Annotated in this window: 54 protein-coding genes (2 of these 54 running past the window's edge); 33 read left to right on the forward strand and 21 right to left on the reverse strand. The window is 58.3% G+C overall.

Annotated elements, in window-relative coordinates; genetic code table 11:
* On the reverse strand, positions 1–273 hold the 5' portion of the coding sequence (locus tag NIZ92_RS01545) for an ABC transporter ATP-binding protein (protein ID WP_254002581.1). Its footprint begins 513 nt before the window's first position; 273 of the gene's 786 nt are visible here — the first part of the coding sequence; its start codon is at positions 271–273; the stop codon falls past the left edge of the window.
* Between the two features lie 3 nt (positions 274–276).
* The gene (locus NIZ92_RS01550) at positions 277–1,329 is read right to left on the reverse strand and encodes an iron ABC transporter permease (protein WP_021447070.1); all 1,053 of its coding nucleotides are present in this window, start codon (positions 1,327–1,329) and stop codon (positions 277–279) included.
* A 98-nt stretch (positions 1,330–1,427) separates the two neighbouring features.
* Here NIZ92_RS01550 and NIZ92_RS01555 point away from each other — a divergent pair, with 98 nt between their 5' ends.
* From NIZ92_RS01555 to NIZ92_RS01565, 3 genes are all read left to right on the forward strand, one after another.
* Positions 1,428–2,168 (forward strand): alpha/beta hydrolase, encoded by a 741-nt coding sequence (locus tag NIZ92_RS01555; RefSeq protein WP_235332428.1) that lies wholly within the window; start codon positions 1,428–1,430, stop codon positions 2,166–2,168.
* Between the two features lie 157 nt (positions 2,169–2,325).
* The gene (locus NIZ92_RS01560; RefSeq protein WP_254002582.1) at positions 2,326–5,526 is read left to right on the forward strand and encodes a DEAD/DEAH box helicase; all 3,201 of its coding nucleotides are present in this window, start codon (positions 2,326–2,328) and stop codon (positions 5,524–5,526) included.
* Between the two features lie 180 nt (positions 5,527–5,706).
* Positions 5,707–6,900, forward strand: a complete 1,194-nt coding sequence (locus NIZ92_RS01565; RefSeq protein WP_060186123.1) for a multidrug effflux MFS transporter — start codon at positions 5,707–5,709, stop codon at positions 6,898–6,900.
* Between the two features lie 3 nt (positions 6,901–6,903).
* Here NIZ92_RS01565 and NIZ92_RS01570 read toward each other — a convergent pair whose 3' ends face one another.
* Positions 6,904–7,476, reverse strand: a complete 573-nt coding sequence (locus tag NIZ92_RS01570; protein WP_254002583.1) for a DMT family transporter — start codon at positions 7,474–7,476, stop codon at positions 6,904–6,906.
* Positions 7,477–7,565: 89 nt separating this feature from the next.
* Here NIZ92_RS01570 and NIZ92_RS01575 point away from each other — a divergent pair, with 89 nt between their 5' ends.
* Positions 7,566–8,462 (forward strand): LysR family transcriptional regulator, encoded by an 897-nt coding sequence (locus tag NIZ92_RS01575; RefSeq protein WP_009462789.1) that lies wholly within the window; start codon positions 7,566–7,568, stop codon positions 8,460–8,462.
* 169 nt (positions 8,463–8,631) lie between these two features.
* Entirely contained in the window at positions 8,632–9,606 is a 975-nt protein-coding gene (locus NIZ92_RS01580) for a FecR domain-containing protein (RefSeq protein WP_254002584.1), read from the forward strand.
* Between the two features lie 33 nt (positions 9,607–9,639).
* On the opposite strand, the gene NIZ92_RS01585 is transcribed toward NIZ92_RS01580, so the two are convergent.
* The 3 genes from NIZ92_RS01585 to NIZ92_RS01595 form a co-directional block, all read right to left on the reverse strand.
* Positions 9,640–11,199 (reverse strand): TerC family protein, encoded by a 1,560-nt coding sequence (locus NIZ92_RS01585; RefSeq protein WP_254002585.1) that lies wholly within the window; start codon positions 11,197–11,199, stop codon positions 9,640–9,642.
* Positions 11,200–11,270: 71 nt separating this feature from the next.
* Positions 11,271–11,621, reverse strand: coding sequence for a hypothetical protein (locus tag NIZ92_RS01590; protein WP_035268424.1), 351 nt, complete (start codon positions 11,619–11,621; stop codon positions 11,271–11,273).
* 145 nt (positions 11,622–11,766) lie between these two features.
* Entirely contained in the window at positions 11,767–12,630 is an 864-nt protein-coding gene (locus tag NIZ92_RS01595; protein ID WP_254002586.1) for a pirin family protein, read from the reverse strand.
* Between the two features lie 190 nt (positions 12,631–12,820).
* Between NIZ92_RS01595 and NIZ92_RS01600 the strand changes: the two genes are divergently transcribed.
* Genes NIZ92_RS01600 through NIZ92_RS01615 form a run of 4 tightly spaced genes read left to right on the forward strand, consistent with a single transcriptional unit; the run spans position 12,821 to position 17,330 of the window.
* Positions 12,821–13,558 (forward strand): sterol desaturase family protein, encoded by a 738-nt coding sequence (locus tag NIZ92_RS01600; RefSeq protein ID WP_035268419.1) that lies wholly within the window; start codon positions 12,821–12,823, stop codon positions 13,556–13,558.
* Positions 13,555–14,469 carry a fatty acid desaturase gene (locus tag NIZ92_RS01605; protein WP_254002587.1) on the forward strand — a complete coding sequence of 305 codons (915 nt, stop codon included), beginning with the start codon at positions 13,555–13,557 and terminating at the stop codon, positions 14,467–14,469. Before NIZ92_RS01600 ends, NIZ92_RS01605 begins: the two co-directional genes overlap by 4 nt.
* 14 nt (positions 14,470–14,483) lie before the next feature.
* On the forward strand, positions 14,484–16,394 hold the full coding sequence (locus NIZ92_RS01610) for a beta-ketoacyl-ACP synthase III (protein ID WP_254002588.1): 1,911 nt from the start codon (positions 14,484–14,486) through the stop codon (positions 16,392–16,394).
* Positions 16,395–16,397: 3 nt separating this feature from the next.
* Complete coding sequence (locus tag NIZ92_RS01615) at positions 16,398–17,330, forward strand: hypothetical protein (RefSeq protein ID WP_254002589.1); 933 nt, start codon at positions 16,398–16,400, stop codon at positions 17,328–17,330.
* Positions 17,331–17,414: 84 nt separating this feature from the next.
* Here the strand turns inward: NIZ92_RS01615 and NIZ92_RS01620 are convergent, their stop codons facing one another.
* Entirely contained in the window at positions 17,415–18,257 is an 843-nt protein-coding gene (locus NIZ92_RS01620) for a branched-chain amino acid aminotransferase (protein ID WP_254002590.1), read from the reverse strand.
* 108 nt (positions 18,258–18,365) lie between these two features.
* On the opposite strand from NIZ92_RS01620, the gene NIZ92_RS01625 reads away from it, so the two are divergent.
* Positions 18,366–19,286 (forward strand): LysR family transcriptional regulator, encoded by a 921-nt coding sequence (locus NIZ92_RS01625; protein WP_060186133.1) that lies wholly within the window; start codon positions 18,366–18,368, stop codon positions 19,284–19,286.
* An 86-nt stretch (positions 19,287–19,372) separates the two neighbouring features.
* Here the strand turns inward: NIZ92_RS01625 and NIZ92_RS01630 are convergent, their stop codons facing one another.
* Both NIZ92_RS01630 and NIZ92_RS01635 read right to left on the reverse strand, forming a co-directional pair.
* Entirely contained in the window at positions 19,373–19,864 is a 492-nt protein-coding gene (locus NIZ92_RS01630) for an N-acetyltransferase (RefSeq protein ID WP_254002591.1), read from the reverse strand.
* A gap of 40 nt (positions 19,865–19,904) precedes the next feature.
* Positions 19,905–21,008: a DUF418 domain-containing protein gene (locus NIZ92_RS01635; protein WP_254002592.1), complete on the reverse strand. Its 1,104-nt coding sequence runs from the start codon at positions 21,006–21,008 to the stop codon at positions 19,905–19,907.
* A gap of 78 nt (positions 21,009–21,086) precedes the next feature.
* Here NIZ92_RS01635 and NIZ92_RS01640 point away from each other — a divergent pair, with 78 nt between their 5' ends.
* The 4 genes from NIZ92_RS01640 (at position 21,087) to NIZ92_RS01655 (ending at position 23,709) form a co-directional block, all read left to right on the forward strand.
* Positions 21,087–21,674, forward strand: a complete 588-nt coding sequence (locus tag NIZ92_RS01640) for a TetR/AcrR family transcriptional regulator (protein WP_083054320.1) — start codon at positions 21,087–21,089, stop codon at positions 21,672–21,674.
* 34 nt (positions 21,675–21,708) lie between these two features.
* A complete protein-coding gene (locus NIZ92_RS01645) occupies positions 21,709–22,326 on the forward strand; it encodes a GrpB family protein (RefSeq protein ID WP_254002593.1) in 618 nt (205 codons plus the stop codon).
* A 100-nt stretch (positions 22,327–22,426) separates the two neighbouring features.
* Positions 22,427–22,861 (forward strand): acetyltransferase, encoded by a 435-nt coding sequence (locus tag NIZ92_RS01650; protein WP_137430815.1) that lies wholly within the window; start codon positions 22,427–22,429, stop codon positions 22,859–22,861.
* Positions 22,862–22,938: 77 nt separating this feature from the next.
* Positions 22,939–23,709 carry an APH(3')-II family aminoglycoside O-phosphotransferase gene (locus tag NIZ92_RS01655; protein ID WP_254002594.1) on the forward strand — a complete coding sequence of 257 codons (771 nt, stop codon included), beginning with the start codon at positions 22,939–22,941 and terminating at the stop codon, positions 23,707–23,709.
* A gap of 153 nt (positions 23,710–23,862) precedes the next feature.
* Here NIZ92_RS01655 and NIZ92_RS01660 read toward each other — a convergent pair whose 3' ends face one another.
* The 9 genes from NIZ92_RS01660 to NIZ92_RS01700 all read right to left on the reverse strand — a co-directional run bounded on the left by NIZ92_RS01660 (position 23,863) and on the right by NIZ92_RS01700 (position 32,873).
* Positions 23,863–24,633 carry a 2-keto-4-pentenoate hydratase gene (locus NIZ92_RS01660; RefSeq protein ID WP_254002595.1) on the reverse strand — a complete coding sequence of 257 codons (771 nt, stop codon included), beginning with the start codon at positions 24,631–24,633 and terminating at the stop codon, positions 23,863–23,865.
* A 6-nt stretch (positions 24,634–24,639) separates the two neighbouring features.
* Positions 24,640–25,305: an aspartate/glutamate racemase family protein gene (locus tag NIZ92_RS01665; protein WP_009462753.1), complete on the reverse strand. Its 666-nt coding sequence runs from the start codon at positions 25,303–25,305 to the stop codon at positions 24,640–24,642.
* 7 nt (positions 25,306–25,312) lie between these two features.
* Positions 25,313–25,951, reverse strand: a complete 639-nt coding sequence (locus tag NIZ92_RS01670) for a flavin reductase family protein (protein ID WP_254002596.1) — start codon at positions 25,949–25,951, stop codon at positions 25,313–25,315.
* A gap of 1 nt (position 25,952) precedes the next feature.
* A complete protein-coding gene (locus NIZ92_RS01675; protein ID WP_251196438.1) occupies positions 25,953–27,215 on the reverse strand; it encodes a Zn-dependent hydrolase in 1,263 nt (420 codons plus the stop codon).
* Complete coding sequence (locus NIZ92_RS01680; protein ID WP_009462747.1) at positions 27,212–28,579, reverse strand: dihydroorotase family protein; 1,368 nt, start codon at positions 28,577–28,579, stop codon at positions 27,212–27,214. Before NIZ92_RS01680 ends, NIZ92_RS01675 begins: the two co-directional genes overlap by 4 nt.
* Before the next feature lie 122 nt (positions 28,580–28,701).
* The gene (locus tag NIZ92_RS01685; protein WP_254002597.1) at positions 28,702–30,210 is read right to left on the reverse strand and encodes an amidohydrolase family protein; all 1,509 of its coding nucleotides are present in this window, start codon (positions 30,208–30,210) and stop codon (positions 28,702–28,704) included.
* 2 nt (positions 30,211–30,212) lie between these two features.
* A complete protein-coding gene (locus tag NIZ92_RS01690) occupies positions 30,213–31,031 on the reverse strand; it encodes an ABC transporter permease (protein ID WP_021447064.1) in 819 nt (272 codons plus the stop codon).
* Positions 31,031–31,792, reverse strand: coding sequence for an ABC transporter ATP-binding protein (locus tag NIZ92_RS01695; protein WP_009462739.1), 762 nt, complete (start codon positions 31,790–31,792; stop codon positions 31,031–31,033). Before NIZ92_RS01695 ends, NIZ92_RS01690 begins: the two co-directional genes overlap by 1 nt.
* Positions 31,793–31,859: 67 nt before the next feature.
* Positions 31,860–32,873 (reverse strand): ABC transporter substrate-binding protein, encoded by a 1,014-nt coding sequence (locus tag NIZ92_RS01700; RefSeq protein ID WP_254002598.1) that lies wholly within the window; start codon positions 32,871–32,873, stop codon positions 31,860–31,862.
* A 150-nt stretch (positions 32,874–33,023) separates the two neighbouring features.
* Here NIZ92_RS01700 and NIZ92_RS01705 point away from each other — a divergent pair, with 150 nt between their 5' ends.
* The 19 genes from NIZ92_RS01705 (at position 33,024) to NIZ92_RS01795 (ending at position 53,739) form a co-directional block, all read left to right on the forward strand.
* Entirely contained in the window at positions 33,024–33,932 is a 909-nt protein-coding gene (locus NIZ92_RS01705; RefSeq protein ID WP_009462734.1) for a LysR substrate-binding domain-containing protein, read from the forward strand.
* Positions 33,933–34,185: 253 nt separating this feature from the next.
* Complete coding sequence (locus NIZ92_RS01710; protein WP_026484057.1) at positions 34,186–35,124, forward strand: ABC transporter substrate-binding protein; 939 nt, start codon at positions 34,186–34,188, stop codon at positions 35,122–35,124.
* 87 nt (positions 35,125–35,211) lie between these two features.
* Positions 35,212–35,943, forward strand: coding sequence for an amino acid ABC transporter ATP-binding protein (locus NIZ92_RS01715; protein WP_009462730.1), 732 nt, complete (start codon positions 35,212–35,214; stop codon positions 35,941–35,943).
* A gap of 8 nt (positions 35,944–35,951) precedes the next feature.
* Positions 35,952–36,623, forward strand: a complete 672-nt coding sequence (locus NIZ92_RS01720; protein ID WP_060186146.1) for an amino acid ABC transporter permease — start codon at positions 35,952–35,954, stop codon at positions 36,621–36,623.
* Between the two features lie 12 nt (positions 36,624–36,635).
* Positions 36,636–37,304, forward strand: a complete 669-nt coding sequence (locus tag NIZ92_RS01725) for an amino acid ABC transporter permease (RefSeq protein ID WP_009462726.1) — start codon at positions 36,636–36,638, stop codon at positions 37,302–37,304.
* Between the two features lie 14 nt (positions 37,305–37,318).
* Positions 37,319–38,224, forward strand: a complete 906-nt coding sequence (locus tag NIZ92_RS01730) for a dihydrodipicolinate synthase family protein (RefSeq protein WP_021447062.1) — start codon at positions 37,319–37,321, stop codon at positions 38,222–38,224.
* Positions 38,225–39,219: 995 nt separating this feature from the next.
* Positions 39,220–39,777 (forward strand): methylated-DNA--[protein]-cysteine S-methyltransferase, encoded by a 558-nt coding sequence (locus tag NIZ92_RS01735; protein ID WP_254002599.1) that lies wholly within the window; start codon positions 39,220–39,222, stop codon positions 39,775–39,777.
* 125 nt (positions 39,778–39,902) lie between these two features.
* A complete protein-coding gene (locus tag NIZ92_RS01740) occupies positions 39,903–41,393 on the forward strand; it encodes an aldehyde dehydrogenase (protein ID WP_021447061.1) in 1,491 nt (496 codons plus the stop codon).
* A 63-nt stretch (positions 41,394–41,456) separates the two neighbouring features.
* Entirely contained in the window at positions 41,457–42,329 is an 873-nt protein-coding gene (locus NIZ92_RS01745; protein WP_060186149.1) for a transporter, read from the forward strand.
* A gap of 31 nt (positions 42,330–42,360) precedes the next feature.
* Complete coding sequence (locus NIZ92_RS01750; protein WP_254002600.1) at positions 42,361–43,533, forward strand: amine dehydrogenase large subunit; 1,173 nt, start codon at positions 42,361–42,363, stop codon at positions 43,531–43,533.
* A 1-nt stretch (position 43,534) separates the two neighbouring features.
* Positions 43,535–44,077, forward strand: coding sequence for a MauE/DoxX family redox-associated membrane protein (locus tag NIZ92_RS01755; protein WP_009462709.1), 543 nt, complete (start codon positions 43,535–43,537; stop codon positions 44,075–44,077).
* A gap of 9 nt (positions 44,078–44,086) precedes the next feature.
* Positions 44,087–44,728: a methylamine dehydrogenase accessory protein MauD gene (gene mauD, locus NIZ92_RS01760; RefSeq protein WP_009462707.1), complete on the forward strand. Its 642-nt coding sequence runs from the start codon at positions 44,087–44,089 to the stop codon at positions 44,726–44,728.
* The gene (locus NIZ92_RS01765) at positions 44,712–45,260 is read left to right on the forward strand and encodes an aralkylamine dehydrogenase light chain (RefSeq protein WP_021447059.1); all 549 of its coding nucleotides are present in this window, start codon (positions 44,712–44,714) and stop codon (positions 45,258–45,260) included. The genes mauD and NIZ92_RS01765 overlap by 17 nt, the downstream gene beginning before the upstream one ends.
* A 138-nt stretch (positions 45,261–45,398) precedes the next feature.
* The gene (locus NIZ92_RS01770) at positions 45,399–45,899 is read left to right on the forward strand and encodes a hypothetical protein (protein ID WP_021447058.1); all 501 of its coding nucleotides are present in this window, start codon (positions 45,399–45,401) and stop codon (positions 45,897–45,899) included.
* Between the two features lie 110 nt (positions 45,900–46,009).
* Positions 46,010–46,966 (forward strand): helix-turn-helix domain-containing protein, encoded by a 957-nt coding sequence (locus NIZ92_RS01775; protein ID WP_230940616.1) that lies wholly within the window; start codon positions 46,010–46,012, stop codon positions 46,964–46,966.
* Between the two features lie 115 nt (positions 46,967–47,081).
* Positions 47,082–47,885: a hypothetical protein gene (locus NIZ92_RS01780; RefSeq protein WP_254002601.1), complete on the forward strand. Its 804-nt coding sequence runs from the start codon at positions 47,082–47,084 to the stop codon at positions 47,883–47,885.
* Positions 47,886–47,916: 31 nt separating this feature from the next.
* Complete coding sequence (gene hemE / locus NIZ92_RS01785; RefSeq protein ID WP_035269211.1) at positions 47,917–48,993, forward strand: uroporphyrinogen decarboxylase; 1,077 nt, start codon at positions 47,917–47,919, stop codon at positions 48,991–48,993.
* A gap of 285 nt (positions 48,994–49,278) precedes the next feature.
* A complete protein-coding gene (locus tag NIZ92_RS01790) occupies positions 49,279–51,372 on the forward strand; it encodes a primosomal protein N' (RefSeq protein ID WP_035269214.1) in 2,094 nt (697 codons plus the stop codon).
* Between the two features lie 291 nt (positions 51,373–51,663).
* Positions 51,664–53,739 (forward strand): UvrD-helicase domain-containing protein, encoded by a 2,076-nt coding sequence (locus NIZ92_RS01795; RefSeq protein WP_254002602.1) that lies wholly within the window; start codon positions 51,664–51,666, stop codon positions 53,737–53,739.
* 326 nt (positions 53,740–54,065) lie between these two features.
* Here NIZ92_RS01795 and NIZ92_RS01800 read toward each other — a convergent pair whose 3' ends face one another.
* The 3 genes from NIZ92_RS01800 to NIZ92_RS01810 form a co-directional block, all read right to left on the reverse strand.
* Positions 54,066–54,302, reverse strand: coding sequence for a hypothetical protein (locus tag NIZ92_RS01800; RefSeq protein ID WP_022983381.1), 237 nt, complete (start codon positions 54,300–54,302; stop codon positions 54,066–54,068).
* Between the two features lie 778 nt (positions 54,303–55,080).
* Positions 55,081–56,553 carry a glutamate synthase subunit beta gene (locus tag NIZ92_RS01805; RefSeq protein ID WP_060186151.1) on the reverse strand — a complete coding sequence of 491 codons (1,473 nt, stop codon included), beginning with the start codon at positions 56,551–56,553 and terminating at the stop codon, positions 55,081–55,083.
* Between the two features lie 33 nt (positions 56,554–56,586).
* On the reverse strand, positions 56,587–57,119 hold the 3' end of the coding sequence (locus tag NIZ92_RS01810) for a glutamate synthase-related protein (RefSeq protein WP_254002603.1). It continues 4,201 nt past the right edge of the window; the window shows 533 of its 4,734 coding nt (coding positions 4,202–4,734); the start codon falls outside the window, past its right edge; it ends in the stop codon at positions 56,587–56,589.

A 57,119-nucleotide genomic window follows, 5' to 3' on the forward strand; every position in this document is an offset into this window, starting at 1 on the left:
CAGGTGGACCGAGGCGGGCAGGGATTGGGGCAGGTACACCACTTTTTGGGCGCGCTGCTCGAAGCTGACGCCGCTCAGCTCCTGACCGTCCAGCAGGATCTCGCCGGTGGTGGGCTTGAGCAGCCCCGCCAGGGACTTGAGCAGGGTGGATTTGCCGCTACCATTGGGGCCCAGCAAAGCCACCAGTTGACCGGGCTGCAAAGGCTCGATGGTCAACTTGGACAGAATTTCGCGTTTGCCGTAAGACAGGCTCAGATTGTGGACTTCAAGCATGGTTCACTTTATTTGGCGTCGCAGCACAACGCCCAGGAAGAAGGGCACACCCACCAGCGAGGTGACAATGCCGACCGGAATAATGATGCCGGGCACAATGTTTTTCGAGGCAATCGAGGCCAGCGACAGAATCACCCCACCGACCAGTGCACTGCCGGGCAGGTAGAAACGGTGATCTTCACCAAACAGGCGGCGGGCAATATGCGGCGCAATCAGGCCCACAAAGCCGATGGTGCCCACAAAGGAGACGGCCAGTGCGGCCAGCAAGCTGATACGCAGCAAGGACACCAGGCGCAGGCGTGAGACATTGATACCAAAGCTGGTGGCGCGGTCTTCACCCAGACGCAGGGCGGTCAGTTTCCAGGTATCACGCAGCGACAGCGGCAGAATCAGCGCAAACACCGCCAGCATGATGCCGACCTTGCCCCAGGAGGAGCGCGACAGGCTGCCCATGGTCCAGAACACCAGCCCTTGCAGGGCTTCGGCGCTGGCCACAAATTGCACCAGCGAAACCAGTGCATTGAAGGAGAACACCAGCGCGATACCAAACAGCACCAGGTTGGCGGTACTCATGGCGCCCCAGCGGGCCACCGCGTCCAAAAGCATGGCGGATAGCAGGGCAAAAATAAAGGCATTGGCGGCAATGGTCCAGGCTTGTGGAATGCCGGGAATCGACAGGTCCAGCACAATGGCCAGGGACGCGCCAAACGCCGCTGCCGAGGAAATCCCCAAGGTAAAGGGGCTGGCCAGCGGGTTATTCAAAATGGTCTGCATTTCCGCACCGGACAGGCCGAGTGCCAAACCAATGGCCATGGCCATCAAGGCATAAGGCAGGCGGATTTCCCAGACGATGACGCGGGTGGTCGGGTCGGACTGTTCCGGGTTGAACAGCGCGTGGCTCAGTTCTCCCAGGCTAAGACCCGAGGGCCCCAACATGAAATCGGCCACAATCGAGGCCAGAATCACAAGAACCAGGGCCCCAACCAGGAGCCAGCGACGTCTGAGGATGTGTTGATAGTCGGCCAGCGCAGGGGCCGGAACAGCAGATGTGGACATTAAGTGTCTGAATGATAACCGTTTACATAGAAAGAAAGTATAGTTCATCAGCCGGGCTTTGGCGCCCTTACCGCGATTCTTTTATGCAGCTTGAACATTTGGATTTTCTTTCCCCATTGGGCCGACAGTATCGTCTGACTTTGGCCTGGCCGGACACGCCAGCGCCTGCGGATGGCTGGCCATTGCTGTGCGTGCTTGATCTACCGCAATTTGAAGCGGTGCTGGCCACCTGTGAGAAGCAGGCTCCACAAGCCTGTGCCGTGCTGGGGATAGGTTATGGCGGGGAGGTCTGGCGCGATCAGGACTTCACGCCCGCGCTGAATGGAGAAGCAGGTCACGCGCCGGATTTTCTGGCCATGATGCAGGACGTTTTCTTGCCCTGGGCCTACGCACAAGCCCCTTTGAATGCGCAGCGGCGTTTGCTCTGCGGCCATTCCCTGGGTGGCCTGTTTGCCTTGCAACTGCTGTATCAACAGCCAGAATTGTTCGATGCACTGGTGGTGTCCAGCCCCTCGGTCTGGTGGGGGGAGGGCTATCTGGCTCGACTGCTGGCCCAACCCTTGCCCAAAGCCGCTATGACGATGCCCGTACAGTTCTCCGTTGGCGAGTTCGAGCAAAGCCTGGGCCCGGCAGAGGAAGCCATGCCCGAGGACAAGCGCGAGCTGCGTCGTTTGCGTTTGCAGGAGCGCCGCATGGTGGACGGGACCCGGGAGTTGGCACAGGCTTTGGCGCAGCAACAAGGTGGCGAGCCGCGTTTTCGCATCGTGCCGGGCTGTAATCACAGTCAGTCCGGTTTGGTAGCCTTGCCGCAAGGCTGTCTGGAATGGCTGGCTGAGTAGCCCTGTATTTTCTTGCCCACAAAGACGTTCAGCACGGTGATTGCCTGTATCCTCTGAACGTCTCCGAGCAGACCCGTATAATGCTGCTCATGCTTGCTTGAACCGGCTTTTCTGCCCTTCTCGTTCTCTTCTTCCCGTATTTTCAGGTCCCCGCCCTATGGCTGCGCGTCGCGCTTCGTCTGTTTCCGATTCTCCCGTTCCCACTCAAGCGGGCTTGCTGCTCCATCCTCAATGGCTGGATTACCCTCGTCTGGAAGGTGTGGCTCGTCAGGTCGCCAAGAAAGCGCGTTTTCAGGACCGGGCAGGCATACGGCGCGTGTGGCTGAAAGCCTGGCGCTTGCCGCAGGACGCCGCCTTTTTCAATCAGATCATCGCTGCCGAACTGGGTTTGAAGGATGCGGACCAGCGTTTACAGTCCCAAGGTGTGCCCGAGGTCGTGATTCGTACCCTGCGCCTGCTGTATCAAATGAGCGTGGACAAGCTGGAAGCGGATATTTATGAAGCCTTGCGTGAGCAACTGCTTGAACAGCGCGCTCAATTGGCCGGAGCGATTGCCTCCCAGTCCTTGCCTTTAAGCGAGAACTGGCCCGAAGCCGAGCGCGGCCCGCGCTTGCAGGCTTTGGTGCAGGCCTGGCAATCCTTGCCCCTGGCACAAACCTATCTATGGCAGTTGCAGGCCGAACAGCGCGATCGCGAGCAACGCAGTCAGCGCTGGGAGCAAGCCCAAAAAGAACGTGAACAAGCGCGTCAAAAAGAACAAAACGACAAACAGCGCAAGTTCAATCAGGCCCAGGAGCGTTTGACAGCCTGGCTGAAAGAGCAAGGTTGCGAGCCGCAACGCATCACCCTGGAGGCCTTCGAGGGCCTGCAAGCCGGGGAACCTGCCCATTGGTTCATGACGGTGTATGGCCGCAATGCCAGTGCCGCTGTCCTGACCCAGGAGTTCAAGCTGGATGCCGAGCAGCAGGAGTTTCTGCTGCAAGCCCAGGCACAACGTCAGGAACGTCAGCGCGAGCAACGCCAGCAGCGTTGGGCATGGGAGCAGGAGTGCATAGGGTCGGAAGAAACGATGGCCTTGCTGGGCATTACTCGTCAGGAATACGAGCTATGGCTGGCTGATCGCCGCTTGCCCAGTACCAAGCTGGAAGTGCGGGGTGGAACCGTTGGCGGGCGTGATCGTGTCGCCCATCACCCGGATTTATTGGCAGCGATTGATCAAAGCCAGATTGAGCAATGGCGCGAGCAATACGCCAGCAGCTTGAGCAATCGTGAACGTGCGCAGTACCAGCGAGCGGCTGACCGTGCGCGCACACAATGGCGTCAGCAACAAGTGCTGAACCAGATCAAGAAGCAAGAAGCGTGCGATTACGAAATTGACCCGGAAGATCCCTTGCGCCTGTGGTGGCATAAGGACTTGTGGCTGGCGGTGAATGTGCCCGTAGCGGGCGAGCGTCAGCATTGGCGCGCCAATGTGCGTATGCAGGCTGCCGTGCCTTTGCCACGTACCGGCTCGGAGCTGGATCGATTGCCCGCTCGTGTTTCAGTCTTGTTCAACACGGCAGCTCAAAACCGGCTGTCCCAGCGTCTGGAAGATTCGCTGGATGCGTTTTTGCAAACCCAGCGCCCCCTGATTGATGGCTCGTCCTTTCTGGAACTGGCCAAAGCCTTGCGCATGGCTCTGGAAGAGGGCATCGAGCAAAAGGAAATCGAGGCCGGGGATTTTGAAAAGCGTCTGCTCAATGGCCCGGTGCGCCGCATTCTGGAAAGTGTGGAGCAGCAGCGCGCTCAAGATTTGATGCGCCTGGGCGACTTCCCGGAAATGTTCAGCCTGGCCCGAGGCATCCGCCGCCATCTGGTGTTCCGTTTGGGTCCGACCAACTCGGGCAAAACGCATGAGGCCCTGGAAGCTTTGATGGAAGCCCGATCCGGCGTGTATCTGGCCCCCCTGCGACTGCTGGCCATGGAAGTGCGCGATCGCCTGATGAATGCTGGTATCCCTTGCAATCTGGTGACGGGCGAAGAGCGCGTGATGGTGCCCGGTGCTCAGCACACCGCCTGCACGGTCGAGATGATGGACCCCACGATGGAAGTGCGCGTGGCCGTCCTGGACGAGATTCAAATGCTGCAAGACGAGCAGCGCGGCTGGGCTTGGACGGCGGCCTTGGTCGGTGTTCCGGCCCGTACCCTGTTTGTCTGCGGTGATGCCTCGGTCTTGCGTCCGTGCGAGCGTCTGGTGCGCTCCATGGAGGAGACCATGGAGCTGGAGTTTACCGAACGCAAAACTCCCCTGGAGGTCATGCCTTACCCAGTGGAGCCGCCACGAGCAACAGGCAAGCAAGGGCGTCATGAAGCGCCGTGGCGGGGGCGCAAAGATCGTCAGCGTGAAGCTCAGGGTGTTTCCAAAGGCGACGCGGTGGTGGCCTTTACCCGTAAGGACGTACTGACGCTCAGTGCTCGTTACCGCGCCCAAGGCTGGAAAGTCGCCACCATTTACGGCGCGCTGGCTCCGGAAGTGCGCCGCACCGAGTCCGAGCGCTTTTCCCAAGGCGAGGCCGATGTGCTGGTGGCCACCGATGCGATTGGCATGGGCTTGAACCTGCCGATTCGCCGCGTCCTGTTTTCTACGGTGCACAAGTTTGACGGCCGCTCCATGCGAGCCTTGAACGCAACCGAAGTGCGCCAGATTGCCGGACGGGCAGGCCGCTATGGCTTGTACCCCAAAGGCTATGTGGGGGCGATGGACAAGCAGGATCTGAACCATATTCGTACCCAATTGCAAAGCGACGCCCCCAGCGTGGATTTGCGTTTGCCCATTGCACCCAGCCCCGAGCACGTGCAGGCGCTGGCCTCTTTACTGGATAACAACAATATCGGCGCTGTGCTGCAGTACTTTGCGCAGAAAGTGGCTTCCGATAGCCCCTTGTTTCAGACAGCGGGCTTGAAAGACGCCATCGAGCTGGGCTTTTGTGTAGACCGCCTGGCTCCCAAGCTGGATTTGCGCGAGAAGTTCACCTTTGCCTGCGCGCCGGTGTCCGTGGATAAGGATACGGAGCTGGATTACTTCAAGCGTTGCCTGTCTGCCTATGTGGCACAACGCCCCATGGCCTTGCCACCGGCGCCGTCCTGGTTGAAATCCGCCAGTCCCTCCCGCCTGGAAGACGCCGAATTGCTCAGCAAGCAGATCAGCCTCTATGCCTGGTTCAGCATGAAGTTCCCGCAAGTGTTTGACCAAGGTCCCTGGTTGCCGGAAGTGCGCTCCCAGGTCAGCCGCTTTATTGAGCGCAGCCTGCTGCATCAAAGCGGTTTCGGACAAACCAGCCGCGAGGCTTTTGGTACGCCGTCGCCGGGCAGACGCTGATCTTTTTTTCAGACAAGTGGCTACCGGGCCAGCTAGCATGAAAGCGGCTTGGCTCGATCCGCTTTATATCGTTTGATACACTATGCCCCGTGCGGACGTGTCCGTACGGTCTGGTTAAGGGGTACCATGCCCCTATCCCTGCGCTGATTCTGGCGTCCTCCCTGTTTTCCAAAGCTATCTATGAATTACCGCAAGCTGACCTTGGTGTTGGCGGCGTTGGCGATGCTGGGGCCTTTTGCTACCGATGCCTATCTGCCGTCATTTCACCGTATCGGTGTTGAATTTTCCGTTGACCAGTCAATGGTTCAGCAGACCTTAAGTCTGTATCTGTTTGGTTTTGCCTTCATGAGCCTGTTCTGGGGCATGTTGTCCGACAGCTTCGGGCGGCGTCCCGTGATTCTGGCCTCACTGATCCTGTTTCTGATCGGGTCGGTGGGCTCGGCGCTGGCCCCCAGCTTTTCCTGGCTGTTGTTCTTCCGTTTGATCCAGGGCTGTTCGGCAGGTGCCGGGCGTGTCGTCGGTCAGGCCCTGGCGCGCGACTGTGTACAAGGGGTGCAAGCTCAGCGCTTGTTTGCCCACATCACGATGGTCTTCAGTCTGGCCCCGGCGCTTGCACCGGTCATGGGCGGCTATTTAAGTAGTTATTCGGGCTGGCGCTCGGTGTTCTGGATGCTGACGGTGCTCAGTATTGCCCTGATTGCGCTGTGCTGGCGGCAACTGCCTGAAACCTTGCCCGTGGCCTCGCGCCAGCCCTTGAAGCTGTGGGTGATTCTGGCCAATTACGCACGCGCCCTGAGCAATGGCCGCTTCGTGCTGGCGATCTCCGCCATTGCCTGTGCGTTTGGCGGCTTTGCCTTGTACATTTCGTCGGCGGCCAGCTTTGTGATTGGTGTGCTGGGTCTGACAGAAACCGCCTTTGCCTGGCTGTTCCTGCCCTTCATTGGCGGTATGTTGGGCGGTTCTATTCTGAATGCCCGCTTTGCTGAAAAGCTGGCTCCGGCACGCATGATTCGTCTGGGCCTGTCCCTTATGCTGGCTGGCGCGGCGTTCAACACCGTGTACAACCTCCTGTTCCAGGCAGAAGTGCCGTGGGCCGTGATGCCTATTTTTGTGTACGCCTTTGGCATGTCCATGGCCTTGCCGGGCATGACGGTGGTGACCTTGGGCACCTTCCCCACCATGCGCGGCCTGGCTTCCTCGGTACAAAGTGCCTGGCAAATGCTTTTGTTCGCCACCGTTTCCGGTGTGGTGGCTCCGCTGCTGTTCGATAGCGGCTTGTTGTTGGCCTTGGGCATGTTGTCGGCGGCTGCCTTGTCGGCCGGATTCTGGTGGTGCAGCCAGTTCCGTTCCAAATCGACCGAGGCTTCCGCCTAAGCCCTATGAAGATCGGGTGCTGCTGTCAGCGCCAGCGCGTTGAGCCAGGCTTGGATTGTTTTCCTGAGCGCCACTGTGATCTGCAGTGGCGCTTTTGCTTTCAGCCGCCGCAGGCACGGAAGGCGTAAACCATTGCACCAGGCCCATGCCCACCAAAATCAGCAGCACGCCCGCTATGCGTCCCATATGTACCGGGCGTGGGGTCAGGCCCATCAAACCGTAGTGGTCGATCAGCATGGAGCTGAGCATTTGCCCGGCCACCACACAGACAATAAAGCTGGCGGCGCCCATGCGTGGCGTCAGAATCAGGGCGGCGCTGATGTAAATGACCCCGCCAACGCCACCCGTCCATACCCACCAGGGGGCATGCGCCAGTTGCGCGGTCAGGGGAGCGGGGGCGCGCATCAGCCAGATTGTGGGCAGCACCAGAGCCGCACTGATACAGAGCGACACCAGTGTGGCCCAGAGCGGATGCCCCAGGACCTTACCCAGAACGGCATTGCTGGCAGCTTGAAATGGCACGGCCGAACCGGCAAAGACAGCCACCAACATACTGAACAAAGCGGTACCGGGCATGAGCGTATCTCCATAAGAATCAAAGCTCTATCTTGCACTATTCGCAATTCTTATTGAAATTAATAGTGTGCACAGTCATTATTCGTTATATGGATGAACTGCGCCGTATAGACCTGAATTTGATGCTGAGCCTGCATGCCTTGTTGACCGAGCAGCATGTGACGCGGGCTGCCCAGCGTCTGCATAAAAGTCAGCCTGCCGTGAGCCATGCCTTGGCGCATTTGCGTCAGGTGTTCAACGATCCCCTGCTGATACGTCGCGGCTCCCGGCTGGAACTGACCGCGCTGGCCTTGCAGTTGCAGCGTCCTCTGGAGCAGGCTTTGCAGCAGCTCAATGGCCTGCTGGATGCGGGTGGCTTTGATCCAGCCAGTGAACAACGTGAATTTCGCTTGGCCATGTCGGATTACGGCGCGCAAATTGTCTTGCCACCGTTGATGCGCCGCCTGCGTCGTGACGCACCGGGTATTCGGCTGGCGGTCAGCCAGGCCAGCCGGGAAGCCATGCAGGGTCAGCTTCGGGATGGCGAGATTGATCTGGCCTTGAGCGTGTTCTCGGAAATTCCGGCCGGCTTGCAGGCGCAGACCTTGTTTGAGGAACACCTGATCTGCATTGCGGATCGGGCCAGTCTGAGCGGCGGGCAAGCCCCTGCTTTGGAAGAGTGGTTGCAGCGCCCGCATGTGTTGCTGGCCATGCGTCCGGGAGGGGAAAGTGAGGTCGACAACGTCCTGAATCGGCTCGGTCTTAAACGGCAGATTGCCTTGTCCTTGCCGCATTGGAGTGCGGCAGCCCAAGTCCTGGCGGGCACGGACCTGATTTTGACGGTGTCCAGCCGCAGTGCCGAGCACTTGCGCGAACAGGCTGAACTGGTGTTTTTCCAGCCTCCCCTGCCCATTCCCTCGGTTTTGTTTCAGCAAGTCTGGCATAGCCGTCGCCACGCGGACCCGGCTCATGTCTGGCTGCGCCAGCAGTTGATGCAGTGCTGTTAAAGCCCGTCTTTACTCTTTATGACGGGCTATGGCTTGACGATAGGGCCTGCAGTTTCCGACAATTTATGTTTACTTTTGAATTCTCGTTTTTATCCGTTTAAACGGATGGATAAAACGTTTTGGATTGCGTTTGGCAGTCCCTGTGTAGTGCTTTTTGAATTGATTGTTGATGAACCCTGCTAATGCCTTGAATCTGGATGAAGACACCTTGCACAAGGAGGCACGAGCCTGGGTCAGCCGCCTGAAAACGTCCTCGCTGACCTCTCGTCAGGCTCGGGAGCTGCGCCGCTGGTGTGGGCGCAGTCCTTCTCATGCATCCGCTTTTGCGCACGCGCGCGAAATGTGGGATGCCATGCCCCAAGATCGTGAAGATTGGCTGCGCGAAGCCAAGTTGATGAAAAAACATGGCCACCAGCCTTTGCGTCGCGCCCTGCTGGGCGGTTTGCTGCTGGGTGGTGGCCTGTATCTGGTCGCCAAGCCTCCTATGCAGTTGTGGCCTTCCTTGGCTGATTTGCGTGCTGACTATCGCACGGGTGCGGGCGAGCAGCGGCGCGTGCAGTTGCTGGACCATGTCTGGCTGGATATGAATACGCGCAGTCGCCTGAACGTCGGTGACGACCCGCATCTGGGTCGAATTGTGGCTTTGCTGGATGGGGAAGTGGAAGTGCGACAGTCCGAGCGCTCGGCCTCGGTGTGTACGGTGTTTGCGGGTGCTGGCTCTATTCAGACCTTTAATGGCCGTACCAATATCCGCTATCTGGATGGCAAAACCGAAGTCACCTGTTTGTCCGGCAGTGCGCAGGTGGATTTTGGTGGACAGGGATATCGGCTGGCTGCCGGTGAGCAACTTGTTTACGGTCGCCATGCGATCAGCTCGGTGCAGACAGTCGCGGTGGAGGACTTCCCGTCCTGGCGTCAGGGCCGTCTGACTTTTCATGAGCAGCCTTTGTCGCAGGTGCTGGCCGAGCTGAACCGCTATTGGTCAGGACATCTGATTTTGCGAGACGCCACGTTAGGCTCTGTCTTGGTCAGCTTTGCCGTTAGTCTGGATAACTTGCCTGAGGCGCTGGACATTTTGCAGCAGTTATATGGCGTGGCGGTGACGCGCTTGCCTGGCGGAATCGCGCTTTTGAGTCGTGCTTGATTGAAAAAAGCCCGCTTCGCAGCGGGCTTTTTTTTACTCCTGTGTCTGCTCGGGTTCCTGCAAGCGGCTGACGTGCACCGTTGCAATACGACGCTGGCTGACTTCGGTAATCTCGAAGCGCAAGCCGTCTGCTTCAACGACCGTCCCTACCGTGGGCAGGGAGTCCAGACGCTCCAGCAGGAAACCGGCCACGGAATTGAAGCTGCTGTCTTTCAAAAGCAGGTCGTCCGCTTCCACGGCTTGGGCCAGCAAGAGCAGGTCTATGCTGCCATCCACTTGCCACAGATTGGGGCCAATCTGCTGAATGGCGGGTTGTTCGTCCTCGTCGGGGAACTCGCCGGCAATGGCCTCCAGAATGTCGATGGGGGTCAGCAGGCCTTCAATCGCGCCGTACTCGTCCGTTACCAGCACGAACTGGCCATTGGACTGCTTCAACATGGCAATCGCGCTGAGTACATCGGTGTGCTCGTGAACGATGATGGGCTCACGCAGATCCGGCCACAGTTTGACTTGCGGGTAGTCGTCCAGATCGGCCAGCAAATCCTTGGCGCGAGCCACACCCACCACCTGGTCCAGATCGCCCTGGCACACCGGCAAGAAGCTGTGTGGGGTGGAGCGCAGTTGCTGGCGCAAGGTATCGGCGGAGTCCTCGATATTGAGCCAGGTAATTTCCTGACGAGGCGTCATCAAGGAGCGAATCGGGCGTTCGGCCAGGCTGAGCACACCGCTGACCATATTGCGTTCTTCGGTGCGGAAAGCCTGCTCGTCCAGTTCCAGCTGGCTATCGTTGCCGTTGTCGTCCTTGTCTTCATTCTTGCGGTTGCTCAGCATGCGCAGTACGGCTTCCGCGGTACGGTCACGCAAAGGACGGCGTGACTGCGAGCGCTGCAGGCTGCGGCGGGCAATCTGGTTGAAGAACTCGATCAGGATGGAGAAACCAATGGCCGCGTACAGATAGCCCTTGGGGATCTTGAAGCCCAGGCCTTCGGCGGTCAGCGTCAGACCAATCATCAGCAAGAAGCTCAGGCACAGCACCACCACGGTGGGGTGGTTGTTCACGAAGGTGGTCAGTGGCTTGGAGGCCCAGATCATCAGCGCAATCGAGATAATGACGGCTGCCATCATGACGGGCAGTTGATCCACCATCCCCACGGCAGTAATCACCGCGTCCAGCGAGAACACGGCATCCAGCACCACAATTTGGGCTACCACGACACCAAAGCTGGCATAGGCCTTGTTGGTGCTGGAGTGATGATCGCCACCTTCCAGACGTTCATGCAGTTCGCTGGTGGCCTTGAACAGCAGGAACAGACCGCCCAGCAGCAGGATCAGGTCGCGCCCGGAGAAGCTGAGCGGGCCAATGGAGAACAGTGGCGTGGTCAGGGTGACCAGCCAGGAGACGATAGTAAGCAGACCCAGGCGCATGATCAGCGCCAGCGACAGTCCGATCAGGCGAGCACGGTCGCGCTGATGCGGGGGAAGTTTATCGGCCAGAATCGCGATAAAGATCAGGTTGTCGATGCCGAGAACAATCTCCAGCACCACCAGAGTTAATAAGCCGACCCAGATGCTGGGATCGAGTAGCCATTCCATGATGTTGTCCTGTTAGACAGATAAATAAGTGCAAAAAAGCAAAGAAGCGGGGCGCCGCGGCGCGTCAGGCGTCAGACGCGGGGCGGGCGGTGCTCCGGGGCAAATTCGCAGCAAATTGCTGGCAGGGAATAGGTCGGACAAGCCGATGGCCAGGCATGCAGCCAGAAAGACTGAACCGGGCAGGGCAAGGGGGTATCCGCGTGATCGGCGTACTGTTGCATGGGCGTGTGCGCCAAAATGGCGCTGAGCTGATGCAAAGGATGATTGGCGGATGAGACACGGCGTTCCGCAGACTCGGCTGCATCGGATTCGTGTTGAGCGAATAAAGCCGATTGACCACCTTGCACGGTTGCGTGGTAGTGGGAGCTGTAAGCCTGCAGGGGAAGAATAAGAAGCAAGACGACGACGAACCAGCGTCTCATAGTGTCTAAGGGAAGTCGATGACGGTTCAGTATATCGTATGCGGGCTGGCTCAATGCAAGTGTGCTGTGATGATGGATGGTCAGGTCGGGGTGGCAGGGGCCGCCATCGGGGCGCGTGGCAGCTTGGAAATAGGAGAGGGAAAGCTCAGCCCAGGCAGCCAAACCGGCCCTGATCAAAGTCGGCAATTGCCTGGGTAATTTCCTGTTGTGTATTCATCACAAAAGAGCCGTAGGTCAAAACGGGCTCATCAATGGGCTCGCCGCCCAGCAACAGTAGCTGGGTGTCGCTTTGGGCGTTCAGCCGGACAGTCCTGCCTTCCAGGCTGAGCAACACGACCTGAGCGGGGCGCACTCGCGTTTGCTGGTTCACTTGTACTTCGCCGTTTCGCACCAGCAAGCTGGTGTTCCAGCCCTCGGGCACCTGAAAGCAGGCTTGATGCCCGGCCTTGATCTGTATGTCCCACAACAGGAGCGGGCTGTGATGCCGGGCCGCGCCGGGCTGCTCCCGGTATTGCCCGGCAATCACTCGTATCTGTCCGGCCTGATCGGGCAGGGCCAGAACGGGAATGTCTGCGCTGGGCAGAGACTGCTGGCTGGGTGGCAGAGTTTTCGCACAAGCAGGCAGGTTGATCCATAGCTGCACCATTTCCCAGGTACCACCCTGACGGGCGAACGGCTCGGAGTGGCTGGCCTGATACAGCAGGCCGGAGGCCGCACTTAGCCATTGCACATCGCCCGGACCCAGAATGCCGCTATGACCGCTGGAGTCGCGATGCTCCAGCTCGCCCTGATACATCAGCGTGACGGTTTCAAAGCCGCGCTGCGGGGAGCCATGTACCTTGTGGCGACGGCTACGGGCCGGGTAGGGGGTGGGAGCGGCATAATTCAAGCGCAGAAAGGGGCTGTGCCGGTCCGCGTGGTCCTGATGGCTGAACAAGGTACGCGCCGCCAGGCCATCGTCACCCGCCAAAGAGGGGCATGGACTGAGGATGCTGGCGACCTTTTTCATGGCATGGGTTCCGATTGAAAGCGCATGCCTTCAAGGATAGGGGCGAAACCCCGCTATGATTAGCCCCCGCTATTGCAAAACTGTATTGCTTGGGCGGGCTGGACGAATGTGAGCAATTAGTAACCAAATTAACAAACGTAATCTTCCTGACCGCGCTAGCATTAGCGCACTTTGTTACGTAGAGAGTGGAATGGGGCAGGCTTTTCAGGCCTTGAGCGTCTGGCAGGTAATGGGCGTGGGCTTATTGTTCTTCGGCGGCATTTACGTGCTGTTTGCACTGGGCACCTTGGCGCTGACACATTGGCTTTTACCTGCCTTGGGTTGGGGACGCCCCCTGGACACGCGCCCTTTGCGTCCTGGCCAACTGCGCCGGGAACTGAAGCAATCCGGCACGGCCATTCTGATTTTTGGCACCGGCATGATTTTTCCCTGGGGCTTTTTGCAGCTGGGCTGGGCGCATTTGACGCCTGATGCCAGCGCGACCCGCATTGTTCTGGAAATTCTGGCTCTGGTGATCTGGAACGACGTGCACTTCTGGATCAATCACCGTCTCTTGCATACCCGCTGGTTGCGCCGTTATCACGGCCCGCACCATTCTTCCGTTGTGGTGACGCCGTTCTCCACCTACAGTTTCCACCCGCTGGAGTCGATCATGCTGGGCAATGTGATTTTGCTGCCCATGGTCGTGCATGACTTCAGTTTCTGGTCGCTTTTGTCCGTGCCCTTGTTCAGCCTGTTTTTCAACAGTATCGGCCACTCCAATTACGACTTTTTCCCCAATGTTTCCAGCCGCCATTGGCTGGCGGCCAGCCGTCGTCACCAGCGCCATCACGCGCAGTACAACGGCAATTACGGTTTTCAATTCAGCTTTATGGATCGCCTGTTTGGCACCCGCTTGCCCGATCGCCCCGAGGAGGCGCGGGGATGAGCGCTGCGTGGCGTTTGCGTCAGCCGCGCGATTGGCAAAGCCTGCTGTACCTGATTGCCTATCCTGTGTTGGTGGTCGCGCTTTGGCGGGGCGGCTTCTCCTGGATTCTGTACGGCTTGCTGCTGTTCCTGACGCTGGGCGTTGGCGTCATCAACCATAACCATCATCATCTGCGCATGTGGCGGGGGCGTCTCCCCAATCGCTTGACGGACTTCTGGCTGACCCTGGTACAGGGCCACCCCGCTTGCGTGTTCTGGCCTGCGCATGGGCGCAATCATCACCGCTATAAACATGGTGAAAAAGATGTGGCCCGCACCTACCGTTTTTGGCGGGGCGATACTAACGACACGCTGGGCTGGTTGATGCACCCCTTTGAGGCCGTACCTGCGCTGTACCCCATGATTTTTGGCTGGCTGGGCAGCTTGCGCCGGCATTGGCCGGGCGTCTGGGCCTATTGCATGGCGCAGTACGGTGTGTGGCTGGCTAGCTGGACGCTGGCCCTGGCGCTGGACCCGGTGAAAGGTTTCTTGTACGTCATCCTGCCGCAGCTGCACGGTTTGCACTGGCTGCTGACCACGAATTATCTGCAACATGCTCATGCCGACGGCAGTCATGAGGGCCGGCATGGCGAGCAACTGACCTATGCCCGCAATTTCGAGGGCCTGGTCAATCCCTTGCTTTTTAATATTGGCCTGCACGTGGCCCACCATGAGCATTCTCGCGCGCACTGGTCCGAGCTGACCCGGCTGCACGACACCGAATACCGAGCCCGCACCCCGGACGCCTTGAACGAAGGGGGGCTGGTGCCTTATATGCTGCGTGTTTTTGTGCTGGGCCTGTTCATGCCCCGCTACCGCAGTCAATCCTTGAACGCCGTGGGCCAGACGGAGCGTCGGCGTGATTCCGTGTAATCAGGAGTATTTCTATGCCCGTGGCCTTTGAGCACGTTGTTATCCATCAGGCCCAGTGGTTTATGCCCGGAGAGCCGGTCGATAACACCGCAATGGATAACTTTATTGCCCCCTTGAATCGTATTTCGGGGCGCATCAAGCAGCGCATTCTGGCCGAGAACGGTATTCAGCAGCGCTACTACGCCATTGGTGAAGATGGCAGCACGCGCTGGAGCAATACGGCCATGGCCGCCAATGCCGTGCGTGCGTGCCTGGAGCAGGCGGGTTTGAGCATGGCGGACGTGAGCTTGCTGGCCAGCGGCTCCTCGGGCGGGGATTTGTTGATGCCCGGCTTTGCCAATGCCATTCAAGGTGAGTTGGCCGCTCCTCCACTGGAGGTGCATTCGGTCCACGGAATTTGCGCCGCTGGCGTGACCGCCTTGCAGGCCGTTGCCCAGGGGATCGAGCTGGGTGCGCACCGTCACGGCATGGCCGTGGCCAGTGAAATGCCATCGCGCTTGTTCCGCCGATCGCGCTTTGCCTCGCAAGGCTATCAGGCGGACTTTGACTCACACTTCCTGCGCTGGATGTTGTCCGATGGTGCGGGCGCGGCCTTGTTAAGTCATCAAGATCAGGTTCTGCCCACAACGCAGCCCGGCGTCCGCCTGCGCCTGCGCTGGATTCATCAAAAATCCTTCTCGGGTGATTACCCGGTTTGCATGCAGCTGGGAGCAACGCGTGATTCCACCCGCAGCCATCTGGATTACGACTCCTGGGCCGAGGCCGAGCAAGACGGTGCCTTATCCCTGCGCCAGGACATTCGCCTGCTGCCGCATCTGTTCGACATCGGCATACACGAATACGTAAAACTGGTGCGCGATGGCTGGGTAGACCCCGAGCGCATCAGCCATTTCCTGTGCCATTACTCCTCCGAAAAATTCATCCCCGTGGTGGCAGATTTGCTGGAACAGGCTGGCCTGGGCATTCCTGCCGAGCGCTGGTACAGCAATCTGCGCTGGCGCGGCAATACGGGCGCAGCATCCATTCTGATCATGCTGGCCGAGTTCATGCGCGACCGGACCTTGACGCCCGGCGAGCAAATCCTGTGCTACGTGCCCGAGTCGGGCCGCTTCATGACGGCCTACATGCTGCTGGAAGTAGAAGCCTGCGATGCACCAGCCCTGGCTGTGTCTTACCCGTCTGCCAAACAGTCGGCTCCGGCCTCGGTGGATCAGGTGGATATTGCCCCTCCGCATGACCCGGCCACAGCCCCGCAAGGTTTGCGCGATCTGCTGACGCAATTGGCGCCCATCTGGCACGACTATCGCTCCCAAGTGTGGCGTACGCCCTTGCTGCGCAGCCTGCACGACGGTTCGATCCGCATGCAGGATTATCAAAAGTGGATGGCAGACTGGATTCCCCAGGTACGTGAAGGCGCCAAGTGGATGCGCGAAGCGTGCGATTCCCTGTCGCCCACCTATGCTCCGTTAGCCGAGCTGATTCGCTTGCACGCCGGCGAAGAACAGGACGACTTCAAGATTCTGTTCGAGGACTATCAGCATGCCGGTGGTACCGTGACCGAGATCGAGCAGCTGAGCCGTAATCCCGGCGGTCAGGCCCTGAACGCTTACCTGCATGCCCTGGCGGCCAGCCAGGACCCGATTGGTTTGCTGGGTGCGATTTACATTATTGAGGGCACTGGCCAGCGCATTGTTCCCGCCTTGTTACCTCTACTGAAATCCTCGCTGTCGCTGGAACCGAATATGTACCGTTTCCTGCACTACCATGGCATGAACGACGAGCATCACCTGGCCCGCTGGCTGGTGGCGGTGGAGCTGGCTCTGGATTGCGATGAAACAGGCCGCGCCGAGCAGATTATTATTGAAACCGCGCGTCGTACCGCCGCCCTGTATCTGATGCAGTTCCAATACGCGAAAGAGTTTTAAGTCATGGATCAAATCCCGGATTTTTTAAGCAAGCCGCACGACCCGCAGGACCCCAATCCTTGGCGGGCCCTGTATCTGGATCGCAGCACGCCCCTGCCTGATGAAGTGAAGCAGGCCTGGCTAGCTGATTCCAGCTCTTCATCGCGCCAGTACCTTTTGCCGTTCCTGCGGCCATTGGCGCGCCTGATGATTATCGTGATTCAGGTCGTTAAAACCTTTTTGCCGCGCAAATGGTCGCATTCGGGGCTGTTGCATCGCATTCTGGTCTGGGGCTTGAAGCGCTTTGTCTCGCCACAGGCCAACTGGCTGATTCTGCGTCACTTCCATTTGGGATCACAGGTGCTGGCCTTTATCGCGGCCAATTCGCCCACCAAGGTGCCGACTACGCCGCTCACGCCCATGAACATCGACGAATTGCGCGATCACACCTTTGTGAAGCACGATTTGAATCTGTTCAATTTCGTGATCCGGCTCAATCAGACCTTGCGGGACAATAATCAGGAAATCGGCCCGCCGGAACGCGTGGATTTCTCCATGATCCAGCCCGTGCCTTTGGCGCTGGACGATATGCCGCAAGGCTCGCTGAACAAGATGGATCTGCAAAGCGCCATCGAACTGTTCACGCCCCTGTACCAGTTGCTGCTGACTGATAACGACTTCTGGCGTGCGGCCAATTCCCTGCAGCTGGACGAGACCATCGGGATTTACGCGGCCAAGATTTTGCAGGCACCCGAGCATTTGATTCTGGTGAACAATGGTCACCCCTTGGTGCCCATGTCGACCTTGCGAGCAGGTTACCGTTTGGTGCTGCACGGTCTGTCTACAGAGATGCTGCATAGCTTGCTCAATCAGATGAAGCAGGCGCAAGCGCAGGCAGAGGGGGCTCAAACACCGGATTTGGGGCAGGGCGATAGTTCGGTTTCTGCCGAGATGTAAAAACAAAAACGGCTCAATAATGAGCCGTTTTTCTATTGGGCACATGGCCCATTTCCAACCATGCTGTTGGCTACTTTCTGAGACTTAGTTGCGCTTGGTATAGGCCATGTACAGCTCATGAGCACGGGTTTCAATCGGGCCGCGGGCGTAGTGGCGATCGTCAATGCGATTGCAGTGCAGGACCTTGCCGTTATTGCCGGTGCTAAATACTTCATCGGCATCCAGTACGTCTTGTGGTGTCAGGCTGGCTTCACGTACCTCAGTTCCGTCGTCGCGCAGCAGCTGCATGACACGCTGGCGGGTAATGCCGTTCAGGAAGGTGCCGTTCAATGCCGGGGTCAGGGCGACGCCGTCACGCACAATCCACAGATTGGCAACAGCGAACTCGGCCACCTTGCCCTTGGAGTCCAGCACGATGGCGTTGTCAAAACCGCGTGCGCTGGCATCACGCAAAATACGCTGGGTGTTGGGATACAGGCAGGAGGCTTTGGCATCGGTAGGAGCCATGGACGGATCGGGGCGCAGGAATTCGCTGAAGGTCGCGCTAAAGCCGCTATCAGCAGGCAGTGGGGATTCAAAAATATGAATGGCCAGCTGGGTGGTGGCCGGGTCGGGCAGCAAGAAACCGCCGGGTGCGAAATACAACAGCTTGATGTAGTAATCCGTAGTGTGAGACAGCTTTTTCAGGCCTTCGCGCACCAGGTCCACGGTTTGCTGCGGCGTCATCACCGGCTCCATGCCCAGGGTGAGGGCAGAACGGTTCAAGCGCTCGCAGTGCAGGTCCAGATCCGGAGTATGGCCTTGAATAGAACGGGCACCGTCAAAGACCGTGGTGGCCATCCAGAACGCATGGTCGGTCGCGCCAATCAAAGGTGCGCTGGTGCTATTCCATTGACCGTTGGACCACGTGATTTCATTTTTACTCATGGGGCTTTCCTCCTGGTTTTGTTGGGACGTAGTGGCAATTTATCTTGTCGTTGTACTATTTCCAACACACATAATAGAGAGCAAAAAACGACTTGAGGTGGTGTCAGCGTGCTATCTGATATTTACAAAACATATAACTGGACGCTGGCCGAGCTGCATGCTTTCTGCCTGATCTGCGAATGTCAGAACCTGAGTCAGGCCGCGCTGCGTATCGGGATCAGCCAGTCGGCTATTTCCCTGATGGTGCAACGTTGGCGACAGGCGCTGGGTGATCCTTTGTTTGTACGGGCGCGCTATGGTGTGGCACCCACGCAGATCGCCATTGCACTGCGCGAAAAACTGCAACCGTTGCTGGAAGAAGTGGGTATTGCCTTGACGCAAACCCAAGGCTTCAATCCTGCTCAGTCTACGCGTGTTTTCAAGGTCCATATGACGGATATTGGCCAGCTGGTTTTTTTGCCGGGGCTGAACAATTTTGTCGCCAAACACGCGCCAGGTATTCGCCTGGTCATCAAGAATCTGGGCTGGGAATCGCTGGAAAGCGGTTTGAGTTCGGGCGAGATTGATCTGGCGATTGGCTCTTTGCCCATGATTAAAGGGCGAGTGCATTCGCGCGTGTTCCGCCACGAGCGTTATGTGACGGCCATGCGCAAAGGCCATCCTCTGGCCAGAAATGAGCTGGATCTGGAAGCCTTTGTGGCGGCTGATCATCTGGCCATTGATGCCACCAGCAGCGGGCATTCTCTGGTGGAAAACGCCCTGCGCTCCCTGGATATGCGGCGCAATATCAGCCTGACGATTCCCCACTATCTGGCTGCGGAGCAGATTCTGGTTAACAGTAATTATTTGCTGACCGTGCCCAATGTGGCCGTCCTGTCTTTCCAGGACCCTGCCGCCTTGTGCATTGTGCCTACGCCGCTGGCTCTGCCCAGCTTTGATGTGCGCGTACATTGGCATGAGCGCAGTCGCCAGGACGAAGGCGTGCGCTGGTTGCGTACGGCCATTTCGGATTTGTTCGGGCAGCGCTAAGCCTATTTGGTGATTAGGATGCGGTTTGCACAAGGGCTGTACACGGTTTGCGAAGGCCGTCGTTCAGCACCTTGCCCATTTGGCTATCAAGCAAATTTCAGCACGGCTTCCAGCTCGTGCTCCCCATAGGTGCCGCCTGTCAGCTCAAAGCCCAGTTTCGAGTAGAACGCTTCCGGGCTGCCTTCACCTCGGCTATAGCCTAGCCGAATTTCCTTGTAGCCCTGGTACTTCAGATCATGAATCAGCAGTGCAATTGCTTTGCGCCCGAAACCCAGGTTTTGGAAGGGGGCTGCAATCATGAAACGCCATAAAAAGGCACCAGGATACAGAATGCCTTCGTCGTGGTCGGCACCGATATGCAGCATGATAAAGCCCACCAGGGTGTCATCGGCGTAGATGGCACGGAACCAGGCATTCTCGGAAAAGTGCGCCTCTGCAATGGAGGTGCCATTGTCGGCAATCATGCTGCGCTGTGCGGGAGAGAGGGTCTCGCTTAGCTCACATACCTCGTAGACGGATTGCGAGTTGATGCGACGAAAAGAGACGGTGGCGTCTTTGGAAACGGTTTGTTCACTCATATGAATTCAAGGTTTCATGTTCAGTTAAAAGGCGCTCGGTTCAGGCGTGTTTGGACCCGTAGGTGATGCGTCGTAGAACCGCCTCCAGTGGGCCACGTCCCCAGCGCTGGGCGATCAGGCCTGTCAGACTCATGGCCAGCAAAGCCAGGCCAATGGAGATCAATAGCAGTGCTGCATTGCCAAAGGAGTCAAACAGATCCAGGCCATAGCTGCTGAAAACAAGACCCGCCAGAATGCCTTGGCTGACATAGGCGCTCAGTGAATTGCGGCCCGCCTCAATCAGTACATTGGGCAAGCTGAGCCATTGTCCGCAACGCAGCAGCAGGTACAGATACACCGTGGCTAGCAAGGGCGCGCCGATGGCGATGCTGAACAGACCCGTCAGCCCCATCAGGTTTTCTTCGTTGGTCACGGAGGCGCTAAAGAAGTTGATCGCCAAAGCCAATGGCAGGAGCCAGGGCAGGGCGCGCCCCAGCTTTTGTTGTCCGGCGCTATGAGCTTCAAAAAAGTTGCTTTTAGCCGCGGCCAAACCCATCAGCATGGCTCCAAAGGCCAGTGGACCCTGGTACAGAAACAGGAAAACAAAGGACTCCGGCCATTCGCTGATGCGTGCCAGTGTCGCCTCGGAGAAGGCACCGCCTAGGGAGTACACCGGGGCCATGTCTTCGCTACCGGCCAGCAGATAAGCGATCAGTGCCAGGCTGACAATTTCTACCAGCACCATCAACAACGCCACCTTGATCAACCCGCGCGGGGAGAGCTTGCGTAGCGGCCAGATCAGCACACCCAGCACTGAGTAAAGCAGCAGGATATCGCCGGTAAAAACCAGCGTCGCGTGCAAGCAACCCAGCACGGCCAGGCCGAACATGCGGCGGAAGTAGCGGCTGCTGAGGGGGACGCCAGCACGTTCGGCAGAGCGCGCCTGGATTTCTATGCCCCAGCCAAAAATCAGCGAGAACAGCAGGAAGAATTTGCCCTGAAACAGAAATTCGATCAGGAAGGCAGCCATGTGGTCATAGGAGGAGGATGTGGCTGTCGGGCCACTGTCGCTCAGCGCCAGATAGGGCAGGTTCACCACACAAATACCGATCAGGGCAGCGGTGCGAATCAGGTCGATGGAGGAGTTGCGAGAAGCCGTAGACATGGATGTTTATTGATTGAGCGCTTGTTCAATGCCATAATATTGAGCGCTTGCTCAATGTGTCAATAGGAAGGGAAGGTGATGAGTGAAAAAGAAGACAGTGCCACACGAATTCGACAGGCCGCGGTTGAGGTCCTGATGGAAGTTGGTGTTCGTGCCGCCACCACTCGCATGGTGACCGAACGGGCTGGTGTGGGCCGTGGACTGTTGAACCATTACTTTCGCTGGTCCGAATTGCGGGCCGAGGCTTGGGGCGAGATCTTCGATCAGCTCATGGAATGGGAGGCTGCGCAATCTGCAGACCCTCGGGTTCTGATGGAGGATTACCTGAAGACGGCCTTTGAAGAGCGCAATCGCATCTATTGGTTTTTGTGGATTGATGCCACTGATCTGGCCAAAACCGATGCAGCCCTGGCCGTAGTGACCACCCGCGTGCATAAAAGAATGCTGGAACAACTGGCCTCTTACCTGAGTCGGGGCACGGAGCAAGGTTTTTGGCAGGTACCCGATGCCCTGGGCACGGCACTGCGCTTATCTGCGATGTATGACGGCTTGGCCAATATGCTGTTGACCGATTTTACGGATCTGAGCCCTGCCCAGGCCGAACAGCATTTGCGACATTTATTTTTTCTGGAAACCCGGCCGATTCTGTCCGGCTCACAAGGCTGAGGGTGCAAGGTCTGTCGTATCAAGGAGAAGTTGTTTGAATAATCAGAACAAAAATGTGCCTGTACGGGCACTGGATAGAATCACCACCTTCGAGGATGGCGACCCCAATGAGAACCCTTGGGTGGCAGGCCAGCCTAAAGCAGAGCTGATCGAGGTTCAGGACTACGACGCGAACTGGCCGGTGCTGTATCAGCGCTTGAGTCAGGAAATTCAGGCGGCCCTGGGCAATAAGGCCCTGACTATTGCGCATGTGGGCTCGACCGCGGTGCTCGGCCTGCCTGCCAAGCCTGTGATTGATATTGATGTGCTGGTGGCCGACCCGGAGCAGGAAGAGGACTATGTTCCTGCGTTGAATGCCTTGGGTTATGAGTTGAGCATACGTGAGCGCTCCTGGTATCAGCACCGCATGCTGCGTCAGGAAGAGCCGCGTGTGAATCTGCATGTGTTCGGCCCGGATTGCCCTGAACATATTCGCCATATCCTGTTTCGGGACTGGCTGGGTACGCATCCCGAGGATTTGCAGCGCTATGCCCAGGCCAAAATGCAGGCTAAAGAAGGGGCTGGCAGTGTGCGGGATTACAACCAGCGAAAGCAGGCAGTAGTGCGGAATATTTATCAAAAGATTTTTGCATCGCAGGGACTGTCGTCTTGAGCCTGGCCGGTGTTCTTGTCCCGGCTGCAGCCTTGACGTACCTACCGCTGACATCAGTGTCTTGCTTGCCAGCTAACACTTTACAAACAGGATGCGCCCCATGAGGATTCGTCATTCGCGCCCGGAGGACGGGCAACGTGCGGTTGAAATCTGGCGCAAGGCCGTGGATGCCACGCACGATTTTTTATCCGTGCAGGATCGTCAGGAAATTGATGTCATGGTCTGCGGGTTTCTGCCCCAGGTCAGTTTATGGCTGGCGGTGGATGAGACGGATTACCCGCTGGCCTTCATGCTGCTTGAGCAGGGCCATATGCAGGCCTTGTTTGTGGACCCGGACAGCCGGGGTATGGGTGTGGGCAAGGCCTTGGTGCTGCACGGCTTGAGCCTGCATCCCAGCATGACCACTGATGTGAATGAACAGAATGAGCAGGCTGTAGGCTTTTACGAAAAAATGGGCTTCAAGCGTATTGGACGCTCGCCCGTGGATGATCAGGGCAAGCCTTACCCGCTGATTCACCTGCAGTATCAGGTCTGATGGGCATCACGGTTTGATTCGTTTGGCTTGATCCCTCCCTCCGTTTTTATCGACTGTTTTCAGCAAGGTTTTAAAGTATGAGTTTTCCGCTTGCCTGGCAAACCCGACTGGCTGCCGCCAAGGTACAACGTCAAACCATTGGGGAGTCCGGGGCTGATGTCTGGCGTCTGGACTGGCCGGATGGCTCCTGCCAGTTTGTGAAGGCGGAGGACGATCTGCCTTTGGCCGAGCTGCCCGATGAAATTGAGCGCTTGCGCTGGATGCATACGCAAGGTCTGCCTTGCCCAGAGGTGCTGGATACCTTGTTGGCGCAAGGCCGCCATTGGCTGCTGATGAGTGCTGTTCCTGGGCGCGATCTGGCCTGCACTGAAGGCTTGTCTCCCCAGCAAACCGTGGAGTTACTGGCTTCGTCCTTGCAAGGCCTGCACCGCTTGCCACTTGAAGCCTGCCCCTTCGATCATCGCCTGGAGCATCGGTTGGCCGATGCACGTGCCAGGGCGGAAGCGGGCCTGATTGATGAAGAAGACTTTGACGATGAGCGTCAGGGCATGCCGGTTCAAAGCCTGCTGGACGAGCTATATGCCGGCCGCCCAGGACAAGAAGATCTGGTGGTCACCCATGGCGATGCCTGCTTGCCCAACTTCATGGTGCATCAAGGGCAGTTCAGCGGTTTTATCGACTGCGGACGTTTGGGCGTGGCAGATCGTTATCAGGATCTGGCGCTGACGGCGCGCAGCATAGAGCGCAATTTGGGCAAGGAGTGGCTAGCGCCTTTCTTTGCTTTGTACGGCGTGGAAATGGATGCTGAGCGCATCGCTTTCTTCTGCCTGTTGGATGAGTTTTTTTAAACCCGACTAGTCTTTGTCTCCCAAGGTCAGCCACTATTGGCAAATCGGCTTTGCACGCGGCATTCCCTAGAGCAGCAGTGCAGAGCTTGTGCTGCCTGAGGAGAAGATCTGTCGGGCAAAACCAGCGCCGTTTCGGACGCTAGCGATGTGATCTTAAGCGCAGATAAAGTTCAGCTCGCCGATCCCCTGAATGGCCGCCTGAACTCGGTCGCCGGGGGCGGCATACAGCATGGGTAAACAGGTGCCCGTAATGATGACCTGCCCTTTTTGCAGCCCGCCAAGGTGGTGGCTGCCTTGATTAGCCAGCCAGATGAGTAGTCGCGTCAGCTCACCCGCCGGGTTCTGGTTCGGGCCTTGCAGCAAGGGTTGCTGCCCCACTTGCAGGCGTGCCCATTCAGGTTGTAGCAGTGCCATATCCTGCGCGGCGACACCTTGCGGCTGATAGACCAGCGCACCGTGACTGGCCAGATCGGCCAAGGTGGATAGACGGCCTACGGTGTCACGCTGCGCAAAGCGGGATTCCACAATTTCGACGGCTACACAGATCTGGCTGACCGCCTGCCAGATTTGTTCCATGGAATACGGTGCCTGGCCGGGCGGCAAGTCTTGTCCCAGAATCAGGCCGATTTCCACTTCTATGCCGCGCAAGGACAGCTCCTTGCTGGATGGTACATCCGGGCTGGCGTAACGAGAACGCCGGGGCAGGGGGGCGCAGGTGGGCGGGGCCACGCTATTGGCCGCGCCGACTTTCCAGCCTCCTATGGGGCCCAGGGTTTCCATTTGCACGGCCTGGACGCGATAGGCCTGATCAAAAGACACAGGTCGCAGCGCGTCGGGCCAGTCTTCGATGGGACGGTGTTCTTGGCGGGCCTGGAGCAGACGTTGTGCCGTCGCCAGGCAGTCGGTTTGCAGTGTGGTGCTCATCAAGGCTTACCAGCCTAATAAGCAACGGCCCAAGGCCACCGCAACGGTGGCCTGCGTGGGCTCCACGACGGCAATGCCCAAAGCCTGTTCCAGCGCCTCGCGCTGATTGGCCATGCCAGCGCAACCCAGCACCACCACATCAGCACCGTGCTCATCGCGCAGGCGCTGGCCGACTTCTGTCAGACGTTGCAGGGCTTTTTTCTCGTCAGCCAGCTCCGACACGCCCATATTGATAGCCAGGTCGGCGGCCAGGCGATCAGTCACCCCCATTGCACCAAAGTAGCGCAGGTGACGCGGGATAGAGGCCTGCAAAATGGACAGCACCCCAAAACGCTGGCCCAGTGACAAGGCAGTCAGCACGCCGGTTTCGGCAATGCCCAATACAGGCACATCCACTGCTTCGCGCAAGGTGTACAGGCCAGGGTCGCTAAAGCAGGCCACCACATAAGCAGCGGCGTCTTCTTTGACGCTCAGGGCCTGGGCGCGCAAGTGAGGGATCAGGGTGTCAATATCGGTCTGGCTTTGTACACCCGCCGGGCCTTGGGGTAGGCGCAGGCAGGAGATGGCCGGGCCATCGGCCAGACGCAGAGGCTGGACAGCACGGTCCAGGCCATCCGTTACGATCTGGCTGGAATTGGGGTTCAGAACGTAGATATGAGGGCGACGGTTCATGATGTTTTTATGTTTGGGTGGGCGGTAGCCCGTTTTGGTGGCTTAGTTTTTCTGACTGAAAGCGGCCTTGCAGTCCGACATACCAGTCAGAACCATGCATGCGTCCGATTGGGTCGTAAGCATCGATATCAATGCGCCCTTCAGGCGTCAGGATGGCGTCGTCGCAGTGCAAATGCAGGATTTCGCCAATGACGATATGGCGTAGCGGGCCCAGGTCCAGCGCGGTGTGCAAGCGGCATTCAAACTGCACTGGGCATTGGGCGATACGGGGCGGCTGCACTTGCACGCTGGGGGCCAGATCCAGGCCCGCCTGCAGGTGCTCGGCCTGACCGGTCGGGTAAGCAATGCCGCAGATGTTCATGGCGCGTGCCGTCTTGGCGCTGATCAGGTTCACCACAAACTGGCCGGTGGCCAGGATATTGCGGGTGGTGTCTTTCAGGCCATCGGCAGAGTGCGCATCGTTTTCCAGGCCCAGTGCCAGTACGGCAGGCTCCGAGCCCATTACATTGAAAAAACTGAACGGGGCCGTGTTCACGCGCCCCTGCTGGTCACAGGTCGTGACCAGGGCGATGGGGCGCGGCAACACAGTGTTGACCAACAAGCGGTAGCGTTCGCGTTCGCCAAGCTGATCACAGGACCAGTCCATGTCAGCTCTCCAGGCTCTGGTCCAACATGACAACGGTCTGATACAGAACCCGCGTACCGTCCAGAAGCTGCTCGGACGTAATGGATTCTTCAGGGCAATGGCTGCGACCATTCAGGCAGGGAATGAAGATCATGCCCATGGGGCCGCTGGGTGCCATGTAAACCGCATCATGACCGGCGCCGCTAGGCATGACCATGCTCGGGTATCCCAAAGCGCTGGCAGCTTGCTCGATGATGCTCATCACCTCGGGCGTGCAGTCCGTGGGCTTGGCCAGGCTGACTTGCGCCGCGTCCAGACCCAGGCCCATGGCCTCGATTTCCGGGCGCAACTGGGCCAGCAGTTCCTCAGTGAAGTTCTGCATCAGCTCCTGACGGTCGCTGCGTACTTCCACCATCATTTCTACGCGTCCGGGAACGGCATTGGAGGCGTTGGGTGTCAGGTTCAGGTTGCCAATGGTGGCGACCAGATAGTCTGGTCCCCCCAGAGCCCGGCGGGCCTTGCGGTCCACTTCACTGATGATCAGGCTGGCACCGACCAGGGCATCACGACGTATGTCCATGGGTGTGGTGCCGGCATGGTCCGGACGACCTGTGATGATGATGCGATGGCGGCAAATGCCCACGATATTGCTGACCACGCCAATGGGCAGATTGCGCGATTCCAGCACCGGCCCTTGTTCGATATGCAACTCGACAAAGGCAGCGGTATCACCGGGGGCGCGACGAGCCTGGGCTAGTTCCTGGGGACGGCCACCGATGCGGGCAATGCCTTGCGCCAGTGTTTCGCCCTGTGGATTGCGTTCGGACAGCATGGCCTCGGACAAGACCCCGCCCATGGCGCGACTGCCTACGCAGGACACGCCATAGTCGCTGGGCTCCTCAGACAGAAAATCCACCACTTCAAAAGGGTGGTCCAGCTGGATGTTCTGCTCGTTCAGGCAGCGGGCCACTTCCAGCCCGGCCAGCACGCCGATGATGCCGTCGTAGCGTCCGCCATACATCACGGTGTCGCAGTGCGAGCCAGTCGTAATCGGTGCCAGTCCGGGCTTGCGCCCTTCGCGCCGACCGATCAGATTGCCCGCGGCATCCATGCGTACGGTCAGGCCCGCTTCCTCGAACTGCTTCAGCAACCACTGACGCGATTGCAGAAACAGATCGGAGAAGGCGCGGCGGGTCCAGGGCTGGTCGGGTAGCGTGAACGCGGCCAGCTCCTGGGTGCTGCGCCACAGGCGCTCCTGATTCAACAAGGGCATGGCCAGGCTCATGACAATTCGCCTGCCTTGTGCGGACGGATGAACTGACCGTCGCCCGCAGCGTTACGCACGGTTTTGCCGTCCCAGGCCAGTTGGCCGCGCACATAGGTGGCTTCCACACGCACTTGGAACTCGCGGTCCTCAAAGGAGCTCCAGGTGACGGCGGACAGGCTGGTGGACGGGTCAAAACGGTAGGTTTCGGGTTTGACGATCACGATGTCGGCATCTGCACCCACATTCAGCGAACCCTTGCGGTGTTCCAGCAGGAAGTGTTGGGCAGGGCCCCAGCACAATTGCTTGACGACCATAGTGGGGGAAATGCCGTGTTCGGCGCAGCCTGTCCAGAAGGCGGGCAGCAGCGTTTCCAGACCAGGACCACCAGAGGAGTTCTGGAACACATTGTCAAACTGCTTGCGCTCCAGGCCCCAGCTGACGTGGTCGGAGGACACGAAGGTACATTCGTCGTTGGCAATGTGGGTCCAGAGCAGATCCATTTCCGCCTTGGGGCGAATGGGAGGGTAGTGCTTGGTCTTGGCACCGAAGCGGCGGGTGTGTTCTTCGTGGTTCAGCATCAGGTACTGCACGCAGGTTTCAATTGAGGCCTTGTGGCCTGCCTGACGGTACATATTGCAGATTTCAAATCCGCGCGACAGAGATACGTGCACGGCGTGGGCGCGGGCACCGGTCTGGGCACCGATTTCATAAATGGCACTGGTGGCCAGGTTTTCGATCAAAGGGGTGTGAGCGCGCAAGAAGGCGTCCCAACCCGTATCACCGGCTTCGACCATGCGCTTGATGTTCTTGCGTGTCAGTTCCTGGTCCTGGTTGTGCACACCGCAGGCCAGGCCGGAGGGGGCAATCAGGCGGAAGGCTTCCATCAGGATGTCTTCTTCCACGCGCGGGAAACGGTTGGGGCTGGCTTCAAAGGTAGAGAATTTGAAACCGCAAACGCCGCCTTCAATCAGGCCAGCGGCTGCTTCCAGACCGTGCTGGTCGTTCAATGTGCCGTAGCAGGCCACGTCCACGTGGCAATCGCTTTCAATGCGGGCAATCTTGTCTTCCAGCTGCGGGCGGGAGGCAACGGGTTCGGGATCGTCGTACGGCATTTCCACCATGGTGGTCACGCCACCGGCGGCCGCCGCACGCGAGGCCCAACCCAGACCTTCCTGATTGGCCTGGCTACCAGAGTGCACCTGACCGTCCAGCACGCCGGGCATGACCCACATGCCACGCGCATCCACATGTTCACGGGCCGAAGGAGCCGCGCCAACACCGCGGGCTGCTACTCGGCCTTCGCGGACGGCCACCCAGCCGTCAGTGATGATGCGGTCGCGTTCAACAATATTTCCTCGTACTACCAGATCAAAGTCGCTCATTATCTTCCTCCTTGGATGGCTCGGGCCCGCGCATCTCGCTTGCCCGCAATCGTGTTCGTTTCCATGATTGAAGCAAATCCAGTCATGAATGTCGTATGCCTATTTATCGGTAAAACATAACGTCATGTTAAGTCTTGCTTGGAGTGCGCCCAGCGCTGCACGTGATAGCGGTCGTGGCCCAGGCACAGGCAGAACGAACCTACGGCTTTGGCCAGTTTTTCCGTGATGTGGCGCTTGTCGTAGGTATTGCGTGTGATGCGTTCCTGGGCCTGCTCCACTTGTTGGCGCAGGCGAGGCATATTCACTTGTGTTAACTGTCGGTCGCGCACGACAAACTGGCCGTCGACCATCACATGGCGCAGCGCCAGCCCGTCTTCCAGATGCACCAGCTGATTGACTGTGTTGTTATGCGGAATCCAGTTGATATGAGCCAGATCCAGAAACACGATGTCGGCCTTGCAACCCGGTTCCAGACGTCCCAACTGCTCGCCCATGCCCAGGCAGCGGGCGCTGCCTTCGGTGGCGGCGTACAGCGCTTGTTCGGTTGTGACCCAGCGTTCTGTATCCGGGCCGCGCACCTTGGACGAGAAGGAGGCCAGACGCATGGCCTCATACATATTCTGGTTATCGCCACTATTGGAGCCGTCCGTGCCCAGGCCCACGGTAATGCCGCGTTCCAGCATGGAGTTCACATCGGCAATCCCATTACCTAAACGCATATTGCTGCCGGGGTTGTGGGCCACCATGGCACCGCGTTCGGCCAGAATGTCCAGGTCGCGCTCGTCCAGCCAGATGGCGTGTGCCAGGGTAAAACGGGGCGAGATCAGGCCCAGCTTGTCCAGATGCTGAACAATGGTGGTGCCATAGCGTTTCATGCCGGTCAGGGCTTGCACATAGGACTCGCCAACGTGGCTGTGCAAGCCGATATTGCGCTCCGCGCTGATTTCACCGCAGGTTTGCAGGAACTCGTCCGAGCACAGCATGGGAATGGTCGGGGCCAAGGCCACGCGAATGCGGTCGGGGTTGCGCTGCTGGTCCAGAAAATCCGTCAGGCCCGATAGCGTGGCCCGGAACGACTGGGGGGCCAGTTGGGCCACGAACTTTTGCAGATCCTCGGGCAGGGCTTCGATCAGGCCGGGGACGGACTGGTAAAAGGACAGGTCCGCCATCATGGGCGCTACCGTGGCTCGCATGCCAGCATCCACATAGGCCTGGGCAACCGCGTTCATGCCTTCCGCCGTCGGGACCGGGACTTCGGAGTACAGGTCGTAGCTGGCGGTACAGCCTTTGAGCAGCATTTCTGCCGCGTTCAACTGAGTGCTCAGGTATTTGTCTTCCAGATGGCGGTCGCCATTGATCCAGGGGCCAGCCGTCAATAAAAGCTCCAGCGTCCAGCGATCCCCCATGGCTTTGGCATAGGTGCCGTGGCCGTGGGTGTGGGCGTTGATCAGGCCGGGGTGCAGCAGTTGGTCATCCGCTTGCACCACCGTGGCTTCAGACGGGGCGGGCAGGCCGGGCGGGCCCATGGCTTCGATCTCGCCGTTCTTGATCAGAATGTCCAGAGGTTCGGCCTTGGCTTGGGCGTGGGCCAGCACCAGGCCCCCACGGATGACGGTATAACTTGATGTCATGATCAGCTCCGATTGTCCTTGATTGCCCAAGGGAACAGGATGCGTTCGGCGGCAGAAATTACCTGAAAGAACACAATGCCCAGCACGGACAAGATCGCCATGGCGCCAAAGGCAACCGGTGTCTTGAAGAAGGCCGTAGAGGTGGTGATCAAGTAGCCCAGACCTTGGTCAGCGGCTACAAATTCACCGACTACTGCACCCACCACGGATAAGGTGATGGCCACTTTCAGACCCGAGAAAATAAAGGGCACGGCAAAGGGCAGGCGAATGCGGAAAAACTCTTGCAAGCGGGTGGCGCGGCAGGCACGGACCAGCTCGATCAGCTCGGGCGGGGCCGCCAGCAGGCCGGAGGTCATGGAGATCACCAGCGGGAAGAAGGCCACCAGAAAAGTCACCACGACGCGTGGCAGCTCAGTGGGTCCAAAGATAATGACCAGAATCGGAGCCAGGGCCACCTTGGGGATGGACTGGGTCAGGATCAGCAGCGGGTAGATGGCCTGCTCGAAAAAGCGCGAGTAGGTAATCAGCACGGCCAGCGGAAAGCTGATCACAATCGACAGCAAAAAGCCCAGCATGATGGTGCGCGTGGACACCAGCGTGTGCATTAGCATGGCCTCTTTCATTTGCATGGAATCGGCCCAGATGCGCGAGGGGGCAGGCACCAGGTATTCAGGGATATCAAACAGTCGGCTGGCCAGCTCCCACAGGATGACCACGGCAATCAGGGTGATGGCCGGGACGGTAATTTCATTGAAATCGCGCAGGCGCAGTCGTCGCTTGCGCACGGGCGCGGCGCCCAGGGTTTGAGTTTGCTCGCTCATCAAGCCACCTCGTGTTGGAAAATGAGTTCACGGACGGCAGCGGCACAGCGCGTAAATTCGGGCGTGCCCACCAGGGAAAAGTCGCGTTCGCGGGGCAGGTTCACGTCCAGAATTTCGGTAATCTGGCCGGGGCGCGGCGACATGACCACAATGCGGTGGCCCAGCATGACGGCTTCGGAAATTGAATGCGTCACAAAGACAATGGTTTTGGGGTCTTCGTACCAAAGGCGCAGCAGCTCCAGCGTCATGGTTTCGCGTGTCAGTGCGTCCAGTGCGCCGAAGGGCTCATCCATCAGCACGACTTTGGGGTTGTGGACCAGGGCGCGGCAAATGGCTACGCGTTGCTGCATCCCACCGGACAATTGCTTGGGGTGGTGGTGCAGAAAATTGCCCAGCCCGGCGGTAGTGAGCAGACGCGTGGCGCGGCTGCGGGCCTGATCGTCCAGGCGACCCATGATGCTCGATGGCAAGAGGGTGTTGTCCAGAATATTGGCCCACGGCACCAGCGTCGGGGCCTGGAACACGATGCCGGTGTCCTGGCGGGGGTGGGCAACGATTTCATCATCAATGCTGACGGTGCCGGTGGTGGGCATCAGCAAGCCGGCGATCAGGCGTAGCAGCGTGGATTTTCCACAGCCTGAAGCGCCGACAATGGCAATGATTTCGTTGTCCTGGATGTCCAGATTGATTTGTTTCAGCGCCTGAGTCTCTCGCTCGGTATTACGACCGTAGATCAGGTTGACGTCTTGAATGCGTATCACAATGCGCTCCTAGGCGCGCGCCGGCCCGCCTGGGCCAAGCCGGAGCACGCGCGAAAATCAGTTCAGCTCAGGGCTTGGCCGTGCCGTTGGCCTTGACGATGAACTGGGTGTCGTAGGCTTGGTGATAGTCCCAGGCGGGATCCAGGCTTTGGGCTTCTGCAACGGCCTCGTAGGTGTTTTTCATGCGGCCTTCTTCCAGGCTGCCTACTCCGTGCTCGGCACTGAAATCGGTGTAGATGTAGCCCAGCACCGCGTTCAGGTTGCCCATGCAGTCATCAAGGTCGATTTCCGGATTGGCCTTTACGTGGGCCTGACAAGCCGTGTCCGGGTCCTTGCGGGCGACTTCCCAGGCTTCGATGGTGGCGTCCAGGAAGTTCTGCACCATTTGTGGACGCTCGGTCAGTGTCTTGTCGGTGGCGAATACGGACAGGGCGTAGATGTTGAAACCCTGATCGCTAAAGGGCAGCACCACGATTTCCTTGCCAAAACGCTTGGCCTGCTTGTTCTGGTAGTAGTAGTTGGTGGCCAGGAAAGGAGCGGCGTCCACTTTGCCGTTGATCAGCAGCGGTGCCATGGAGGAGCCGTCAACGGTCACCCACTGAATCTTGTCGGGATCGGTGTTGGCCTTGCGCGCCACCATGGGGAAGTAAAGCTTGTGGCTGTTACCGGGCGAGACGGCAATTTTCTTGCCTTCCAGGCCGGAGAAATCGGTAATACCCGAGTCTTTGCGCACAAATAGGGAATGGGCCGAGTGCGAGAAGGTGGAAGCAATGGCCTTGATGGGAGTCTGGCTGTTCTGACGCGAGGTCAGAATGGCGGAAATATCGGCCAAGCCAATATCGGCCGCGCCGCCAGCCACTTTCAGAACTGTGTCACCCGAACCGGTGCCACGGGTAATCTTCAGGTTGATGCCGTGTTTCTCGTAAATCCCGTTGGCAATGCCCGAGTAATACGGGGCATAGTCGCCGGTGGGGATGAAGTCCAGCATGAGATGAACGTTGTCAGCGGCGTGGGCGGTGGGCGCAGCGGCGGCCAGTCCCAAGCCCAGCACCGCCAGGGTGCGAGCAAGCAGGGTTTGCATGATTTTGTCTCCGTGTCGTAGTTATGAAGCCGCTCTGTAAGCCCGTTGCGATCAAGGCGCGCCGGGATGGCAGCTTGAAAAAATTGAAACATAGGCAAATCAAAATGTCTTATGCTTATTTGTGCTCGAAACATAAGGCTACGTTAAGGGATGCTGCTCAATCTTCGTCAAATCGAGGTTTTTCGCGCGATCATGCTGACCGGTTCCATCAGCAAGGCGGCGCAATTGCTGAACGTGTCGCAACCGGCCATCAGCCGCCTGCTGTCCTATACCGAATCGCGTATTGGTCTGGTGCTGTTCGAGCGCATCAAGGGGCGTCTGTACCCCACGCCCGAGGCGCGTCGGCTCTATCAGGAGGTGGAGCAGGTTCATAACAGCGTGCAGCGGGTAAACGAGGTGGCCACCGACCTGATCGAAAAGCGCCACGGCAGCTTGCACATTGCCGTCAGCCCCAGTCTGGGCCAGACCTTGATCCCCATGGCGGTGACGCGTTTTCGCCAGGCATTCCCGGACGTGAAGGTGTATGTGCGCACGCTGATTTCCAGTGATCTGGTACAGGCTTTGGTCACCCAGCAGGCCGAGGTCGGTGTGGCTATCGTGCCGCTGACACATCCCAGCTTGCATGCCCAATCCATTTACGAAAACCATCTGGTGGCGGTGTTGCCAGCCAGCCATCCTCTGGCCGACAAGCAGGAACTGGACGCCAGCGATCTGGAAGGGCTGGACCTGATTGGTTATGGCAATGACACTCCTTATGGCCAGATGGTGCAGCAGTTATTTGGTAACCGTCCTGGTGTGCCGCAACTGGCGGTAGAAGTGCGTTTGACGCATATTGCCTGTGCCATGGTGCAGGCTGGAGCCGGGATTGCAATTGTGGACGAGCTGGCCGTGGCAGGCCGGGTCTGGCCGGATGTGGTGGTACGCCCCATTAATCCGCGCACCACCATGCCTTTGCACATGCTGCATTCCAATGTGGTACCGGTGTCGCAATTGGCGCACGACTTCATGGAAGTGGTGATTTCCACAGCCTCCCGAGGCATGCGGGCAGGCTGGGCCTGAGTGATTCATCCATAAATAAACCATCCCCCCACGCTGCGCTTTTGCTTGGCGGCCTCTCCAGGGGGGGACTTACCCTTATCAAGGGCGACTGTCGGGAAATGTGCGTGTTCGCGTATTGCGCCGCGTATAAGGGGTACGGGTATTTGCTTAACCCTGTGTTATGAAGGGTTAATAAAAAAGCATATGACATCAAGGTTTTGCCAATCCTAGAATTAAAGCACTACAAACAGAAAATGGATGGCAAGGAGACCTTATGCAAGGCGTATACACAATCGCCCCGTTGGCTGCGGCTGTATCCCGCAAAAACACCCTGTCCCGCTGGGGACGTGTCAGCAGCAAAGCCGGCTTGATGCTGGCCACATTGGCTGCCGGCGTGGCCTTGAGCCTGCCCGCTCATGCAGTCAACCCCAATCAGGGCAAGATGTTCAAGGTGGCTGCAGACGTGGGCCTGGTTCCGTTTTTCATGCGCGGCACCGATGGCAAGCTGGATGGCTTTTCCAATGATCTGACCCAGGAAGTGGCCCGACGCATGGGTTACGAGGGGGCGGAGGTCATCGACACCCCGTTTTCCGCTATTTTTGCTGGCTTGTTTTCCAGTCGTTACGACATGGTGGCGGCTCCCACCAACACCACACGTGAACGTGCGGAGCAAATGCTGTTTGCCGAGCCGTATATGGCGGGCGGCCTGAGCTTTCTGGCTAAAAAGGGCGCGACCGTCAATGCGCTGGAAGACCTGAAAGGCAAGACCATTGCTGTCAATAACGGCAGCTTCTCGGACCGTTGGTTGCAGGACAATCAGGAAAAATACGGCTACAAGATCCAGCGCTTCAACAAGAACACGGATGCTGTGCAGGCCGTAGCTATTGGTCGCGCCTTTGCCAATATGTCCGAGACTCCTTTGGCACGCTATATCGCCACCCAGACCCCCGCACTGGCCCCGGTCTACGACATGACCACCGAGGCTAACTACGCCTTTGCCTTCCGCAAGGACGACACGGCCCTGCGTAATCGCGTGGATGAAGTCCTGGAATGCATGAAGCAGGACGGCTCCCTGTCCAAGCTGCATGTGAAGTGGTTCGGTACGGAGCCCAATGCTGGTACGGCCATGACGGTGATTTTCCCCGGCTATGGTGTGCCCGACTTCCCTGGCTACGAGCCCACCGAGCACACCCCCGACTGCTCCCGTCCTTAAAAGCGCCTTCGCGCTGTTTCTCTAGCTATATGGCCCTGCAGGGGCCGGTCCCCGCCTGCCCGGCTGGCAGGCGGTCAAGGAGCGACCATGAGTGAAATTGTCCGCATCCAGGGCTTGCGCAAATCGTTTGGGCAGGCCGAAATTCTTAAAGGCATAGACCTGAGCGTCAACACCGGCGAAGTTGTCGTGATGATTGGCGGCTCGGGCTCGGGCAAAAGTACCTGTCTGCGCTGCATCAACCGTCTGGAAACCCCGACCAGCGGCACGATTGTGGTGGCTGGCAGTGATGTGACCTGTCCGCGCACCGACCTGAACCAGGTGCGCCAGAACATAGGCATGGTGTTTCAGGGCATACACCTGTACCCGCATATGACGGCGCTAGGCAATGTGATGCTGGCGCTGCGCAAGGTGAAAAAAGTGCCCAAGGCGCAGGCCGAAGAGCAGGCCCGCCATCATCTGGAACAGGTGGGTCTGGCCCAGCGTATCGAACACTATCCCAGCCAGTTGTCCGGCGGCCAGCAGCAGCGGGTGGGCATTGCCCGCGCGCTGGCGCTGGAGCCCAAAGTCATGCTGTTTGACGAGCCTACCTCGGGTCTGGACCCGGAACTGGTCGGTGAAGTGCTGAACGTGATGAAACGCACCCGCGATGCGGGCATGACCATGGTGATTGTTACGCATGAAATGCAGTTTGCCCGCGAAGTAGGGGACCGCATTGTGTTCATGGATCAGGGCGTGATTCTGGACCAGGGCAGTCCCGATGAAATTCTGTGTAAGCCGCGTCACAAGCGTATTCAGGATTTTCTGAGCCGCATGAACTGAGGCCGGCCATGGATCAGATAATTTATTACTTCTTTAACTGGACGCTGATCAGCCCCTATTTGCCCGAGATCATGCAGGGCTTTTGGGTCACGCTGCAAATGGCCGTGATGACCGTGGTTCTGGGCACTGTCCTGGGCCTGGGTCTGGCCGTGTTGCGTTGCTACGGTTGGCGCCCCGTCAATATCTTGATGACCTTGTATGTGGACGTGTTCCGTGCGATTCCGCAGCTGGTCATTATTGTGCTGGTGTTCTTCGCTTTGCCGTCTCTGGGGATTGTGATTGAACCCGTTCCTGCCACCGTTCTGGCCTTGAGCCTGGTGCTGTCTGCCTTTGCTGAAGAAATCTTCTGGTCTGGCATTGCTGCGGTGCCCACGGGTCAGTGGGAAGCGGGCCGCTCCACCGGCATGGGTTTCAGTCAGACGCTGTTTGCCATCATCCTGCCGCAAGCCGTGCGCCTGGCGATTCCACCACTGACCAATCGCGCTATCGGGATTACCAAAGGCACCACCTTGGGTTCGGTGATTGCCGTGCCTGAGCTCCTTAATGTGTCCAGCAATATCCAGTCCAACATCGCCAACCCCACCGCCTTTACGGCCGGGGCCATTTTGTTCTGCCTGATTTTCTTCCCCTTCGTTCATCTGACGAGGGTGCTGGAACGGCGCTATGCGATCAAGTCGTAGGAGTGACGCGCTATGGAACTGATCGATACTTTTCTGAACCCGAAGATTCTTGCCGCCAGCTGGCCCTTGCTGCTTCAGGGCTTGTGGCTGACGGTCAAGCTCTCGGTGATCATCGTGCCGCTGGCTGCCTTGCTGGGTCTGGTGATCGCTTGCCTGCATTATCAGCAACATCGCTGGCTGAACCGCCTGATTCTGCTGTACGTGGATTTCTTCCGTGCCTTCCCACCTTTGGTGCTGCTGATCTTCATTTACTACGGTCTGCCGTTCCTGGGCCTGCCCTTGAATGAGTTTTCCGCCACGGTGCTGGCGCTGGTTTTGAACAGCAGTGGTTACTTCGCGGAGATTTTCCGTGCCGGACTGGAGTCGGTGTCCCCCGGACAGAACGAGGCGGCGCGCTCCACGGGTTTGAACGCCCGTCAGGCCATGGCCTATGTGGTTGTGCCCCAAGGTGTGCGCAATGTAATTCCGGATCTGGCCAGCAACACGCTGGAAGCCATCAAGCAGACTTCGATTGCTTCGGCTGTGGCCTTGCCTGAACTGCTGCGTTCGGCCCAGATCGTGCAGGGCGAGACCTACAGCCAGACCCCACTGGTGGCCGCTGCGCTGATTTACTTCATTCTTCTCTGGCCCTTGGTACGCATGATTTCGCGTATGCAAAAGCCATTTGTTATTCCACGTTGAGCCTAAGCGTAACTATGAAAAATAAAGGTGTTTTTTCCATTTGCCCCACTCCCTTCAAACCGGGTGGCGAGCTGGATTTGCAAAGCCTGGTCAGTCTGGTGAATTTCCAGCTGGAAGCCGGTATTCACGGCTTGGCGATTTTGGGAGTGATGGGTGAACTGCACAAGCTCAGTACGTTTGAGCGTCGGCGTGTCATTGAAACCGTCGTGGCGGCAGTGCGCGGTGCGGTGCCGGTCTGGGTGGGAGTGCGGGCCATGGGAACGGCAGCGGCGGTGGAGCAGGCTCGCAGCGCTGAAGATCTGGGGGCCGATGCGATTTTTGTCGCTCCCTTGGCGGGGGCGGATGACGATATGCAGGTGTCCTTTTACCGCCAGATTGTGCAGGCTATTCGTTTGCCAGTGGTCATTCACGACTTCCCGGAACTGTTCGCCGCCCGCATCAGTCCGGCCTTGGCTGTGCGTTTGAAGGCAGAGGCGGGTGTGTCCATTCTGAATTCCGAAGACCCTCCCGTTGGACAGAAGATTACCGCTGTGCGGGGTCTGTCGGGTGATGCCCTGCCTATCTTGAGTGGCCTGGGTGGCATGCACTTTCTGGAGGAGTTGCAACGGGGCGCGGATGGTGTGGTTACCGGCTTCTCCTTCCCGGAAATTCTGCTCAAGGTCTATGCCTTGCATCGTCAGGGCGAGCAGGAGGAAGCCGCCCGTGTGTTCGACCGTTATTGTTCGCTGATCCGTTACGAGTTTCAGCCTTTGGTGGCACTGGCCTTGCGCAAGTATTCCTATATGCGCCGTGGCATCATCGCCTGCGATGCGACGCGTGATCCGGCGACGGCTCTGGACCATATCAGCCGGGACGAGTTTGAGGCTGTGGTGCGCCGTGTGGGTCTGGACTTGTCTGCAACGGGTGTGCAAACCGTTTAAACCTTGCTGTTCTTGAGTAACTGCTGCATTTGTTGGATTTGCCGGGTAAATAACGTCTGGGGGGCCCCGGCGTTATTTACCCGGTTTTTTTGCTTGCGCTTCTTCTTCTTCTTCTTCTTCTTCAGTTTCCTGAGCGTTGGGGAGTGGCGCTGTTTGTGTGCAGAGCAGGAGGTTTGTGAGACAAGGAGCGCAGAGAGCCTGCATGTTTAGATAGTGTCTCGTGAAAACGCCGGTCTGGGCCGGGGGCCGTCCTCCGGGCTTGGCTCCTTGCCGGTGCTGCGCACCGGTGCCCTGGTCAGGCTTGCTATTCGGGCGCGCCCTGAACTCGCGAAAGTGCCTTGTCCCCCGGACAAGGCACAAGCATTTCGCTCAAACAGCAGGGCGCTTGTACCCCGAATAGCAAGCCTGCCTGCGGCAAGAAGCCTGAATCGCCCAGAGGACGGCCCCCGGCCCAGACCGGCTCACAATGACTATCAATATGAGACTTTCGTCCTTTTTGGGCCTGGCGGTATGTAGCCCTCTGGGCTGCTGTAGCGGCGTGAGGAACTTGAGGGAGCGAGGTTTGCGTGTTGGTCGTCGCTCTCAATAGTTAGCGGTGGGTGTGGGGGGACGCAAAAATAGGAGCCAAGCACTAACTATTGAGTGCCAGGCACTTCATGGGAGCATGAACCTTGCTCAGGATATCCCGCTCAACACAATGTTGTGCGTAATCGGGAGCTTGTCGTGCGTCTTTGACGCCAGAGCCAATGCGCTTGTCACGGTGATTGTTGTTGTCTCAGTCTCTTGTTCTTTTAGGTTTTCTTGCTCACTCAGGCGCTTTTATAGGCGCATAAGGAGTTGGTACAAGGACGAGAGGTGCTGCGGCCAGGCGGCTTTGGGTTGAAAAGCCTTTGACCAGGAGTTGGCCTCTAGCCTGCCTGGGTGTTGTCAGAGTTTTTGAAGTGGCTGGAGCCGCGCAGTATGATCAGACATTCTGCCCTTGGATCGGGATTGCCATGTTTGCCTATGTCGGGCTGCGTACTGCCTGCTTTGATACGCCTTTAGGGGCAATGCGTCTGCTGGTGGATGCTCAAGGAGCCTTGCTGCGTCTGGACTTCGAGGAAGAGACCGTACATGGTCTGACACCCGAGCAACTGGCCGGGCTGATCCCGGAGCCTGCTTTGGCCGAGCCCGTGCAGACTCAACTGGACGCGTATTTTGCCGGCAAGCTGCAGCAGTTTGATCTGCCTTTCAGCCTGCAAGGGACAGAGTTTCAGCAACATGTCTGGCAGGCCTTGCTGACTATTCCCTATGGTCAGACCTGGACCTATGGCCAGATGGCCGAACATCTGGGCCGTCCCAAGGCGGTCCGTGCTGTGGGCCAGGCCTGCGGCCTCAATCCCATCAGCATTATCGTGCCGTGTCACCGCGTGCAAGGCGCCAATGGCATGTTGACCGGCTTTAGCTCCGGCTTGCATCGCAAAGCCAGCCTGCTGGACTTTGAACGCCGTGTGCATTTGACGGGCACGGGCGACATCCAGGCCAGCATGCCCGCCCAGCTGGATTTGTTCTAAAGCAGGACAGGGCTCACTCCGTACCCAAATCAACAAGCCTCCGTGCACAGAATCACAAGTCCGGGCTTGTCCTCGTCCCTATACTGGATTCGTTAAGAATCAACTATTCCGTGTGGAGACAGACTATGGGGCAGGACGTACAAGCCGAGCGCAAGGCGATTCGCGAACACATGATTATTGACGGCAAACCCGTCACTGAATCTCAAGGGCCCACGATTCCCGTCTATGATCCCGCAACGGGACAAGTGATTGCGCACCAGCCCGAGGCCGGTGCTCAAGGCGTGGATCTGGCCGTGCGTGCTGCGCGCCAGGCTCTGGAGCAGGGCGAATGGGCTCAGATGTTGCCCGCTCAGCGCGAGCGCCTCTTGTTGCGTTTGGCTGATTTGATTGAATCCCACGCGGATGAGCTGGCTCGTCTGGAAACCCTGAACAACGGCAAGCTGCTGTTCTTTTCCTACGGCCTGGAAGTGGCGGCCAGCGCACAATGGCTGCGCTACATGGCTGGCTGGGCCACCAAGATGAATGGCGAATTGCTCTCGCCTTCCATCGGCTTTCCTCCCGGCGTGAAATACCACGCTTACACCCGCCAGGAACCGGTTGGTGTGGTGGGCGCTATCGTGCCCTGGAACTTCCCGTTGCTGATGGCGGTGTGGAAGATTGCGCCTGCCATGGCCGCCGGTTGTACCGTGGTTCTGAAGCCTGCTGAAGAGACACCGCTGACTGCCATTCGTCTGGCCGAGCTGGCTCTGGAAGCTGGTTTCCCCGCCGGTGTGATCAACGTGATCACGGGTCGTGGCGAAAGCACCGGTGCGGCTTTGACGGCTCACCCTGGCGTGAACAAGATCTCCTTTACCGGCTCCACGGAAGTCGGCAAGTTGATCGGTCATCAGGCCGTCAATGACATGAAGCGCATGTCTCTGGAGCTGGGCGGCAAATCCCCCGTGGTCATCATGGACGATTGCGATGTGGACATGGCCATTCAAGGTGCGGCCAACGCCATCTTCTTTAACCAGGGCCAGGTATGTACTGCCGGCTCGCGTCTGTTCGTGCAAAAAGGCATTTACGAGCGCGTGGTGCAGGGCGTAGCCGATCTGGCTTCTTCCATGACTCTGGGATCGGGCTTTGAGCAGTCCACCCAGATTGCTCCGCTGATTTCCGCCCGTCATCAGCAGCGCGTGCAGAACTATATCGATGTGGGTCGCCAGCAAGGCGGTCGCATGTTGGCAGGTGAGGGTGCTCGCCCCGAGCAGGGCTACTTTGTACGCCCCACCGTGTTTGCCGATGTGGCTCCTGATGCTCGCATCATGCGTGAAGAAATCTTTGGTCCCGTGGTGGTCGCGACCCCGTTTGATACCGAGGCGCAGGCACTGCAGTTGGCCAACGATACAGACTTTGGCCTGGGTGCCAGCGTCTGGAGTCAGGATCTGGCCCGCGTCCAGCGTTTGACCGCTGGTATCAAGGCCGGAACTGTGTGGGTCAACACCCACAACATGCTGGACCCCAGCATGCCCTTTGGTGGCTACAAGCAGTCCGGCCTGGGTCGGGAGCACGGGCGCGCTGCGGTAGAGGCTTACCTGGAGACCAAATCGGTCTGCATGGCCTACCCGGCAGCCTAGCTAGGGATAAAGGCGCGAACACAATAACGATACCGTTCGCGCCTCTTTGAGGAGACAACAATAATGTATGCAATTTTGCAGCGGACCGCTCTGGCCTTGGCCTTGAGCGGCGTCAGTGCCGGGGCCGCCTTTGCGGGCGACCCCAGTGCGCGGGACTGGATTCCTGCTCCGGTAGGGACCAATATCCTGGCGGTCTACATGATGGGGCTGAAGTCTCACGGTTTTTATGATCAGGGTTCACGAATTGGCGATAGCCCCAAGCTGAATGTGCAAGGCATGATTTACCGCCAGATGCACTTTCGCGAACTGGCCGGCAAGACGGTGCAGTACGAGCTGATCGTGCCCGGTTTTCGCAATACGCTGGATGTTCCAGGACAGGACCGCGATCGCATGACCGGTATTGGTGATGTGACCGCTGGTGCCGCCGTGTGGCTGCACAACGATCCGGAGAACCGTTTCTGGTTCGCGTGGGAACCTTTCATTACGGCTCCTACAGGTCGTTACCACGGCTCGCAGGCCGATGTGTCTTCCGGCAAGAACCGCTGGAGCACCATCCAGGACTTTGCGATTGTGAAAGGCTTTGGGGAGTCTTCCTTTATTGAAGGTGTGGCGGAATTCGAGTTCTTTGGCAACAACAAGAACTACTACGGCCAGACTCTGAAAAAAGACACGGCAATCCGCCTGATGGCCCTGGTTTCAACCAACCTGACTGAAAAGACTTATGTAGGTATGCGCTACCGCTACGAGACAGGTGGCCGTGAGCGGGTCAATGGCCAGACCACGGCGACGCGTGCACGTAACCACCAGTTGGCCGCCGAGATCACCCACCAGTTGACTGACGCTCACCAGGTGCAATTGCAGTACATCCATGATTTGAAAGTCGAGAATGGCCCGCGCATGCGCGGCCTGCAATTCCGTTATGCCTATGCGTTCTGACAGCGTGGACGCCCATGAGGAGAGACATCCAATGAAGTCTAAATTTAAATTAACGACCGCCGCCGCCATGTTGGGGCTGATGGTACTGGCCGGTGGCGCGCAGGCCCAGGACAAGCCGCGCGAAGTCCTGACAGGTGGTCACAGTGTGTCTGCCCCGCAGGAAAACCGTATCTATGTCATGGACTCGGTGTTCATGCACCTGACCGAAAGCCGTGTGCACGTTTATGACTACACCAACGGCAAGTTCCTGGGCATGGTACCCACCGCCTTCAACGGCCACGTGCAGGTGTCCAACGACGGCAAGAAAATCTACACCATGACCACCTATCACGAGCGCATTACGCGTGGAAAGCGCTCGGATGTGGTGGAAGTGTGGGATGCCGACAAGCTGACCTTCGAGAAGGAAATTTCCCTGCCACCCAAGCGTGTGCAAGGTCTGAACTATGACGGTCTGTTCCGTCAGACGACGGACGGCAAGTTCATCGTGCTGCAAAACGCCTCGCCAGCGACCTCGATCGGGATCGTGGACGTGGCCAAGGGCGACTATGTGGAAGACGTCACAGCTGCCGCCGGTTGCTGGAGCGTGATTCCCCAGCCCAATCGCCCCCGCAGCTTCATGACCATTTGTGGTGATGGTGGCCTGTTGACCATCAATCTGGGCGAAGACGGCAAGGTCGCCAGCCAGTCGCGCAGCAAGCAGATGTTCTCCGTGAAGGACGATCCGATCTTTATCGCTCCCGCTCTGGACAAGGACAAGGCTCACTTCGTGTCCTACTACGGCAATGTCTACAGTGCGGATTTCAGCGGTGACGAGGTCAAGGTAGATGGCCCCTGGTCCCTGCTGAGCGACGAGGACAAGGCCAAGAACTGGGTGCCCGGTGGCTACAACCTGGTGGGTCTGCATCGCGCCAGCGGTCGCATGTATGTGTTCATGCATCCCGATGGCAAAGAGGGCACTCACAAGTTCCCCGCGGCCGAGATCTGGGTCATGGACACCAAGACCAAGCAGCGTGTAGCCCGCATTCCAGGGCGTGATGCCTTGTCCATGACCATTGATCAGCAGCGCAATCTAATGCTGACCCTGGACGGTGGCAATGTGAACGTCTATGACATCAGCCAGCCTGAACCCAAGTTGCTGCGCACCATTGAAGGCGCCGCAGAAGCATCCTTGCAAGTTCAGTTCCACCCAGTTGGGGGTGTCTGATATGGACCCGGTCCTGACCTACGCCAGCCTGGCTTGCTTGGCCGTGCTGATGGGACTGGGGGCGCTGGATAAACTGCGTCACTTCAGCCTGTTCGAGGCAGCCGTTGGCGGTTATCGATTGTTGCCGGAAGTGTTGTTACGACCGTTCAGTGTGCTGTTTGTCGCTGCCGAGGCCTTGAGTGCGCCTTTGCTGCTGTGGCCAGCCAGCCGTTCGCTGGGGGCGGTTCTGGCCCTGTGCGTCCTGCTGGTCGCCACCAGTGGCATTGTGATGAACCTGCTGCGTGGCCGCCGCGATGTGGATTGCGGCTGCTCCGGGCTGGGGGAATCCTCCGGTGGTCTGTCCTGGTGGCTGGTGGCTCGCAATGCCTTGCTGGCTGCGCTGGCCGTGGCCAGCGGCGACTGGGCCATCAGCAGCGCCCGTGAACTGGTCTGGGTGGACGGTTTGACCTTCTTTGGTGCCACCTTGGCCTTGCTGGGCCTGTACTATGCGGCCAACCAGCTGATCGAATCCCATCTGAAATTCCAGAAAATGCAGAATTCTTAGGAGACCTAAATGACCGCTTTAATGATTTCCAACGTCATTTTATGGGTAATCGTACTGGCCCTGGTGCTGGTTGTACTTGCCCTGTCGCGCCAGATTGGCGTGTTGTACGAACGGGTAGCCCCCATGGGCGCCCTGACTATGGATAAAGGCCCGCAGGTGGGTGATGCCGCTCCCGTCATGGAATTGCAGGACCTGCGCGGTCGTGCCGTTACCGTGGGCGTGGCTGGTCCGCGTAGCCAGTTGATTTTCTTCATGTCGCCTACCTGCCCGGTGTGCAAGAAGCTCTTGCCCATTCTGAAGTCCATTCAGGGCTCGGAAGGTCAGTGGGTAGATATTGTGCTGGCCAGTGATGGCGAGATGCCCGAGCATCTGGCTTTCTACCAGAAAGCACAACTGGACGCCTTCCCTTACGTCTTGTCCACACAGCTGGGCATGGGCTTTCAGATCAGCAAACTGCCTTACGCCGTCCTGATCGACGAGAACGGTGTGGTGCGCGGCAAGGGTCTGGTCAATTCGCGTGAACAGCTGGAAAGCCTGTTTACCGCCAAAGACCTGGGCGTGGCCTCGGCGCAAGAATACTTGGCCGGTGACTCGGGCATGAAGCAAGTGCAGGTATCACGAAAGGAGAACGTCAATGCGTTGGCTGGATAAATTTGGGGAGAGCCTCTCCCGTTCTGTGGCCCACAAGACTTCGCGTCGCAGCGTGCTGCGCTCGGTGGGCAAATTAATGGTCGGTTCGGCCTTTGTGTTGCCTGTATTGCCGGTGGCTCGCGCCGCCGGTGGTGGTGGCAGCAGCAGTGGTGCCGATCACATCAGTCTGAATCCCGATCTGGCGAATGAAGACGAAGTGAACTCCTGCGACTACTGGCGTCATTGTGCGGTGGACGGGTTCCTGTGCTCTTGCTGCGGTGGCACGACCACCACCTGCCCTCCGGGCTCGACGCCTTCGCCCATCTCGTGGATTGGCACTTGCCACAACCCGCATGATGGCAAGGACTACCTGATCAGCTACCACGACTGCTGCGGCAAGACCGCTTGCGGCCGCTGCCAGTGCAACACGCAGACCCGTGAGCGTCCTGGTTACGAGTTCTTCCTGCACAATGACGTGAACTGGTGCATGGCGAATGAGAACAGCACCTTCCATTGCACGACATCGGTACTGGTTGGCTTGGCTAAAAACTAAAAAAGGCCCGTCGGGCTGCCAGTCATGCGGGAAGAACGGTCCTTGGGACGCCAGTTCTTTCCTGCATAGGCAGCCCCAGGGTTTGAACAAGGTGCCGGGCGGCCAGGATGGCGTTCGGTCACTTAAGGAGGCATCACTGTGTGGACATCTTTGCGCCTGGCCTGTTTGGGCGCCGTACTCCTGGCGTTTACGCCTTGGGCCCATGCCCAAGAAGAGATGGCCGGAACGGGCGATTACCTGCAAAGTTCGCAGGCTTTCAAAGACTATATGCTGCAATGCGCAGGTTGCCATCGCTACGATGGCCAGGGCCTGACGCATCGGGGCATCCCCAATTTCAACCAGTCCATTGGCTTGTTTACACGCCTGCCAGCTGGACGGGACTATATGATTCGAGTTCCCGGTGCCTCGCAGTCGCAACTGGATAATGCCGATCTGGCTCGTGTGCTGAACTGGATTGTGGCCAAGTTCAGCCCGGAAGAAATGACACCCGATTACCGACCCTTTACCTCGGCTGAGGTAGGGGCATCGCGCCGGCATCGTTTTGATGATGTACTCAAGGCGCGTACGGAGCTAACCGTCAAGATGAACAGTATGGGTCTGGAGCCTGCGCCCTACCTGTACGGCTCCATGGATCGCTGATACAGCGGGTTAACGACCGTAGACGCTTGAATTTTTTAGGGCTATAAGAAAGGGGGCATATTCTGCCCCTTACCCCGATCAATTGTGTTGGCCGAAAGGGCACTCAGGCAATGTCTATGTTATTGCGCACTCCCTCTGCTTCTTTCAAGAGCCTGGCTGCTTGGCAGGAAGTGGTGTGCGCGTACTTTGTGCCCTTGGAAGTTCAGCCGGATTCTCGCCGTGGTTTCTCCAACCGGGCGGCAACCGATCGCATGGGTTCGGTCGATGTCATGGAACTGTGTACCAGCGCGCAGCGCGTGCGTCGTACCCAGGCCTTGGCCAGCCGATCCGAGCAGGCGCTGTACAAGGTCACCTTGCAGATCAGTGGCAGCAGCCAGATTCAGCAGGATAATCGCAGTGGCATCTTGCACGCCGGGGAGTGGGGCATTTATGACACCACCCGCCCTTACGAAGTGGCCGTACAGGATCAATCCCATTTTCTGGTCTTGCAGTTCGAGGAAGAGCGTTTGCTGCCTTGGTTGCCCTGGCTAAGCGATGCGGTGGCCCGCTCGTTCTCCGCCACGACAGGTCCGGCCCGAATTGCCATGGATATGCTGCGTTTGGGTTTGCAGGAGCGCGGGCACTTGTCGCCCTCGGCCTTGAGCGAACTGTCCCAAACCGTGATTCGCATGATGGCTCTGAGCCTGGCCGATGGTCGCCCGGTGACGACCGAGTCCGCCCTGGACGAAGTGCGGCGCGGGCAGCTGCTGCAAATTCAGCAATACGTGCAGGATCATCTGGGTGATACCGGTTTGAATGCCCAGTCCCTGGCGCTGCAATTTCGCATTTCACGCCGTTATCTCTACAAGCTGTTCGAGCTGTGCGGGCAAGCGCCTGCCGACTACATCATGGCCGCCCGTCTGGAGCGCGCCTGTCAATTGTTGGTGGACGGCAAACCCGGTCGGCAGATCAGTGAGTTGGCCTGGCAAATGGGCTTTTCCGACGCGGCCGTGTTCAGCCACGCCTTCCGGAGACGCTATGGCGTATCGCCCAGCGAATGGCGTCGCAGTCGTATTTGTGGCGATTAAGTACAGCTACGTAGACGCAACTCCGACTTATCGCAGACGGGTCGGATTTCTATCCTAGAGGCTCATGATTATGGGGCGGCCGGTGTGGTTCGCCCGGCTTCTCAAGGACAGTCTTATGCGTCTACACCTCGATTGTGCGTTGCTGCACACCCAGCCATCGTGGGCTCAGAATTTACTGGCCATCATCCCGCCTTGCGAGCGTTTGCAGCTGCATGTGTTGCAGGCGCCACCACCGCCCCGTCCCGATCAGGAGTATTTGTTTTTGCGCAGCGCATCGGCCTTGCTGCTGCGTTTTGATGCCTGTCTGATTCCCATCGAAGCGGCCACCCTGATTCACGTGCGCCGAGCCTTGTCGGTGGCCCAAGGTCATTTGCCAGTGCCGGTCTTTGGTTTGCTGCGGGGTGCCATCAAGGCCGCGGCCCTGACAGACCTGCTGGAACTGGGTCTGGCAGACTACGTGCGCGAGCCTTTATGCCTGGACGATTTGCGCGCCCGCATCAATCGTCAGCGTTTACAGACCTCGTCCCACGCTTTGAATGAACCGGGGCTGTCGGGTCGGATACACTATAGGGTGCAGGAAAACCAGGATCTGGTCCTGCACCCCGGCCCAACGGAGCAGCGCCTGTCGCAAACGATCTTGCAACAGGAGGGGACAACGCTGGAAGCCTATGCCGCTGCGGTAGCCTCGCGCTACGCCAGCAGCCAGGAATCTTTCAAAGTTGCCAAGGGAAGGATAGTGGCCCGCTTCGAGCAGGCTTATATCCACGCCGCCCTTGATCGCCATAGCGGCAATATCGCCATGGCGGCCCGCTCCGCGCAAAAGCACCGGCGTGCTTTCTGGGCACTGATGCGCAAACACCATATCGATGCAGCACGTTTTCGATCCGCGTCAAACCCAGACGACGAACACGATGGTTAAAATTAACAGGCATTTTTCAATAGGGATTGCCGTGTCTTTACCTCAATTAAAAAACGATGTTTTCCTGCGCTCGCTGTTGCGCGAACCTGTGCCTTACACCCCCATCTGGCTGATGCGTCAGGCCGGGCGTTATTTGCCTGAATACAATGCCACCCGTGCCCAGGCTGGCTCCTTCATGCAATTGGCTCAGAATCCCGAATTTGCGTGCGAAGTAACCTTGCAGCCCCTGCGTCGTTTCGATCTGGATGCCGCCATTCTGTTCTCGGACATCCTGACCGTGCCACACGCCATGGGCCTGGGTCTGGATTTCGTCGCTGGTGAAGGCCCGCGTTTTGCCCGTCCTGTACGTAACGAAGCGGACGTCATGGCCCTTGAAGCGCCTGATATGGCCAAGCTGCAATACGTGTTTGATGCTGTCTCGCTGATCCGCAAGGAACTGGACGGCAAAGTACCGCTGATCGGCTTTGCCGGCAGCCCCTGGACCATTGCCTGCTACATGGTGGAAGGCCAGGGCTCGGACGACTACCGTCTGGTGAAAAGCATGATGTATCAGCGTCCGGACCTGATGCACCGCATGCTGGAAATCAATGCCCAAACCACCTGCGACTACCTGAACAATCAGATCCGTGCCGGCGCACAGGCTGTGATGCTGTTCGATAGCTGGGGTGGTGTATTGTCCGACTCCCTGTTCCAGGAATTCTCCCTGGCCTACACCCGTAAAGTGGTGGATGGCCTGATTCGCGAGCATGACGGCAAGCGCGTCCCTGTCATCGTCTTTACCAAGGGCGGCGGCATGTGGCTGGAAGATATTGCTGGCTGTGGCGCTGATGCCATGGGTGTGGACTGGACGGTGAACCTGTCCCGTGCGCGCGCTCGTATTGGTGACAAACTGGCCTTGCAAGGCAATCTGGACCCCATGACCATGTTCGGTGGCGAAGAAGCCATCCGTCGTGAAGCCCGTCGTGTTATTGATGACTTTGGCCCTGTGGGGCAGGGCGGTCACGTGTTCAACTTCGGCCACGGTATTTCGCGTTTCACCGATCCGGAAGCCGTGGGCATTCTGGTCGACGAAGTGCATTCCTACAGCCGTCGACACCACAGCGTTTGATAGTCTTTGCGCACGGGCTGTCGCAGCTTGTGCGCAAAGTTATGCACACAGACAGGGCTGGGTTTGAGGTCTTTATATTTAAGGTTTAATTTCAATACCCAGTTTTAATTAGTTGATTTCTCTGCGTTTTATCCTTATTTCAGAGATATTGAAAATTAAATTGTATCTGTGCTTGCTTCTTTGTATTTTTTGTTCCTGTCATTTTCCCCAAAGTTATCCACAGGTCGCTAAGCTCTTGACTTATCAGGCTTTCAGCCAGGCCAGCCCTTTTTTGAACCACCATCCATGACCGCCACTCCTGACGCTATTTCTGCATCGGCAAGCACCGGACCTTTCTGGCTGCATGTGGCTTTGGACGTTCCCCTGGATGGGGTGTTTGATTATCAGCACCACGAACCCGTCCTGATCGGACAGCGGGTCATTGTGCATTTTGGGCGGCGGCAGATGATAGGCGTGGTGGTGGCCTTGCCGGAGCAACCTTCCTACCCGCCCGAGCAGGTCAAGGCGATTGATCAGCTGCTGGATGACTTGCCGCCTTTCCCGCAGGACTGGTTGCGGATGGCGCGCTTTGCGTCTACCTATTACCACCGTCCGCTGGGCGAGGTCATGATGCCGTCCTTGCCAGGGCCTTTGCGCAAACCCTCTGCCTATCTGGGCAAGCGTTCCGCTGGTGGGCCGGTATTGCGCATGGCCAAGCGCAAGGAAAAGAAGGTGGAGCCGGTGGACAGCGACGTCCTGCCCGTGCTCAATGCCGAACAGCAGGCTGCGGTAGATGGCATTGTGGCGGCCAAACCCGGAAGCTGCCTATTGCTGCATGGCGTAACGGGTAGCGGGAAAACCGAAGTCTATATGCGGGTGCTGGAACAGGTGCTGGCCGCTGGTCGGCAAGTCCTGTTCATGGTGCCCGAAATCAATCTGACGCCTCAGTTCGAGCAGGTCCTGCGTGCCCGCTTGGCGCGCGTCTTGCCCGGCGATGTGCTGGCTGTCTTGCATAGTGGTCTGTCCGAAGGTGAACGGCTGCGCTCCTGGTTGCGCGTCAACAGTGGTCAGGCGCGCATTTTGTTGGGAACACGGCTGTCCATCTTCACGCCCATGCCCGAGCTGGGCCTGATTATTGTGGACGAGGAGCACGACGCTTCTTACAAGCAGCAAGATGGCTTGCGCTACTCCGCTCGGGATCTGGCTGTGTGGCGTGGTTACGATCTGAAAGTGCCGGTGGTGCTGGGTTCAGCCACCCCTTCGCTGGAAAGCTGGAATCATGCCCGACAAGGGCGCTATAGCCTGTTGAGCCTGCCCAAGCGTGCGCGAGAGGTTTCCTTGCCCCGAGTGCGTCTGGTCGATACCCGCCATTTGCGCCTGGAGTCGGGCTTTTCTCCCCAACTGCTGGATGCGCTGGAAGCATGTCTGGAGCGCGGCGAGCAATCGCTGGTTTTCATTAACCGGCGTGGCTACGCGCCTGTGCTGCATTGCGCCTCTTGCGGCTGGCTGTCTCAATGTCCGCGTTGCACGGTGTACACCGTGCTGCACCGGCAAAATGGCTTCAAGCACAATTTGCAGTGCCACCATTGCGGTTATCAGGCCCCCGTGCCGCGTGCTTGCCCGGATTGCGGCGATCAGGACTTGCAGCCTATGGGGCGTGGCACTCAACGTATTGAAGAGTTTCTGGGCGAGCGTTTTCCCAATGCCCGCCTGGTGCGTATCGACGCGGATAGCACCCGCTTGAAGGGCAGCGCGCAGCAATTGTTCGAGCAGGTGCATGCGGGCGAAGTGGACATCATGGTGGGCACCCAGATGGTGGCCAAAGGTCATGACTTCACCCGCTTGAGCGTCGTCGGTGTGCTCAATGCCGATGCTACCTTGTTCGCCCATGATTTCCGCGCGCCCGAGCGTCTGTTTGCTCAACTGATGCAGGTAGCAGGCCGGGCCGGTCGCCATACCGAAGGGGCGGATGTCATCATCCAGACGGGCTACCCGGAGCAGGCCGTTTATCAAAGCCTGATCAAGCACGATTACATAGGCTTTGCTCAAAGCGCCTTGAACGAGCGCGAGTCCGTGGGCTTGCCGCCTTTTGCCTATCAGGTGCTTCTGTCTGCCGAAGCGCCGCAATTGGCAGATGCCATTCGCTTGTTGACCCAGGCGCGCCGTTTGCCTGAAGAATATCCGAATGAATTTCCGGGCGCGGATCAGGTTTTCCTGTACGATCCTGTGCCTTTACGCGTTTTGCGCGTCGCCAAAGTGGAGCGTGCTCAGTTGCTGCTGGAAAGTGCTCATCGCCCGGCCTTGCAGGCCTTTGTGCGCTATTGGGGGCCACAGGTTGCGCAGTTGGCCAAGCAGCATAAAGTGCGCATTACGATTGAAGTCGATCCTCTCGAAATTTAAGATTCTCCAGGCTCATGTGCGGACGGAAACAGTAGGAGCATCTCGGGTACAGCAGGGTGTATCCTTGACCGCTATGCAGCTATGAGCCAAGAGGCAGGAAGCGATGAGGCTGTGGCGCGATGTTGTTGCCCTGCCGCTGTCATGCTCTTGTACCTCGTTTCCGCTGTATCTCTGTGTTGGCCTTTCGCTTGTCATCAAACCATACTCGGCTTGGCCGGGATTCCACTTTTAGTTTTGCACGCTGTTTGGCTTTGAACCTCGTTTTCTTGCCTAGTATTCATTGATTTCACCATGTCCACCTCCGTCACTACACCAGGCCATACTGTCCCCACCGACCTGAACGCCATGCAGCGTCAGGCCGTGTTGTATATGGATGGGCCCTGTCTGGTCCTGGCCGGAGCCGGTAGTGGCAAGACGCGAGTCATTACGCAGAAAATCGCTTATCTGCTGCGCGAGTGTGGGTACACGGGCCGACAAGTGGTCGCACTGACCTTTACCAATAAAGCCGCGCGTGAAATGAACGAGCGGATTCGCGCCCTGGTAGATCCCAAGCTGTTGCGGGGGCTGACCGTCAGCACCTTTCACTCTCTGGGCTTGCGCATGTTGCGTGAGGAAGCCCAGCATGTGGGCTTGAAGCCGCGCTTCTCCATTCTGGATTCCAACGATGCGCTGGCAATTATTCAGGAACTGCTGGCTACCACGGATAAAGGCCGCCTGAAGTCCGTTCAGCAGGAAATCTCCTTATGGAAAAACGCCTTGATGGGGCCGGACGATGCGGAGCGTGCCGCAAACTCGCCCAGCCAGATCGAGGCGGCTCGTATTTACCGCGACTACGCCGCCACCTTGATTGCCTATCAGTCGGTGGACTTTGATGATCTGATCCGCTTGCCTGCGCAGTTGATGGAAGACAATCAGGAAGTACGCGAGCGCTGGCAGCGTCGGGTGCAGTATCTGCTGGTGGACGAGTATCAGGACACTAACCTCTGTCAGTATCGGCTGGTGCGTTCTCTGACGGGTCAGCGCAATATGTTTACCGTGGTGGGGGACGACGATCAGGCTATTTACGCCTGGCGTGGCGCTACCGTGGAGAATCTGGCGCAGCTTCCCAAGGATTACCCGGACCTGAAAGTCGTGAAGCTGGAGCAGAACTATCGCTCGGTGCAGCGCATCTTGCAGGCTGCGAATAATGTTATTGGCAATAATCCCGTCGTGTTCGGTAAAAAGCTCTGGTCTGACCTGGGCTTTGGTGAGCCTATCCAGGTCCACGTGACGGACGACGAGCAGAACGAGGCCGATTCAGTGGCTATGCGTATCTCGGCAGAGTGCTTTGAGCGTCAGGCCGAGTGGCGAGATTTTGCGGTGCTGTACCGTGGCAACCATCAGGCCCGCATCTTTGAGCAGGCGCTGCGCAATCTGCGCATTCCCTACACCATCTCGGGTGGGCAGAGTTTCTTTGACAAGGCCGAGATTCGCGACATCCTGTCTTACTTGCGAGTCGTTGCGAACGACGATGATGATCCAGCATTCATCCGCGCAGCGACGACACCCAGGCGCGGAATTGGGCAGGCTACCTTGCAGGTGCTGGGTCAGTTTGCGGCGGAACAAAAGCTGTCTTTATATTCCGCCGTCTCGCAAATCGCTCTGACGGATCGCTTACCGGAAAGGCAGTTGGAGCCTTTAAGTGTCTTTGCGCAGTTTATTGGCCGTATCCAGCAAAGAGCGGACCGGGTAGAGAGCGATCAGGAAGGACACGAGACGGCCGTTAGCGAATTGCTGGACGAGCTCCTGCGGGCGATTGATTACGAGCGCTATCTCTACGATATGTTCGACGAGCGCCCCGCGCAGACTCGTTGGGAAAACGTGCTGGAATTGATTACCTGGCTGAAGTCCAAAGCGGCAGACGATCAGCTGAGTTTGAATGACTTGGTGCAGCGAGTTGCCCTGATCACCATGTTGGAACGCGGTGAGGATGAAGACCCGGATGCGGTCAAATTGTCCACGCTTCATGCTTCCAAGGGGCTGGAGTATCCGCATGTGTTCCTGGTGGGGGTGGAAGAGGGGTTGCTGCCGCACATTGGGCGCGATGACGAAGATATAGACCCGGATAAAGAAGCCGATATTCTGGCCCAGCGTATTCAGGAAGAGCGGCGTCTGATGTACGTGGGTATTACGCGTGCGCAGCGCAGCTTGCGCTTGAGCTGGTGCAAGAAGCGCAGACGCGCACGTGAGAATCTGGTGCGTGAGCGCTCACGCTTTATTGATGAGATGAAGATCGAAGACCCTGGTGCCCAGGAAGATCCGGCGCAGGCGGCTTTAAGTCCCAAGCAGCGACTGGATATGTTGAAGAACTTGTTGAACAAGTCTTGAGCAGTGCTTTTTGATCAAGGACGATTTAGTGCTGGGCCTATGTTTTGTGAGGCGTCGTAGTTCTGCAGGCCAGCTTTTGCTGGCCTTTTTCATGTTCTGCGGCGCGGGAAGAAACGCTCTCCGTGCCTGGCTTGTCTTGATCTTGGGGCTGGGGAGACGCCTTGTGAGGTGCTTGCGCCCAATGAGCCAAGGTTCTGCGATGGATGAAGGTGTGCAGTTGGAAAGGCTGCATTGGCAAACGCAGAAAAAACAAAAGCCTGCTAAATCAGCAGGCTTTTCAACATCAAGCGGTGTTTTGCTTGAGCGTTACGACGGTGATGCGTGGCTTACCAGTAGCTGGCCGACATGCGGGAATCGCGGATGCGGGCTTCGTTCAAGGCACGGGTCAGTTCGACCATGTACTTGAACACCACGTTTGCGGCTTTGGAAACTTGTTTGGCCGCTGCTTTGGTCAGTGCAGTTAAAGACACGGATTCACCATTTTCCAGGGCATGCTGCATTACCCCACGCTCAACAGCATCACTCCAGTGAATGTAGTGCGAGTAAGTGGTCATGGTAGACATTTGCTTTCCCTTTAAGGTGAAGGTCTAAGTTACGAGTCCTCATTATAGGGTTTTCCCTAGTCGGAAAGCAAGGGTAAACCCTAGGGATTGGATTAGCCTGTGGTTTTTAGGGGAAAACCCTAGGATTCTTTGAAAAGGAAAATTAAATCAAAGGCTTATGGGGGTGGGGTTTGTAGGGTTTTGCGGGTTTTAGGTGGGGAGTGGAGTCCTTGCGGCAGCCCTTGCTGGCTTGAGGCTGGGTCGGAGCGGAAGCTTGCCGGTGCTGCGCACCGGTGCCCTTGTCTGGGGCTGTTGTAGGGCGCACCTTGAACTCGTTCAGTGGTTTGTCCCCCGGACAAACCACAAGCGTTGAACTCAAACAGCAAGGTGCTTGCATCCCTACAACAGCCCCAGACGGCGGCAAGCCCCCTGAATGCTCCAACCCAGCCTCAAGCCAGCAAGGGCTTCAGAATGGTGGCAGCCAACAGCCAACAGCCAACAGCCAACAGCCAACAGCCAACAGCCAACAGCCAACAGCCAACAGCCGACAACCCGCAACTAATCGCTCTGGCTGCTTCTTGCTGCAATCCGTTGCCAGGCAAATAAAGCTGGCAGATATGGATGACAGGCTCGTAGGCTAGTTGTAGGCAGCAGGCAGCAGGCAGCAGGCAGCGAGCCGCAAACAACAAATAAGAACCCGCGAAGTCAGGGGGCCTGGAAGTGATCTCGTTCGCTTGAAGACAAACAGCCAGCCGTTTATCGCGGCTGGCTGTTTGTGTACTGGTACTACCAAGAAGGCTTAGCGGGGAAGTGTCGAACTCCCCATCAGGAACTCGTCTACGGAACGGGCACATTGGCGGCCTTCACGGATGGCCCAGACGATCAGGGACTGGCCGCGTCGCATGTCTCCGGCGGCGAAGACTTTGGCTCGGCTGGTTTGGTAGTCGTCTGTGTTGGCGGCGACGTTGCCGCGCTGGTCGGCTTCTACGGCGAAGGCGTCCAGCACTTGGCGTACGGGGGCGGTGAAGCCCATGGCCAGCAGGACCAGGTCGGCTGGGAAGGTCATTTCGGAACCGGCGATGGGCGTCATGCTCATGCGGCCTGTCGCGGGATCGGTTTTCCATTCCACCCGCACGGCGCGCAGTTCTTTGACTTGGCCGTTCTTGCCTTCCAGCTCTACGGTGTTGATTGCCCAGTCACGCTCGCAGCCTTCTTCGTGCGAGGACGAGGTGCGCAGTTTCATGGGCCAGTAAGGCCAGGTCAGCTCCGTGTTTTCCTGCTCGGGCGGGCGGGGCATCAGTTCGAATTGGGTGACTGATTTTGCGCCTTGGCGTGTGCTGGTGCCCACGCAGTCCGAGCCGGTATCACCGCCGCCAATCACTACAACATGCTTGCCTTGAGCGCTGATGGCGGGAGTGCCTCGCGAACCGGCAACTTGCTGGTTCTGGATGCGCAGGAAGTCCATGGCGGGATGTACGCCTTGCAGCTGGCTACCGGGGGCCTCCAGCAGGCGGGGGGTTTCGGAGCCGCCTGCCAGGATGATGGCGTCGAACTGTTGTTCCAGCTCGGTAGGGGACAGCACGGTCAGCCCCGGTTCCTGGGCGGCTTGATCTTGTGCCTGACCAATATAGGTAGAAGGGCAAAACTGCACGCCCTCGGCCTGCATTTGGGCGATGCGACGATCCAGCAAGTGCTTGTCCAGCTTGAAGTCGGGGATGCCGTAACGCATCAGGCCACCAATGCGGTCGCTTTTCTCGTACACGGTGACCTCGTGGCCGACGCGTGCCAATTGCTGGGCACTGGCCAAGCCGGCAGGGCCGGAGCCGATGACGGCCACGCGTTTGCCGGTTTTGTGGGTAGGCACTTGTGGCACAACCCAGCCCTCTGCCCAGCCTTTGTCGATGATGGCGTGCTCGATGGATTTGATGCCCACGGGCGCACGGTCGATGTTCAGGGTACAGGCTGCCTCGCAAGGAGCGGGGCAGATGCGGCCAGTAATTTCCGGAAAGTTATTGGTGGAGTGCAGCACGTCCAGCGCTTCTTTCCACTGCTGGCGGTAAACCAGATCATTCCAGTCAGGAATGATGTTATTGACCGGGCAGCCGTTGTGGCAGAAAGGGATGCCGCAATCCATGCAGCGGGCGGCCTGCTGGCCTGCCTGCTCGTCGTTCAATACCTGGACAAATTCTTTCCAGTGCTTGACCCGCTTTAAAGGAGCTTCTACGGCTTCTTGCAGACGTTGAAACTCAAGAAATCCAGTCGTCTTTCCCATGATGTGTCGTTTCCTGATGGTGATGGGAAGGGTTCAGGCCGAAGCCGAACGGCGGGTTTTACTGCTTTTGGGCGCGGCTTTGCTGGCTTGCGGGCCCTGCCACAATTCGCTCAATGCACGGCGGTACTCGCGTGGAATGACTTTGACGAATTGTGCGCGGGCGCTGTCCCAGTCTTTCAAGAGCTCGCGGGCCTGGAAGCTGCCCGTGGCCTTGAAATGTTCCTGAACCAGGGTTTGCAAGATGGCATCGTCGGTCTGACGTTCGCCCTGGGCGCTACGGCTGTGCCATTGCGCCATGCTGCTGTTCATCTCTTGCTCGGCCTTGCTCAAGACCGGCTCCAGATCCACCATGCCGGGGTTGCAGCGCAGTTGCAGGCGGCGTTGCGGGTCCCACACGTAGGCCACGCCACCGGACATGCCGGCTGCAAAGTTGCGGCCCACTTCGCCCAGAACAACCACGGTACCGCCCGTCATGTATTCGCAACCATGATCGCCTACGCCTTCCACAACCGCGCTGGCACCGGAGTTACGCACGGCAAAGCGTTCACCGGCCACGCCGTTGAAGT

This window comes from Alcaligenes sp. 1735tsa3 (assembly GCF_024134565.1).
Taxonomy (GTDB): Bacteria; Pseudomonadota; Gammaproteobacteria; order Burkholderiales; family Burkholderiaceae_B; genus Alcaligenes; species Alcaligenes phenolicus.

Bases quoted from the DNA above. Each gene is read 5' to 3' on its own strand.
- NIZ92_RS01795 (WP_254002602.1), top strand. From the start codon at position 51,664: ATGTCCACCTCCGTCACTACACCAGGCCATACTGTCCCCACCGACCTG.
- NIZ92_RS01575 (WP_009462789.1), top strand. From the start codon at position 7,566: ATGGATGAACTGCGCCGTATAGACCTGAATTTGATGCTGAGCCTGCAT.
- NIZ92_RS01600 (WP_035268419.1), top strand. From the start codon at position 12,821: ATGGGGCAGGCTTTTCAGGCCTTGAGCGTCTGGCAGGTAATGGGCGTG.
- NIZ92_RS01715 (WP_009462730.1), top strand. From the start codon at position 35,212: ATGAGTGAAATTGTCCGCATCCAGGGCTTGCGCAAATCGTTTGGGCAG.
- NIZ92_RS01585 (WP_254002585.1), bottom strand. From the start codon at position 11,199: ATGGAATGGCTACTCGATCCCAGCATCTGGGTCGGCTTATTAACTCTG.
- NIZ92_RS01650 (WP_137430815.1), top strand. From the start codon at position 22,427: ATGAGGATTCGTCATTCGCGCCCGGAGGACGGGCAACGTGCGGTTGAA.
- NIZ92_RS01675 (WP_251196438.1), bottom strand. From the start codon at position 27,215: ATGAGCCTGGCCATGCCCTTGTTGAATCAGGAGCGCCTGTGGCGCAGC.
- NIZ92_RS01765 (WP_021447059.1), top strand. From the start codon at position 44,712: ATGCGTTGGCTGGATAAATTTGGGGAGAGCCTCTCCCGTTCTGTGGCC.
- NIZ92_RS01710 (WP_026484057.1), top strand. From the start codon at position 34,186: ATGCAAGGCGTATACACAATCGCCCCGTTGGCTGCGGCTGTATCCCGC.
- NIZ92_RS01655 (WP_254002594.1), top strand. From the start codon at position 22,939: ATGAGTTTTCCGCTTGCCTGGCAAACCCGACTGGCTGCCGCCAAGGTA.
- NIZ92_RS01630 (WP_254002591.1), bottom strand. From the start codon at position 19,864: ATGAGTGAACAAACCGTTTCCAAAGACGCCACCGTCTCTTTTCGTCGC.
- NIZ92_RS01660 (WP_254002595.1), bottom strand. From the start codon at position 24,633: ATGAGCACCACACTGCAAACCGACTGCCTGGCGACGGCACAACGTCTG.
- NIZ92_RS01685 (WP_254002597.1), bottom strand. From the start codon at position 30,210: ATGACATCAAGTTATACCGTCATCCGTGGGGGCCTGGTGCTGGCCCAC.
- NIZ92_RS01690 (WP_021447064.1), bottom strand. From the start codon at position 31,031: ATGAGCGAGCAAACTCAAACCCTGGGCGCCGCGCCCGTGCGCAAGCGA.
- NIZ92_RS01735 (WP_254002599.1), top strand. From the start codon at position 39,220: ATGTTTGCCTATGTCGGGCTGCGTACTGCCTGCTTTGATACGCCTTTA.
- NIZ92_RS01640 (WP_083054320.1), top strand. From the start codon at position 21,087: ATGAGTGAAAAAGAAGACAGTGCCACACGAATTCGACAGGCCGCGGTT.
- mauD (WP_009462707.1), top strand. From the start codon at position 44,087: ATGACCGCTTTAATGATTTCCAACGTCATTTTATGGGTAATCGTACTG.
- NIZ92_RS01620 (WP_254002590.1), bottom strand. From the start codon at position 18,257: ATGAGTAAAAATGAAATCACGTGGTCCAACGGTCAATGGAATAGCACC.
- NIZ92_RS01775 (WP_230940616.1), top strand. From the start codon at position 46,010: ATGTCTATGTTATTGCGCACTCCCTCTGCTTCTTTCAAGAGCCTGGCT.
- NIZ92_RS01755 (WP_009462709.1), top strand. From the start codon at position 43,535: ATGGACCCGGTCCTGACCTACGCCAGCCTGGCTTGCTTGGCCGTGCTG.
- NIZ92_RS01730 (WP_021447062.1), top strand. From the start codon at position 37,319: ATGAAAAATAAAGGTGTTTTTTCCATTTGCCCCACTCCCTTCAAACCG.
- NIZ92_RS01745 (WP_060186149.1), top strand. From the start codon at position 41,457: ATGTATGCAATTTTGCAGCGGACCGCTCTGGCCTTGGCCTTGAGCGGC.
- NIZ92_RS01740 (WP_021447061.1), top strand. From the start codon at position 39,903: ATGGGGCAGGACGTACAAGCCGAGCGCAAGGCGATTCGCGAACACATG.
- NIZ92_RS01550 (WP_021447070.1), bottom strand. From the start codon at position 1,329: ATGTCCACATCTGCTGTTCCGGCCCCTGCGCTGGCCGACTATCAACAC.
- NIZ92_RS01750 (WP_254002600.1), top strand. From the start codon at position 42,361: ATGAAGTCTAAATTTAAATTAACGACCGCCGCCGCCATGTTGGGGCTG.
- NIZ92_RS01595 (WP_254002586.1), bottom strand. From the start codon at position 12,630: ATGAAAAAGGTCGCCAGCATCCTCAGTCCATGCCCCTCTTTGGCGGGT.
- NIZ92_RS01590 (WP_035268424.1), bottom strand. From the start codon at position 11,621: ATGAGACGCTGGTTCGTCGTCGTCTTGCTTCTTATTCTTCCCCTGCAG.
- NIZ92_RS01635 (WP_254002592.1), bottom strand. From the start codon at position 21,008: ATGTCTACGGCTTCTCGCAACTCCTCCATCGACCTGATTCGCACCGCT.
- NIZ92_RS01700 (WP_254002598.1), bottom strand. From the start codon at position 32,873: ATGCAAACCCTGCTTGCTCGCACCCTGGCGGTGCTGGGCTTGGGACTG.
- NIZ92_RS01615 (WP_254002589.1), top strand. From the start codon at position 16,398: ATGGATCAAATCCCGGATTTTTTAAGCAAGCCGCACGACCCGCAGGAC.
- NIZ92_RS01665 (WP_009462753.1), bottom strand. From the start codon at position 25,305: ATGAACCGTCGCCCTCATATCTACGTTCTGAACCCCAATTCCAGCCAG.
- NIZ92_RS01570 (WP_254002583.1), bottom strand. From the start codon at position 7,476: ATGCCCGGTACCGCTTTGTTCAGTATGTTGGTGGCTGTCTTTGCCGGT.
- NIZ92_RS01565 (WP_060186123.1), top strand. From the start codon at position 5,707: ATGAATTACCGCAAGCTGACCTTGGTGTTGGCGGCGTTGGCGATGCTG.
- NIZ92_RS01800 (WP_022983381.1), bottom strand. From the start codon at position 54,302: ATGTCTACCATGACCACTTACTCGCACTACATTCACTGGAGTGATGCT.
- NIZ92_RS01805 (WP_060186151.1), bottom strand. From the start codon at position 56,553: ATGGGAAAGACGACTGGATTTCTTGAGTTTCAACGTCTGCAAGAAGCC.
- NIZ92_RS01720 (WP_060186146.1), top strand. From the start codon at position 35,952: ATGGATCAGATAATTTATTACTTCTTTAACTGGACGCTGATCAGCCCC.
- NIZ92_RS01610 (WP_254002588.1), top strand. From the start codon at position 14,484: ATGCCCGTGGCCTTTGAGCACGTTGTTATCCATCAGGCCCAGTGGTTT.
- NIZ92_RS01725 (WP_009462726.1), top strand. From the start codon at position 36,636: ATGGAACTGATCGATACTTTTCTGAACCCGAAGATTCTTGCCGCCAGC.
- NIZ92_RS01780 (WP_254002601.1), top strand. From the start codon at position 47,082: ATGCGTCTACACCTCGATTGTGCGTTGCTGCACACCCAGCCATCGTGG.
- NIZ92_RS01705 (WP_009462734.1), top strand. From the start codon at position 33,024: ATGCTGCTCAATCTTCGTCAAATCGAGGTTTTTCGCGCGATCATGCTG.
- NIZ92_RS01560 (WP_254002582.1), top strand. From the start codon at position 2,326: ATGGCTGCGCGTCGCGCTTCGTCTGTTTCCGATTCTCCCGTTCCCACT.
- NIZ92_RS01790 (WP_035269214.1), top strand. From the start codon at position 49,279: ATGACCGCCACTCCTGACGCTATTTCTGCATCGGCAAGCACCGGACCT.
- NIZ92_RS01670 (WP_254002596.1), bottom strand. From the start codon at position 25,951: ATGGACTGGTCCTGTGATCAGCTTGGCGAACGCGAACGCTACCGCTTG.
- NIZ92_RS01605 (WP_254002587.1), top strand. From the start codon at position 13,555: ATGAGCGCTGCGTGGCGTTTGCGTCAGCCGCGCGATTGGCAAAGCCTG.
- NIZ92_RS01680 (WP_009462747.1), bottom strand. From the start codon at position 28,579: ATGAGCGACTTTGATCTGGTAGTACGAGGAAATATTGTTGAACGCGAC.
- NIZ92_RS01580 (WP_254002584.1), top strand. From the start codon at position 8,632: ATGAACCCTGCTAATGCCTTGAATCTGGATGAAGACACCTTGCACAAG.